Annotated in this window: 48 protein-coding genes and 1 tRNA gene (2 of these 49 running past the window's edge); 25 read left to right on the top strand and 24 right to left on the bottom strand. The window is 65.6% G+C overall.

The genetic code is table 11. The annotated features are described in order from the left end of the window. Both PKE80_RS16595 and PKE80_RS16600 read left to right on the top strand, forming a co-directional pair. Nucleotides 1–828: the 3' portion of a cupin domain-containing protein gene (locus PKE80_RS16595; protein ID WP_271183445.1), read on the top strand. It extends 33 nt beyond the left edge of the window; only the last 828 of its 861 coding nucleotides appear in the window; its start codon lies off the left edge, out of view; its stop codon occupies nt 826–828. A gap of 119 nt (nt 829–947) precedes the next feature. Further along, the gene (locus tag PKE80_RS16600) at nt 948–1,166 is read left to right on the top strand and encodes a DUF2061 domain-containing protein (RefSeq protein WP_271183446.1); all 219 of its coding nucleotides are present in this window, start codon (nt 948–950) and stop codon (nt 1,164–1,166) included. Nucleotides 1,167–1,173: 7 nt separating this feature from the next. On the opposite strand, the gene PKE80_RS16605 is transcribed toward PKE80_RS16600, so the two are convergent. The 3 genes from PKE80_RS16605 to PKE80_RS16615 all read right to left on the bottom strand — a co-directional run bounded on the left by PKE80_RS16605 (nt 1,174) and on the right by PKE80_RS16615 (nt 7,088). After that, the gene (locus PKE80_RS16605) at nt 1,174–1,788 is read right to left on the bottom strand and encodes a hypothetical protein (RefSeq protein ID WP_271183447.1); all 615 of its coding nucleotides are present in this window, start codon (nt 1,786–1,788) and stop codon (nt 1,174–1,176) included. A 92-nt stretch (nt 1,789–1,880) separates the two neighbouring features. Next, nucleotides 1,881–3,824, bottom strand: a complete 1,944-nt coding sequence (uvrC, locus tag PKE80_RS16610; protein ID WP_271183448.1) for an excinuclease ABC subunit UvrC — start codon at nt 3,822–3,824, stop codon at nt 1,881–1,883. A 141-nt stretch (nt 3,825–3,965) separates the two neighbouring features. Next, nucleotides 3,966–7,088 (bottom strand): TonB-dependent receptor plug domain-containing protein, encoded by a 3,123-nt coding sequence (locus PKE80_RS16615; protein WP_271183449.1) that lies wholly within the window; start codon nt 7,086–7,088, stop codon nt 3,966–3,968. A gap of 314 nt (nt 7,089–7,402) precedes the next feature. On the opposite strand from PKE80_RS16615, the gene infA reads away from it, so the two are divergent. From infA to PKE80_RS16655, 8 genes are all read left to right on the top strand, one after another. Then, on the top strand, nt 7,403–7,654 hold the full coding sequence (gene infA / locus PKE80_RS16620) for a translation initiation factor IF-1 (RefSeq protein WP_008832182.1): 252 nt from the start codon (nt 7,403–7,405) through the stop codon (nt 7,652–7,654). A 16-nt stretch (nt 7,655–7,670) separates the two neighbouring features. After that, nucleotides 7,671–8,258: a Maf family protein gene (locus PKE80_RS16625; protein WP_036524918.1), complete on the top strand. Its 588-nt coding sequence runs from the start codon at nt 7,671–7,673 to the stop codon at nt 8,256–8,258. Continuing rightward, on the top strand, nt 8,251–9,225 hold the full coding sequence (locus PKE80_RS16630; protein WP_271183450.1) for an Rne/Rng family ribonuclease: 975 nt from the start codon (nt 8,251–8,253) through the stop codon (nt 9,223–9,225). Before PKE80_RS16625 ends, PKE80_RS16630 begins: the two co-directional genes overlap by 8 nt. Further along, the gene (locus PKE80_RS16635; RefSeq protein WP_271183451.1) at nt 9,222–9,413 is read left to right on the top strand and encodes a DNA gyrase inhibitor YacG; all 192 of its coding nucleotides are present in this window, start codon (nt 9,222–9,224) and stop codon (nt 9,411–9,413) included. Before PKE80_RS16630 ends, PKE80_RS16635 begins: the two co-directional genes overlap by 4 nt. A 100-nt stretch (nt 9,414–9,513) precedes the next feature. Beyond that, nucleotides 9,514–9,589, top strand: a tRNA-Phe gene (locus PKE80_RS16640). A gap of 191 nt (nt 9,590–9,780) precedes the next feature. Further along, nucleotides 9,781–11,028: an efflux RND transporter periplasmic adaptor subunit gene (locus PKE80_RS16645; RefSeq protein ID WP_370424118.1), complete on the top strand. Its 1,248-nt coding sequence runs from the start codon at nt 9,781–9,783 to the stop codon at nt 11,026–11,028. 6 nt (nt 11,029–11,034) lie between these two features. Beyond that, entirely contained in the window at nt 11,035–14,241 is a 3,207-nt protein-coding gene (locus tag PKE80_RS16650) for a multidrug efflux RND transporter permease subunit (RefSeq protein WP_271183452.1), read from the top strand. Then, nucleotides 14,238–15,665, top strand: coding sequence for an efflux transporter outer membrane subunit (locus PKE80_RS16655; protein WP_271183453.1), 1,428 nt, complete (start codon nt 14,238–14,240; stop codon nt 15,663–15,665). Before PKE80_RS16650 ends, PKE80_RS16655 begins: the two co-directional genes overlap by 4 nt. Here PKE80_RS16655 and PKE80_RS16660 read toward each other — a convergent pair. The 3 genes from PKE80_RS16660 to PKE80_RS16670 all read right to left on the bottom strand — a co-directional run bounded on the left by PKE80_RS16660 (nt 15,656) and on the right by PKE80_RS16670 (nt 20,783). Then, nucleotides 15,656–16,702: an NAD(P)H-dependent amine dehydrogenase family protein gene (locus tag PKE80_RS16660; protein ID WP_271183454.1), complete on the bottom strand. Its 1,047-nt coding sequence runs from the start codon at nt 16,700–16,702 to the stop codon at nt 15,656–15,658. The genes PKE80_RS16655 and PKE80_RS16660 overlap by 10 nt on opposite strands. A 91-nt stretch (nt 16,703–16,793) precedes the next feature. Further along, nucleotides 16,794–19,007 carry a TonB-dependent receptor gene (locus tag PKE80_RS16665; RefSeq protein WP_271183455.1) on the bottom strand — a complete coding sequence of 738 codons (2,214 nt, stop codon included), beginning with the start codon at nt 19,005–19,007 and terminating at the stop codon, nt 16,794–16,796. A 108-nt stretch (nt 19,008–19,115) separates the two neighbouring features. Further along, on the bottom strand, nt 19,116–20,783 hold the full coding sequence (locus PKE80_RS16670; RefSeq protein ID WP_271183456.1) for an MFS transporter: 1,668 nt from the start codon (nt 20,781–20,783) through the stop codon (nt 19,116–19,118). A gap of 239 nt (nt 20,784–21,022) precedes the next feature. Between PKE80_RS16670 and PKE80_RS16675 the strand changes: the two genes are divergently transcribed. Both PKE80_RS16675 and PKE80_RS16680 read left to right on the top strand, forming a co-directional pair. Further along, entirely contained in the window at nt 21,023–22,276 is a 1,254-nt protein-coding gene (locus PKE80_RS16675) for an acetyl-CoA C-acetyltransferase (RefSeq protein ID WP_271183457.1), read from the top strand. A gap of 23 nt (nt 22,277–22,299) precedes the next feature. Beyond that, a complete protein-coding gene (locus PKE80_RS16680; RefSeq protein ID WP_271183458.1) occupies nt 22,300–22,788 on the top strand; it encodes a MarR family winged helix-turn-helix transcriptional regulator in 489 nt (162 codons plus the stop codon). Between the two features lie 115 nt (nt 22,789–22,903). Here PKE80_RS16680 and PKE80_RS16685 read toward each other — a convergent pair whose 3' ends face one another. Further along, nucleotides 22,904–23,215, bottom strand: coding sequence for a hypothetical protein (locus PKE80_RS16685; RefSeq protein WP_271183459.1), 312 nt, complete (start codon nt 23,213–23,215; stop codon nt 22,904–22,906). 322 nt (nt 23,216–23,537) lie between these two features. On the opposite strand from PKE80_RS16685, the gene PKE80_RS16690 reads away from it, so the two are divergent. The 5 genes from PKE80_RS16690 (at nt 23,538) to PKE80_RS16710 (ending at nt 29,266) form a co-directional block, all read left to right on the top strand. Then, nucleotides 23,538–24,767, top strand: a complete 1,230-nt coding sequence (locus tag PKE80_RS16690) for a CaiB/BaiF CoA transferase family protein (RefSeq protein WP_271183460.1) — start codon at nt 23,538–23,540, stop codon at nt 24,765–24,767. A 60-nt stretch (nt 24,768–24,827) separates the two neighbouring features. Beyond that, nucleotides 24,828–25,118, top strand: coding sequence for a hypothetical protein (locus PKE80_RS16695; protein WP_271183461.1), 291 nt, complete (start codon nt 24,828–24,830; stop codon nt 25,116–25,118). A 23-nt stretch (nt 25,119–25,141) separates the two neighbouring features. Continuing rightward, on the top strand, nt 25,142–26,656 hold the full coding sequence (locus tag PKE80_RS16700; RefSeq protein WP_271183462.1) for a class I adenylate-forming enzyme family protein: 1,515 nt from the start codon (nt 25,142–25,144) through the stop codon (nt 26,654–26,656). 61 nt (nt 26,657–26,717) lie between these two features. Further along, complete coding sequence (locus PKE80_RS16705; RefSeq protein ID WP_271183463.1) at nt 26,718–27,845, top strand: CoA transferase; 1,128 nt, start codon at nt 26,718–26,720, stop codon at nt 27,843–27,845. Beyond that, on the top strand, nt 27,839–29,266 hold the full coding sequence (locus tag PKE80_RS16710; RefSeq protein WP_271183464.1) for an amidohydrolase family protein: 1,428 nt from the start codon (nt 27,839–27,841) through the stop codon (nt 29,264–29,266). The genes PKE80_RS16705 and PKE80_RS16710 overlap by 7 nt, the downstream gene beginning before the upstream one ends. Here PKE80_RS16710 and PKE80_RS16715 read toward each other — a convergent pair. After that, a complete protein-coding gene (locus PKE80_RS16715) occupies nt 29,201–30,130 on the bottom strand; it encodes an enoyl-CoA hydratase/isomerase family protein (RefSeq protein WP_271183465.1) in 930 nt (309 codons plus the stop codon). The genes PKE80_RS16710 and PKE80_RS16715 overlap by 66 nt on opposite strands. A gap of 345 nt (nt 30,131–30,475) precedes the next feature. Between PKE80_RS16715 and PKE80_RS16720 the strand changes: the two genes are divergently transcribed. Continuing rightward, nucleotides 30,476–31,288, top strand: a complete 813-nt coding sequence (locus PKE80_RS16720) for a helix-turn-helix domain-containing protein (RefSeq protein ID WP_271183466.1) — start codon at nt 30,476–30,478, stop codon at nt 31,286–31,288. A gap of 139 nt (nt 31,289–31,427) precedes the next feature. On the opposite strand, the gene PKE80_RS16725 is transcribed toward PKE80_RS16720, so the two are convergent. After that, nucleotides 31,428–32,768 (bottom strand): amidohydrolase family protein, encoded by a 1,341-nt coding sequence (locus PKE80_RS16725; RefSeq protein ID WP_271183467.1) that lies wholly within the window; start codon nt 32,766–32,768, stop codon nt 31,428–31,430. A 240-nt stretch (nt 32,769–33,008) separates the two neighbouring features. On the opposite strand from PKE80_RS16725, the gene PKE80_RS16730 reads away from it, so the two are divergent. Beyond that, nucleotides 33,009–35,195 (top strand): acyl-CoA dehydrogenase family protein, encoded by a 2,187-nt coding sequence (locus tag PKE80_RS16730; RefSeq protein WP_271183468.1) that lies wholly within the window; start codon nt 33,009–33,011, stop codon nt 35,193–35,195. A gap of 11 nt (nt 35,196–35,206) precedes the next feature. Continuing rightward, nucleotides 35,207–36,028, top strand: a complete 822-nt coding sequence (locus PKE80_RS16735) for an enoyl-CoA hydratase/isomerase family protein (protein WP_271183469.1) — start codon at nt 35,207–35,209, stop codon at nt 36,026–36,028. A gap of 30 nt (nt 36,029–36,058) precedes the next feature. Here PKE80_RS16735 and PKE80_RS16740 read toward each other — a convergent pair whose 3' ends face one another. The 10 genes from PKE80_RS16740 to cysD form a co-directional block, all read right to left on the bottom strand. After that, nucleotides 36,059–36,793 (bottom strand): TetR/AcrR family transcriptional regulator, encoded by a 735-nt coding sequence (locus PKE80_RS16740; RefSeq protein WP_271183470.1) that lies wholly within the window; start codon nt 36,791–36,793, stop codon nt 36,059–36,061. Nucleotides 36,794–36,799: 6 nt separating this feature from the next. Then, the gene (locus PKE80_RS16745) at nt 36,800–38,281 is read right to left on the bottom strand and encodes an aldehyde dehydrogenase family protein (RefSeq protein ID WP_271183471.1); all 1,482 of its coding nucleotides are present in this window, start codon (nt 38,279–38,281) and stop codon (nt 36,800–36,802) included. A 35-nt stretch (nt 38,282–38,316) separates the two neighbouring features. Then, nucleotides 38,317–39,054: an SDR family oxidoreductase gene (locus PKE80_RS16750; protein ID WP_271183472.1), complete on the bottom strand. Its 738-nt coding sequence runs from the start codon at nt 39,052–39,054 to the stop codon at nt 38,317–38,319. Nucleotides 39,055–39,181: 127 nt separating this feature from the next. Continuing rightward, nucleotides 39,182–39,601, bottom strand: a complete 420-nt coding sequence (locus PKE80_RS16755; RefSeq protein ID WP_271183473.1) for a nuclear transport factor 2 family protein — start codon at nt 39,599–39,601, stop codon at nt 39,182–39,184. Between the two features lie 3 nt (nt 39,602–39,604). Continuing rightward, nucleotides 39,605–41,308, bottom strand: a complete 1,704-nt coding sequence (locus PKE80_RS16760) for a class I adenylate-forming enzyme family protein (protein ID WP_271183474.1) — start codon at nt 41,306–41,308, stop codon at nt 39,605–39,607. A gap of 55 nt (nt 41,309–41,363) precedes the next feature. Continuing rightward, entirely contained in the window at nt 41,364–42,347 is a 984-nt protein-coding gene (gene acuI, locus PKE80_RS16765; protein ID WP_271183475.1) for an acrylyl-CoA reductase (NADPH), read from the bottom strand. Nucleotides 42,348–42,554: 207 nt separating this feature from the next. Continuing rightward, the gene (locus tag PKE80_RS16770; RefSeq protein ID WP_271183476.1) at nt 42,555–43,223 is read right to left on the bottom strand and encodes a TetR/AcrR family transcriptional regulator; all 669 of its coding nucleotides are present in this window, start codon (nt 43,221–43,223) and stop codon (nt 42,555–42,557) included. 304 nt (nt 43,224–43,527) lie between these two features. Beyond that, on the bottom strand, nt 43,528–44,265 hold the full coding sequence (locus tag PKE80_RS16775; RefSeq protein ID WP_008830319.1) for a 3'(2'),5'-bisphosphate nucleotidase CysQ: 738 nt from the start codon (nt 44,263–44,265) through the stop codon (nt 43,528–43,530). After that, entirely contained in the window at nt 44,265–46,187 is a 1,923-nt protein-coding gene (gene cysN, locus PKE80_RS16780; RefSeq protein WP_008830320.1) for a sulfate adenylyltransferase subunit CysN, read from the bottom strand. The genes PKE80_RS16775 and cysN overlap by 1 nt, the downstream gene beginning before the upstream one ends. Then, nucleotides 46,187–47,089 carry a sulfate adenylyltransferase subunit CysD gene (cysD, locus tag PKE80_RS16785; RefSeq protein WP_271183477.1) on the bottom strand — a complete coding sequence of 301 codons (903 nt, stop codon included), beginning with the start codon at nt 47,087–47,089 and terminating at the stop codon, nt 46,187–46,189. Before cysD ends, cysN begins: the two co-directional genes overlap by 1 nt. A 105-nt stretch (nt 47,090–47,194) precedes the next feature. Between cysD and PKE80_RS16790 the strand changes: the two genes are divergently transcribed. After that, the gene (locus PKE80_RS16790; RefSeq protein ID WP_271183478.1) at nt 47,195–48,283 is read left to right on the top strand and encodes a helix-turn-helix transcriptional regulator; all 1,089 of its coding nucleotides are present in this window, start codon (nt 47,195–47,197) and stop codon (nt 48,281–48,283) included. A gap of 97 nt (nt 48,284–48,380) precedes the next feature. Here PKE80_RS16790 and PKE80_RS16795 read toward each other — a convergent pair whose 3' ends face one another. Together PKE80_RS16795 and PKE80_RS16800 are read right to left on the bottom strand one after the other, a co-directional pair. After that, nucleotides 48,381–49,298: an acyl-CoA dehydrogenase family protein gene (locus PKE80_RS16795; RefSeq protein ID WP_271183479.1), complete on the bottom strand. Its 918-nt coding sequence runs from the start codon at nt 49,296–49,298 to the stop codon at nt 48,381–48,383. Then, nucleotides 49,298–50,443 (bottom strand): acyl-CoA dehydrogenase family protein, encoded by a 1,146-nt coding sequence (locus tag PKE80_RS16800; protein ID WP_271183480.1) that lies wholly within the window; start codon nt 50,441–50,443, stop codon nt 49,298–49,300. Before PKE80_RS16800 ends, PKE80_RS16795 begins: the two co-directional genes overlap by 1 nt. Before the next feature lie 163 nt (nt 50,444–50,606). Between PKE80_RS16800 and PKE80_RS16805 the strand changes: the two genes are divergently transcribed. The 4 genes from PKE80_RS16805 to PKE80_RS16820 all read left to right on the top strand — a co-directional run bounded on the left by PKE80_RS16805 (nt 50,607) and on the right by PKE80_RS16820 (nt 54,293). Then, nucleotides 50,607–50,921: a Rieske (2Fe-2S) protein gene (locus tag PKE80_RS16805; RefSeq protein WP_271183481.1), complete on the top strand. Its 315-nt coding sequence runs from the start codon at nt 50,607–50,609 to the stop codon at nt 50,919–50,921. 70 nt (nt 50,922–50,991) lie between these two features. Further along, complete coding sequence (locus PKE80_RS16810) at nt 50,992–52,173, top strand: acyl-CoA dehydrogenase family protein (protein WP_271183482.1); 1,182 nt, start codon at nt 50,992–50,994, stop codon at nt 52,171–52,173. Nucleotide 52,174: 1 nt separating this feature from the next. Further along, nucleotides 52,175–53,179, top strand: coding sequence for an acyl-CoA dehydrogenase family protein (locus PKE80_RS16815; RefSeq protein WP_271183483.1), 1,005 nt, complete (start codon nt 52,175–52,177; stop codon nt 53,177–53,179). Between the two features lie 178 nt (nt 53,180–53,357). Continuing rightward, a complete protein-coding gene (locus tag PKE80_RS16820) occupies nt 53,358–54,293 on the top strand; it encodes a cation diffusion facilitator family transporter (protein ID WP_271183484.1) in 936 nt (311 codons plus the stop codon). A 124-nt stretch (nt 54,294–54,417) separates the two neighbouring features. Here the strand turns inward: PKE80_RS16820 and PKE80_RS16825 are convergent, their stop codons facing one another. The 3 genes from PKE80_RS16825 to PKE80_RS16835 all read right to left on the bottom strand — a co-directional run. Further along, nucleotides 54,418–55,437 carry an alpha-ketoacid dehydrogenase subunit beta gene (locus PKE80_RS16825; RefSeq protein ID WP_271183485.1) on the bottom strand — a complete coding sequence of 340 codons (1,020 nt, stop codon included), beginning with the start codon at nt 55,435–55,437 and terminating at the stop codon, nt 54,418–54,420. Then, nucleotides 55,434–56,432 (bottom strand): thiamine pyrophosphate-dependent dehydrogenase E1 component subunit alpha, encoded by a 999-nt coding sequence (locus PKE80_RS16830; protein WP_271183486.1) that lies wholly within the window; start codon nt 56,430–56,432, stop codon nt 55,434–55,436. The genes PKE80_RS16825 and PKE80_RS16830 overlap by 4 nt, the downstream gene beginning before the upstream one ends. A gap of 104 nt (nt 56,433–56,536) precedes the next feature. Further along, nucleotides 56,537–57,671 carry the 3' portion of an FAD-binding protein gene (locus PKE80_RS16835; protein ID WP_271183487.1) on the bottom strand. 557 nt of this gene lie beyond the right edge of the window, so only the last 1,135 of its 1,692 coding nucleotides appear in the window; the start codon falls outside the window, past its right edge; its stop codon occupies nt 56,537–56,539.

Genomic DNA, 57,671 nt, shown 5'->3' on the forward strand with positions numbered 1-57,671 from the left:
GTGTTCCCGGATGCCGCGCGCGACGCCTTCGCATCGCACTATCCCGAAGTGCCGCACAAGCTGACTCATGCCCTCGGTGCGCATCCGCTGATGGAACTGGAGGCACTGGCGCGGCTGGCGGAGGGGCTTCCGGCAGCCTCGGTCGAATACAATGCCAGCGACCAGCCCATCGGCGTCGAAGGCAAGCCCGCGCCGACCGGCATCCCCATCGGGGAAACGATCCGCCAGATTGAGACGACCCGCTCTTGGGCGGTGCTCAAGAACGTCGAGCAGGACCCGGCCTATGCCGCTCTTCTCTCCGAACTGCTGGCGGAAATCCGCCCGGCCATCGAATCGCGCACCGGGCGCATGCTCAAGACGCAGGCCTTCGTCTTCGTGACCAGCGCTGGGGGCGTGACGCCCTATCACTTCGATCCAGAGCACAACATCCTGATGCAGGTGCGCGGCTCGAAAGTCATGACGCAGTTCTCGGCCGGCGATCCGACCTTCGCGCCGGACGAAGTCCACGAGACCTATCACACCGGCGGCGGCCGCGAACTGAAGTGGCGTGAAGAGCTGCTCTCCGGGGGTCGCGAATTCCCGCTTGGGCCGGGAGAAGCGCTCTACGTGCCGGTGATGGCACCGCATTTCGTCCGCAACGGGCCGGAGCCGTCCGTTTCGCTGTCGATCACCTGGCGTTCGGAGTGGAGCTTTGCCGAAGCCGACGCACGGGCCTTCAACGGCCTGTTGCGCCGCTGCGGGCTCAAGCCGAAGCCGCCAGGACGCTGGCCGGATCGCAACCGCATCAAGGCGACGGGCTGGCGCATCGCGCGCGAGCTGGGCCTGTAAATAGTCCGCCCTCCATTCGTCGGTGGATGCGGATCGGTTCAGGCGATCACAGTTCTCAGCATCGCCGGTTTATTATTGCAGATAAGTCGCATTAAAGGGATTATCGAAAGGATCGCCCGATGACCCGCGATTTTGCAAAAACTTTCAGCTTCCTCGCCCTGCACCTGATGGTGGGCTTCATAGTCGCTTATCTCGTCACCGGATCGATCACTATGGCGGGTGGGATCGCCCTGATCGAACCTCTGGTGAATGCCGTCGTGTTCTTTTTCCACGAACGCGCATGGCAGGGCGGCGCGTCGTTCAGCAACCTTCTGACGCACCACCACGCCGCGGGCTGATGCAGGATCAGGAACGCCGGGTCGTTTCCTTACGCAAGTCATGGATGCGGCCGCCGCGATGCTCAATCACCGGGCTGAAGTTTTCCGGCTCGTTGACGAGATCGTCGAACAGCGCGCGGTAGTGGATCATCGCCCGGCGCAGTTCCTCGGTGCCTGCCTCGCCGCGGGCATGGCTGGCGGCGATGTGATGGCCGGTGCGATAATGCGCGACGACCTCGCCGTGATCCACCGACAAGTCTTCGTAGCGCTGGTCGAAGTCCGCCACCGGATAGCCACGCGCCGTCATGACGTCGGCAAGCAGCACGTCGGCGCGCTGGACGGCACCCGCCGGGTCATCGACGAACTGGGCCTGAACTTCCAGCCATGCGCGCACGAACGCTTCCCGCCGGGCGGGCTCCAACGGGCGAATGTCGAAGGCGGCGACGCGCTGCTCGCGCTCATGGAGCACGGTCTCGGCCTCATACATGCTGCCGGACTGGTCGATAGTGCGATCGTATTCGTCGCCAAATCGATCACGCAACCGCGCTGTATGGCGACTGCGCATGACTGTCACAACAACGCCGACCAGAACGGTCAGCGCGATCAGGCCGACGGCTATGGCGAGCGGACTAAGTGTAACCACGTTGCATCTCCCGTTTCCCGCCTCCGTCCTACGGAAACTTCAACCGGGGAGATGATCGTCAGTTGCGCGGCCCGCCGCAGGTGTCGCGCCGCTCAGCCGTTCGGATGGTAGAAGTCGTAGATCGTCTGCGCCACCGCCACGCTGACACCCGGCGCGCGGCGCAAATCTTCGAGGCTCGCCGCGCGCACCTTGCCGGCCGTGCCGAAGTGCAGCAGCAGCGCGCGCTTGCGGGCCGGGCCGATGCCGGGAATCTCATCGAGCGGGCTGGCGGTGATCGCCCGGCTGCGCTTGGCGCGGTGGGCGCCGATGACGAAGCGGTGGACCTCGTCACGCAGGCGCTGGAGGTGGAACAGCACGGGTGAGTTCACCGGCAGCATCTTCTCCCGCCCGTCGGGGAAATGGAACACCTCGCGCCCCTCGCGCCCGTGATGCGGCCCCTTGGCGATGGCGATGAGGTTGACGTCCTCGATGCCGAGTTCCTCCAGCGCGTCCTTCACCGCGTTCATCTGGCCCTTGCCGCCGTCGATCAGGACGAGGTCAGGCCAGGTGCCGCCGGTGCGCTCGGGGTCTTCCTCCTGCACGCGGCCGAAGCGACGGGTCATGACCTCGCGCATCATCGCGTAATCGTCGTCGGTCTGCGCGGACTTGATGTTGAACTTGCGGTACTGGCTGGTCTGGAAGCCCTCCGGCCCCGCCACCACCATCGCGCCCAGCGCCTTGGTGCCCGAGATATGGCTGTTGTCGTAGACTTCCACGCGCTGCGGCAGGTCGGGCAGCTCGAGGAAGTCAGCCATCTCGCGCCAGACTTTCGCCTGCGTGCCGCGCTCAGCCTGGCGGCGGTCGAGCGCTTCCACCGCGTTGCGCGTGGCCTGCATCATCAGGTTGCGGCGGTTGCCGCGCTGGGGGACGGAGATTTCCACCTTGCCGCCCGCGCTCTCGCGCAGGGCTTCGGCGATGAGGTCCGCCTCGGGCAGTTCGCGATCGACGAGGATGCAGCGCGCGGGCGGCACTTCCTCGTAGAACTGCGCGAGGAACGCCTGCATCACCTCTTCCTCGCTCAGCCCTTCGGTATGGGTGGGGAAGAAGGCGCGGTGGCCCCAGTTCTGGCCGCCGCGGATGAAGAAGGCCTGCACGCCGACCTGCCCGCCCTTGCTGGCCATCGCGAAGATGTCGGCATTGTCGAGACCTTCCGCGTTGATCGCCTGGCTGCCCTGGATGAAAGTCGCCGCGCGCAGGCGGTCGCGCAGCATCGCCGCACGCTCGAAGTCGAGGTCGGCGGCGGCTTCTGCCATCTGCGCCTCGATCTTGCGCTGGACCGCGTTGGACTTGCCACCGAGGAAGTCCTTCGCCTCCTGCACCAGTTCCTTGTAGCCCGCCTCGTCGATGCGATCGACGCAGGGCGCCGAGCAGCGCTTGATCTGGTAAAGCAGGCAAGGCCGGTCGCGCCGGGCGAAGAAGCTGTCGGTGCAGCTGCGCAGCAGGAACAGCTTCTGCAGCGCGTTGATCGTGGTGTTGACCGATCCGGCGCTGGCGAAGGGGCCGTAGTAATTGCCCTTCATCCGCCGCGCGCCGCGATGCTTCATGATGCGCGGGAATTCGTGATCGGTGCGCAGCAGGATGAACGGGAACGACTTGTCGTCGCGCAGCAGCACGTTGTACGCGGGCCGGAAGCGCTTGATGAGCTGCGCTTCGAGCAGCAGCGCCTCGGCTTCCGAATTGGTCGTCACGATCGTCATCGAGCGGGTCTGGCTGACCATGCGCTGCAGGCGGCCGGGCAGACGCTCCCACTGGGTATAGTTGGCGACGCGGTTCCTCAGCACCCGCGCCTTGCCGACATAGAGCACATCGCCGCGCGCGTCCTGCATGCGGTAGACGCCGGGCTTGGCGGGTAGCGTGCGGACGGTGTCGCGGATCACCTCGACGCCGGCCTGCAGGTCGGGCTGGTCGGAGCCGCGCACGGTGTAGGTCGCCCGCTCCTCGTTGAAGCGTTCGAGATGGTTGGGCTGCTCAGGAGTGCCGGCTGGTGTTCTCGCCATGTTCGTGCAGATAGGGAAGGTTCGCGCGAAGGGGAAGTGCCCGAACGCGCCCACCCCCAGCCTCTCCCGCAGGCGGGAGGGGGACCGCTCATTTCTCCCTTCCCGCATGCGGGAGGGGCTGGGGGTGGACCTTGCCTGTCCTCAGAACATCTTGCGGAAGTCGATCCCCAGCACGCGCCCCTGCGGCTCGCGGTAAGCACGCTGGTAGGCGATCGGCGTCGCGCCGTTCTGGTCGGTGACCTTCTGGCGCGAATCGAGCAGGTTGTCGGCCCGGAGCGACAGGCGCGAGCCCTTGAGGAACGGCATCTTCGCCACCAGCGCCTCGTTGCGGCCGAGATCGGCAAAGATCCGCAGCGATACGTCGAAGGTGCTGCCGAACCGCAAGTCCTGGCTCCCCGGCGCGCCAGAGCCATCGACCCGCGCGGCGGCATTCCACTCGGCCTTCAAACGCAAGCCATAGCCGTTCTTGAACAGGCCGCCCTCCGCCTCAATCGTGTGGCGCGGGGTGCCGCCCGCCGTGGTGGAATCGCCATTGAGCTGATCGAGCACCGGCACGCCCGGAGCGATCAGGATCGTGTCGGTGAAGCGCCAGGTGTGATAAACCGAGAGGTTCCAGCGACTGCCACCCCGTCCACCCGGCGGGCCGAAGCCGCCGCCCGGAGGGCCACCCGGTCCACCGCCCGGTCCGCGCCCGCCAGATTCAGCACGCGTCCCACCGGCGCCCCGCTCGCCTGCATTGGAAGCCATCGGCGGTTGCCCCCCGAAAGCACCCGGGGGCGGGAACATCGGTTGCTCGCCCTGCGCGCGGGTCGTGCCGGGGGCCGGCGTCGGCGCATTGCAGAAACGCTCGCGCAGTTCGGCGAGCTTGGCCGGATCGACCTTGCCGTCGGCGCCCATGATGCGCTCGCGCATGCGGTCGGGCAGGCTCGCCACGTCCGGTGGGCCACTGCCGCCCGCGCAGAGCGCGGTACGGATGCGTTCGAAACGCTCGGGGTCCATCGGACCTCGGCCGCCGCCTTCGCCGGGAGTGGCACCCTGCCCTTCGGCCGAACAGGCACGCTGCTTGAACTCGGCCAGCTTGGCCGGGTCGATCTTGCCGTCCGCACCGGAGAGACGATTGCGCAATCCTTCGGGCAGGCCCGCCGGATCGGGATCGCCTGCGCCGGGCGCGCAGAGCTTTTCGCGGATCGCGGCGAAGCGCGATGGATCGAAGTTCGGACGCCCCGCCTCACCAGTCGCCTGCCCGCCATTCAACACCTGACCGCCCGCCATCGGCCCATTCGGACCGGTGACCGACTGCGTCGGCGCAGCGCTCATCGGCGCGGGCTGGCCTGCCGGCGTACCGCCGCCAGCCGATGACGAACCGCCAAGGCTGCCCGAAATGTTGAAGCCCCAGCGCATCGAGGAAGTCTTCACTTCGTCGAAAGTCACCGCGCGCCGGTCGATGCGGGTCAGGTTGCCGTCCGCGTCGCGCGTCACGCGGTCCGGGAAGGCGTCCTCGATCGCCGAGGTCAGCAGCGGGAACGACTGGGTGACGTTGCTCGACCGGTTCCGGAAGTATTCGACGATCAGGTTTGAGCGCTGGAAGAACGGCAACTTCCACTGCGCCGAGATCTTCCAGTCGCGCTGGGTTTCCTTCTTCAGGTCCGGATTGCCGCCGGTCACCGTGGTGACGAGCGCGGTGCGCGAATTCGTGAAGTCGTAGACCGCGACGTTGTATGTCTCGACCATCGGCGCGGCCAGCTGGGTCAGCTTGGGCGCGGCCTGATCGACGATATAGCTCGCCTGCAGCATCAGCGTTTCGGTCGGCGCCCATGTGACGCCCGCGCTCCAGTCCGTCAGCGTTCCGAAGTCCGACAGGTGGTCCAGTCCGCCGCTGAAATTCAGCGTGATGTCGCCCACCGCGCCAAGGAAATCCTCTCCCTTGCTGGTGAGCGGCAACGCCAGATTGACGCCGCCCAGCAGATCGCCGCGCCGGAGCGTCACGTTGCCCACGGTGGTGCGGGTGTCCTCGCTCATCGAGCGGTCGTAATCGTACCCACCCTTGACCGTCAGGTTGGCCTCGCCCGCAGGCATGCGGAAGGGCTTGCCCGACAGGGTGACGAGGTTGGACAGCGTCAGTTGGCGCGTGGTCGCGACGTCCACGCCTGCGCCCGGCACATTGGGCAGCGCTCCGGTGATGGAAAGCGCGCCGGATGCGACTTCGGCCTGCAGGTCGCCGTACTGCGTCTCGGTGCGACGGCGATCGACGCGGGTATTCGTGTCGGTATACGTCGCATTGGCGGTGGCGCTGACCTGCCATTCGCCGAGCATCGTGCTGTAGCCGAGCCCGCCCTCGAACGTATCGGTGATCGAGCGGTTTCGCAGCGGATCGGCCAGCGTGCGGCGCAGCGTCTGGCCGTCATAGGTCAGCGGAACCGTGTCGAGGCCCGAAAGCGAGAGCGTGTTCGAGCGGGTATATCCGCCGGTCGCGGTGATCGCCCCGGCCAGGCCCTTCTCGCCCAGCCCCTGCGTCATCGTGCCTTCCAGCGTCAGTTCGTGGTCCTGCGCGGCGAGGCTGCGATAGCGCGCCGGATCGGGATCGCCCGCGACTTGGGAAACGCGCGATTCGTCCTGCGTGATGCCGCGCTCGGCCTCGGTCAGCATGCTGGTGTTGTCGAGCTTGCCGTTGACGTTGAAGCGGCGCGGCCCGGCGATCTTGAACAGGCCGCCTTCCAGCTCGTAATTGTCGTAGCCGCCGCGCGTCGGGCGATTGTATTCGCCCGAAGTCGTCACCGCCGAGAACTGGTCCTTGAGGATGATGTTCACGACGCGCTGGTTGGCCGAATAGCCGAAGCGCAGCGCCACTTCCTCGGGCAGCACCTCGACCCGGCGGATCGCCTCGGGCGGGATGCCGCGCATCTCGCGGAAGCTGGAGATGCGCTGGCCGTTGAGCAGCATGACCGGCGAGCCGCCGCGCCCGCGGCCGCTGCCGGTCTGCGGGCTGATCGCATCCAGCAGTTCCTCGATCGAGGCGACGCCATAGGACGCGATGTCGTTCTCGTCGAAGACCGCAATGGGCTGCTGGGGCACGTCGATCGAGCCAATCACGCGCGGCGCGGTGACGAGAATCTCGTTGCCATGGACTTCCAGCGGGTTGTCGGGATCGGTGTCGTCATCCTTGATGACCGGCACGCTGGGTGCGTCAGCCGCCGCTTCCGCCGCGAACGCAGGCATCGGCATGGCGAGGCTCGCCACGAGGCTGATCAGAGGTAAGGAACGCAAGTGCAGTCTCCGCCAAGGTGCATCTGTGAAATAGTGATGTGTTCCTTCCCCTCCCGCGCTATTGCCTTGGCCTCTTGCGGACCACAAGCTGGGGCGCGGTATCATTTTGTCGCAATCGTCTTGCGCGAACATGAACCGGCGGCCCTTGCTGCTGTACGCATCGTCGCGAAGTCGTTGCGGGCCATGGCGCGATGCGCAAATGGCGACAAAGCAGTCACACGAACGGCAAAAATGCCGCCAAGGCTTCCATTTTCGCGGAGTCGTGGCTATGTCGCGCGCCGATGACACACCAGAACAATGGAAACTGATCGCCAATGGCGAAAGAAGAACTCCTCGAAATGCGCGGCCGCGTGGTCGAACTTCTCCCCAACGCGATGTTCCGCGTCGAGCTGGAGAACGGCCACGAAATCCTCGGCCACACCGCAGGCAAGATGCGCAAGAACCGCATTCGCGTGCTGGTCGGCGACGAAGTGCTCTGCGAGCTGACCCCCTACGATCTCACCAAGGGTCGCATCACCTACCGCTTCATGCCGGGCCGTGGCGGCCCTGGCCAGTTCGGGTCCTGACCTGACTGCGGCAGATTTGTCGGCGGGGCATGGCGCCCCCCGACTCGTTCTCGCTTCCGCCAGCCCGCGACGCCGCGAACTGCTCTCCCGCATCGGGATGAGCGACTTCACGGTGGAAGCTGCAGACATCGACGAGACTGCGCATCCCCGCGAGGTACCGCGCGATTACGCCCGGCGCATGGCGCGGGAAAAGGCGCTTGCGCTGCCTCCCGGCGATGCTTTCGTGCTGGCTGGCGATACCGTAGTCGCCTGCGGCCGCCGCGTGCTGCCCAAGGCCGAAGATGAGAAGACCGCGCGCGAATGTCTCGCGCTGCTTTCGGGCAGGCGGCACCGCGTCCTCTCCGCCATCGCCCTGCGCGCGCCCGGCGGCACCCTGCACGAGCGGCTGAACGAGACGATCGTGCGCTTCAAGCAATTGTCAAAAGACGAGGTCGAAGCCTACATCGCCGGCGGCGAGTGGGAGGGCAAGGCCGGTGGCTATGCCATCCAGGGCAGCGCCGAAGGCCTCATCGCGTGGATTTCCGGCAGCCACTCAGGCGTCGTCGGCCTCCCCCTGTTCGAGACGCGCGCCCTGCTGAAGGGCGCAGGCTTCCCCATTGGCTGAATGGCTGGTCGAAGAGGGGATCGGCGAAACCCGCGCGATTCTCGTCGATAACGGCCATGTCCTTGCCGCAAGGCTGGAATGGCCGGGCCGGCTGACCGCCGGTGAAGTCGCTGACGCAGTGCTGGTATCGCGCCGCGCCGGAGCCTCACGCGGGACGGTTCGCTTCGATTCGGGCGAGGAGGCGTTCGTCGACGGCCTCCCCAAGTCCGCCAGCGAAGGCGCACGCCAGCGGGTGATCGTCACCCGCACAGCGATGGCCGAGACCGGCCGCTACAAACTGGCCCAGACCCGCGCCAGCGATCTTGCCCTCCGACCTGCCCCCACCCTTGCCGAATCGCTGCGTGGCGGCGGACTGCCGGTCAGGAAGGTCCGCCGCTTTTCCGACGATCCCTGGCCCGAGATCGTGGCCGAGGCGCTTGACGGCGTGATCGCCTTCGAGGGCGGATCGCTGGTGGTGACGCCGACCCCGGCGATGACGCTGATCGACATCGACGGCATCCTCCCCCTCGCCGCGCTGGCGCTGGCCGCCGTGCCCGCGATCGCCGACGCGGTCGGGCGGCTCGACCTTGCCGGCTCGATCGGCATCGACTTCCCCTCACTGGAGCGCAAGGACGACCGCCGCGCGGTGGACGATGCTCTGGCCGAAGCGCTCGACCACTGGCCGCACCAGCGCACGGCGATGAACGGCTTCGGCTTCGTGCAGCTCATCGCGCGACTGGAGCGCCCTTCGATCCCGCAGCGGGTGCGTGCCGCCCCCGCCGCCGCCGCCGCGCGCCTTCTTCTGCGCAGTGCCGAACATGTGGCCGAACCGGGCGCGCTGCTGCTCACCGCGCACCCCGCCGTGCGGGCCGCCATGAGCGAGGAATGGCTCGCCGACCTCGCGCGGCGCACCGGGCGCACGATCCGCTGGCAGGAGGAGCGCACGCTTGCGCTGGCCGCCGGATTCGCGCAGGCGGTGCCGCTATGACCCTCTCCGAACGCAAATGCCCGATCTGCCGCAAACCCCGCGCCGCCGAGTTCACGCCGTTCTGCTCCAAGCAGTGCCGCGATCGTGACCTGCTGAAGTGGCTGGACGACGGCTACGCCCTGCCTGGCCAGCGCCACGATCCCGAGGACTTCGTCGGGCAGGAAAAAAACAATCCACAGGACGATTGAAATTTCTTCGTCATTTAGGGCTTGCCAAGGTCGGCCACCTTCTTCATAGGCCCGCCCACACCGCTCGCCGGTCTCTTCCAGAGGCCGCCGCCGAACGAGTGCCCGAGTAGCTCAGTTGGTAGAGCATGCGACTGAAAATCGCAGTGTCGGTGGTTCGAATCCGCCCTCGGGCACCATTTCCTTTCCTTTGGTGTCGCGCCCGAAATAAATCTCCATTACGGGAAACTGTGATGGATTTCGGCACGTTCAGCCGGATTGCCATGCGACTTTGATCTTTAGTCGCAAATTGTCGCATCTGCGAAATGGGCGCTTGCTCGCACACCGTTTTGCTGAATAGGACAGGGCAACATCCAACAAGGCGTGCGACTTGAACAGCTTCCCCCCTTATGCCCTTCGCCGGCCCTCCGGTTGGCGCTGGCCGCTCCTGCCTGTTGCCGCCCTCGCGCTTGCCGGAGTGTCGCTTGCGGCATGCTCCGGCGGATCGTCAAAAGGTCAGCAGCAGCGCACTGCCGAAGTCGGCTATATTGTCGCGCAGACCAGCAGCGTCCCCCTCTCGGCAACGCTCAGCGGCCGTACGGTCGCCTTCGAGACGTCCGAGGTGCGTCCGCAGGTGACCGGCGTGATAAAGCGCCGCTTCTTTACAGAGGGCAGCACGGTCAAGGCAGGGCAACCGCTGTTCGAGATCGATCCCAGCCTCTACCGCGCGGCGGTGAACCAGGCGCAGGCGAACCTCTCCAGCGCGCGCGCCACGGCGGATGCAGCCTCGGTCAAAGCGGATCGCTATCGCCCGCTCGCCGACATGGAAGCGATCGCCAAGCAGGACTATACCGACGCCCTGGCGGAATCGAGGACAGCCAAGGCCGCCATCGCGCAGAACGCCGCCGCGCTCGACACGGCAAAGATCAACCTTCGCTTCACCACCGTTCCCGCGCCGATCAGCGGGAAGATCGGACGCCAGCTGTTCACCGTCGGCGCCCTCGTCAGCGCCACGCAGGCCGATCCGCTCGCGGTGATCCAGCGCATGGACCCGATCTACGTCGACATGCAGCAGTCCGCCGCCGAGCTGACGAGCCTGCGTCGCCGCCTTGCCGAAGGCGGCGTGACCCCCGGCAGCACCGAGGTCCACCTCATGCTGGACGGCGGCATCCGCTATCCGCAGGCGGGCACCGTGCAGTTCTCCGAAGTCACGGTCGACCAGACCACCGGCACCGTCACCTTGCGCGCGCGCTTTCCTAACCCCGACGGCATTCTGCTTCCCGGGATGTTCGTGACGGCGATGTTCGACCAGGCTTCGGACCCGAACGCCTTCCTCATCCCGCAGAACGCCGTGCAGCGCGACTTCGACGGCAGCGCCTTCGTGATGCTGGTCGGCGCCGACAACAAGGCGCAGCGCCGCAAGGTCACCGCCGACCGCACGTACAATGAGTTCGCGGTCGTGACCGGCGGGCTGAAGAAAGGCGACAAGGTCATCACGCAAGGGCTCAACGGTCTGCGTCAGGGCGCTCCGATCAAGCCGGTCGTGAGCACGGCGCCTCAGAAGGTCGAGCCGCGCAAGGAAGGCCAGGGTGCGGGAAGCGGCGCAGAGGCAGGCCAATCCGGCCACAAGCGCGGCTGACGGTTCATGTCCCGCATCTTCATCGATCGCCCGATCTTCGCCTGGGTTCTGGCGATCATCGTGATGCTCGCCGGCCTCGGCGCGCTGAATTTCCTGCCCAATGAGCAATACCCGGACATCGCGCCGACGCAGGTGAACATCCGCGCCACTTATCAGGGCGCGTCGGCGCAGACGATCGAGAACTCGGTGACGCAGATCATCGAGCAGCAACTGACCGGCATCGACGGCCTGCTCTACTTCAGTTCCGAATCGAGCAATCGCGGGCAGGCGAGCATCAGCGCCACTTTCGCCAAGGGCACCGACCCCGACATCGCGCAGGTCCAGGTCCAGAACAAGGTCCAGTCGGCGATCCCGCGCCTGCCGCAGACCGTGCAGGCGCGCGGCGTCACCGTGACCAAGTCGAACGCCGACCAGCTGCTGCTGGTGGCGGTCTACGACGAGACCGACCAGCGCTCCAACCAGGACGTGTCGGACTATCTTGCCTCGAACATCCAGGACCCGCTTTCGCGCGTCCAGGGCGTGGGCGACGTCAACGTGTTCGGCGCGCCGCACGCGATGCGTATCTGGCTGGACCCGCGCAAGCTTGCCGCCGTGGCGCTCATGCCCAGCGACGTGACCTCAGCGATCACCGCCCAGAATACCGAAGTCGCGGCGGGCGAGATCGGGGGCACGCCTGCGGTCGACGATCAGGCGATCAACGCCGTCGTCACCGCCGGTTCGCGCCTGCAGACCGCCGACCAGTTCCGCGCCATCGTGCTCAAGACCAACCCGGACGGTTCGGTCGTCACCATTGGCGATGTCGCACGGGTAGAGATCGGCGCGGACAGCTACTCCTCGGTCAGCCGCGTCAACGGTCACCCCGGCGCAGGCATCTCGATCTCGCTGGCGCCCGGCGCCGACGCCCTGCGCACGGCAGAAGCGGTCAAGGCGAAGATGCAGGACCTCGCGGCAGAGATGCCCGACGGCGTGAAGTACATCTACGGCAGTGACTCCACGACGTTCATCAAGCTCTCGGTCGAAGAGGTCGAGAAGGCGCTGTTCGAGGCGATCATCCTCGTTGTCATCGTGATGTTCGTGTTCCTGCAGAGCTGGCGCGCCACGCTGATCCCGGCGATCGCGGTGCCGGTGGTGCTGCTGGGCACCTTCGCGGTGTTCTACGTGATGGGCTTCTCCATCAACACGATGACGCTGTTCGGGCTGGTGCTGGCTATCGGCCTGCTGGTCGATGACGCCATCGTCGTGGTCGAGAACGTCGAGCGCCTGCTGGAAGAGAACCCCGGCATGTCCCCGCGCGACGCCACCATCAAGTCGATGGAGGAGATCCAGGTAGCGCTGGTGGCTATCGCGCTGGTGCTTTCGGCGGTGTTCCTGCCGATGGCCTTCTTCGGCGGCTCGACGGGCGTGATCTACCGCCAGTTCTCGCTGACCATCGTGACCGCGATGGTGCTTTCGGTGCTGGTGGCGCTGATCCTCAGCCCGGCGCTGACGGCGACGCTGCTCAAGGCCAAGAAACCCCATGGCGAGGAAAATCACGAGCCGAACTGGATCGAACGCCACCTGCCCTGGCTCGCGCGCGGCTGGGAGAAGTTCCACACCTGGTTCAACCGCAGCTTCGAGCGTGTTACCGATGCCTATGTGCGCAAGGTGGACGTCGTGGTTGCCCACAAGTGGCGCTGGCTCGCGCTGTTCGCGGTTACTTGCGTCGGTACGTTCCTGCTGTTCCAGCGGCTGCCGACAGGCTTCCTGCCGAACGAGGACCAGGGCAACATAAGCGTACAATGGCGCCTGCCCGCCGGCACCCCGCGCTCGCGTACCGAGCAAGTGCAGCGCGAAATCGAGAAGTACTTCACGACTTACGAGAAGCACAACGTCGCGGGCATGTTCTCCGTCGCGGGCGGCGGGCGCGGTGCATCCGGCCAGAACAGCGGTCAGGGCTTCATCAACCTGACCGACTGGTCGCAGCGCACCGACCCGAAGGACGGCGCCGACGCCATCGTTCAGCGCGCCAGCGCCGCCTTCCGCAGTCTTCGAGACGCGCAGGTCTTCGTGCTGGTGCCGGGCGCCGTTCGCGGCCTCGGCGATTCGGCGGGCTTCACGATGGAGTTGCAGAACGCCAGCGGACTGTCGGACGACAAGTTCATGGCCGCTCGCGAAAAGCTGCTCGCCGCCGCTGGCGCGAACGACCAGTTGTCGGGCGTGCGCCTGAGCAACCTGCCGGACGTCTCGACCCTCAAGATCAACACCGACATCCGCGCTCTCACCGCGTTCGGCCTGACCCCCGGCAACGTCAACGCCACGCTTTCGACGGCCTGGGGCGGTACGTACGTCAACGACTTCATCGACAAGGGCCGCGTCAAGCGCGTCTACGTACAGGGCGATGCGCAGTTCCGCTCGCGCCCGGAAGATCTGGCGCAGTGGTTCGTTCGCGGCTCCGACGGGCAAATGGCGCCCTTCTCTTCGTTCTCGACGATCGGATGGTCGACGGCGCCGAGTTCCACCTCGCGCTTCAACGGCCTGCCCGCTTATGAGTTCTCCGGTAATGCCGGTTCCGGCGTCAGCTCGGGCACGGCGATGAACGTGATGGAGCAACTCGTCGCCGATATTCCCGGCGTGAGCGTCGCATGGGCGGGCTCCTCGTATCAGGAGCGGTTGTCGTCCGGACAAGGGCCCATCCTCTACGCCCTGTCCCTGCTGGTCGTGTTCCTGTGCCTTGCGGCGCTTTACGAGAGCTGGTCGATCCCGGTTGCGGTAATCCTCGTCATTCCGCTCGGCCTGTTGGGCGCCATCGCCTTCGTCACGCTGCGCGGGTTGGAGAACGACGTGTACCTGCAGATCGGCCTGCTCACGACCATGGGCCTTGCCGCGAAGAACGCGATCCTGATGATCGAATTCGCCGAGCAGGCGGAACGGCAAGGCAAGCGCGTCATCGACGCCGCGCTGGAGGCCGCAAAGATCCGACTGCGCCCGATCCTGATGACCAGCTTCGCGTTCATCTTCGGCGTGCTGCCGCTTGCCATCGCTACCGGCGCGGGCGCTAACAGCCGCGTCGCCATCGGCACGGCGGTGGTCGGCGGCATGCTCACCGCGACGATCCTTGCGATCTTCTACATACCGCTGTTCTTCGTGCTCGTGCGCCGCAGCGTGCGCGACGGTCTTGCCGCAGCACGAGAGAAACTGCAGCAGCGCCGCGGGCGCTCGGGAGACCCCGCATGAAGCGCATGAGCATCCGCCTGATGGCGGGCGTCCTGCCTGCCCTGGCCCTTGGCGCCTGCTCGCTGGCTCCAAAATACGTCCAGCCCGACCTGCCCGTCCCGACCTCGTGGCCGGTTGGCGACGCATACCTGCAGCAGAGCGAGGCTTCGCTGCCGGAGGTGTCCTACAAGGACATATTCCGCGACCCTCGCCTGCAGTCGCTCGTCGAGGAGGCACTGGCCAACAACCGCGACTTGCGCGTGGCGGCGGCGAACGTCGCGGCGGCGCGGGCACAAGTGCGCGTAACTCGGGCGAACCAGTTCCCGGCTGTCGGCATCAGCGGCTCCGCCACCGACACCGAGACCGGCGGCGGCTTCGGCCTCAACGGCATGAGCTATTCGGTACAGGGCGGTATCTCCAGCTTCGAGCTGGACCTGTTCGGCAAGCTCGCCAACGCCACCCGCTCGGACCGCGATACAGCGCTGGCGACGGAAGCGGCAGCGCGCACGGTTCGCCTTGGTCTCGTCGCCGATCTTGCGCAGGCTTGGGCGACGTATGCCGCCGACACCGACTTGCTCAAGCTGGCACAGGCTACTGCGGCCAACGCCAAGGATAGCGTGCGGCTGTCGTCCGCCCGTCTCAAGGGCGGCGTCGCCGCGCGTACCGAACTTCGGCAGGCCGAACAGGTTCTCGAAACCGCCAATGGCGACCTCGCCACGCAGACCGCCGCGCTGGCGCAGGACATCAACGCGATCCGCCTTCTCGTAGGTGCGGAATTCGATCGCGCGCTGCTGCCGACCGGGATCGACGAGGTCAACGCCAGCCTCGGCGAAGTGCCTGCCGGGCTTTCGACGCAAGTATTGCTGCGCCGCCCGGACGTGGTTCAGGCCGAATACCAACTGCGCGCCGCCAATGCCGACATAGGTGTCGCACGGGCACAGCTCTTCCCCACGATATCGCTAAGCGCCCTGATCGGCTTCGCCAGCCAGTCGCTATCGAGCCTGTTCGACACGGCCTCGCGCACGACGACGCTGGGTGCGGATGGCAGCTGGTCGGTGTTCAACGCAGGGGGCCGCAAGGCCAATGTCGAGGTGACCAAGGCCCAGCGCGACGCGGCCCTGGCGACTTACGAGAAAGCGATCCAGACCGCCTTCCAAGAAACCGCCGACGCCCTCGCCGACCAGGGCACCCTCGCCGAACGCCTGCGCGCCGCGACGGCCTTCACCGGCGCGGCACAGGACACCGCTACGCTCACCGAGGCGAGCTATCGCCGAGGTATCGTCGGCTCGCTCGACAACCTCGATGCGCAGCGCAGCCTCTATTCCGCGCGGCAGGCGGAGATCGCGGTGCGGCTGACACAGGCGGGCAACCGGATAGCGCTTTACCGCGTATTGGGTGGCGATCAGTCGACGCCGACGGTGGCGGGGCCGGCAACTCAGCCGTAAAGCGGGACGATCTGCGGCAGTTCGACGGTAGTGCGAATGCCCGGCGCGGCCGCACAGACCGCTGGAATGGCATTGATAGGTCGATGCGCGGTCAAGCCGGGCGTGTAGGCGGCGTAGTCTTCCTCCGCGACCGGGAAAGTAATGTCCACCTTGACAGGCGTGTCGCCCTCGGTGCTGATCCGCCATCCGGACTCGCGCAAGTCCCATTCGTGCTCGATGTCGGTGGTGACGTACCAGTTAGCGCGGAAGCGCAGGATCGGACGACCCTGATGCTTGCAGGTGATGGTTGTACGCATCGCGCCGACGGTGCCGGCGGGCACTTTGCCGGCCGCTATATCGAGGTCACCGCGCGTCGCGGAAAGTTCGCCGACCGCTTCTATATCATCGCAAGGTAGCCCCATGGCCTCGGCGACCTGCGAAAGCGAGCTGCCGAAATCCCCCTTGAGATGCTCGGCCCGGCACTGGTCGAATGGTGCCATCGGCGCCGCGAAGCCCATGATGTGAAACAGCATGTCGGGCGAATTGCGGCTCGACACGTCGGCATATTCGTCGATCGTGAGCAAACCATGTTCGCGCTGGAGCGACAACAGAGGGATCGCCAGCGCTTCCGTGACGAAACCGGGGCTCGACCCGGTGGAATGGATCGACGTACCCCCTGCCGTACAGGCCTCTTCGACCCGGGCGCGTCTTCCGGCATCCATGAGAGGTGGATAATGGAAGTCGCCGCGCGTCGTCACCACGTTCTTGCCCGAAGCAAGGAGCGCGCACAGGGCGTCCCAGTCGGTCCCCTGCGGCATGAACAGGACACAGTCGGCATCGAGGGCGACGATCTCCTCAAGCGAATTCGTCGCCTTGATGCCGGTTTCCGCAAGACCGCAGAGTGCGCCCGCGTCCTTGCCGACCTTCTCCGGCGAACTGACCCACAGGCCCACCAGTTCCATCCGGGGATGCTCGATGAGCATGCGCAAGGCCCGACTGCCGACGTTGCCGGTCGCCCACTGGACGACACGCCAGGTCCTGTTTGCATCTTGCGGCATCGATCTCTCCCTTGTGCTGCGTTCAGCCTGAAACCGGCAGGTCAGCAACTGTCGTTGCATGTGGCAATTCCCATCAGGGAACGCCCTCTGCTCAGAACTTCACGCCCAGTTCCACGCCGTACGTGACCGGCTTGCTCCAGTTCGCGCCAATGCCGAAGCTCGAATACTGCGCCTGCGTGAGGTATCGGCTGTTGGTGACGTTGTCCCCGAAGACCGCTACGTGGAACCCGTCATCCGGGGCGTTCCATTGCGCCCGAAGGGCCAGGGTTTCGTAGCCACCCTGCTCGAACTGGACACCCGAGGGGCCGAAGAAGAAGCTCGACGAGTAGAACAGGTTGCCCGACAGCGCGAGTTCGCCGCCCGCCAGATCGGTCTCGTAGCGCGCGCCGACGAAGCCAGTGAATTCCGGGGTGCGTTGCATCGTCACGTCTTCCAGCGTGGTGGGCACCACGACGAAGCTGACCCCGTTGGCGGCGCAAGTCGCGGCGGTTTCCTCGCCCAGTTCGGAGCAGCGCACATAGACCGGCGCGTTGTTGAATCGCTTGTAGCGTGCATGGACGTAGGAGGCGCCAGCGTTGATCTGGAACGCAGGCGTGACCTGATAGTGCAATGCGCCTTCCAGCCCGTAGATTTCCGAGGTCGCGGCGTTGATGATCTCCGCCGTGCCGGTGCGGTAAATCGACACCTGCAAGTTCTTGTAATCATAGTAGAACGCGGCGGCCTCGAACGAAAAGCCGCGATCCTCGTACTTGAAGCCCACTTCGTAGGCGTTGATATCCTCGGGCTTGACGCGGTTGCAGGTATAGTTTGTGTCGGGGATCTGGCACGAACCTCCGACGTCCGAGATCGCCGCCTTGTAGCCCTTCGTGAACGAGGCGTAGATACTCGTCCGGTCGGTCGGCTTGTAGCGCAGCACCACGCGCGGGGTCAGCTTGTTGTTCGAGATGTTCGGCACCGGCATCTCGGTGAGAGCGAATTGCTGGTTCCAGTAGGCATCGACGATCTTGTCGATCGAATAGCGCGCGCCGGCCGTCAGGAAGAATTGCGGCGTGATCTCGTAGGTGGCGTCGAGAAAGGCGGCGTAGCTCTTGACCGTGGTGCTCGACCCGCCGAGCCGGATGCGCTGGTCGGGCGCGTTGCCGCCATTGTTGATGTAAGTGATGTAAGTGTCGCTATTCTGGAAGTAGAACAGCCCCGCCGTCCACTGCAGCTTCGGCCCCGCCTTCGACGTGAGCAGCAGTTCCTGGCTCCAGGTCTCGTTGAGATTGGGCAGGCCTAGTTGAAACAGGTCGAGCCCCGAATAGTCGAGGTCCTGCGACATCAGCGAGTTCTCGCTGCGGTACTGGCTGTAGGAGGTCAGGTCCGCGAAGCCGAGGTCCGCACGGATCGTGCCCTGCACTACGTCGGTGTTGGAGCGGAAGACTTCCGGCACCGAGCCACTGGCAATGCGGTTCTTCGCCGTGGTGTAAGTCCCCGGCACTCCGCCGAACGGCGCGCCGAGGCCAAAGTCCGAGGTGTTTAGGCTGGACGCCAGCATGGTCGAGGGATCGTCCACCTGGCCGTGCTTGTAACGCAGCAACACGTCCACCGTGTCGGTCAGTTCCGCCTTGAGGCCGAGACGGAACGACCAGTTCTCGTAGTCGCCAACGCGCCGATCGTTATTGGAGATATCGTGCTGCCAGCCGTCACCGCGACGATACTGGCCCTCGAGGCTCAGTGCCACGCGGTCGGAAATGACGTAGTTGGCGAAGGCTTCCGCCTTGGCCTCGTTGTAGCGGCCGTAAGTCACGCGGCCCTCGAAGGCATTGCCCGAAGTGGACGGCTCGCGGGTGGTGACGAGGATCGCGCCACCGGTGGTGTTGCGACCGAACAGCGTGCCCTGCGGCCCCTTAAGCACCTGAATCGAACTGACGCTGATGAGATCGAAGTCGGCCGCCAGCGGGTTCGGCGAATAGAACCCGTCGATGTAGATGCCGACGTTGCCACCGCCGCCCGAGGTCGTCACCGCCGTACCGATGCCGCGAATGGTGGGCTGGAAGAACCCACCCGCGAAGTCGAAGCGCAGCGCCGGAGTGACCTTGCCGATATCGGCAAGCTGCTGGACGCTGGCGGTCTTTAGCGCGTCGCTCGAAAGGTTGGTGATCGAAATCGGCACATCGACCTGCGCCTCCGCGCGGCGTTGTGCGGTAACGATGATCGCGCCCTCCTCAGCCGTGGCGGCCTCTTGCGCGCCCTGCGCATGCGCTGAAATCGGCGTCAGCATCGCCAGTGCGAACACGGACGTGCAAGCCCCTGCTATCTTCACGGTATCCCTCCCAACTGCTTTTGCAGCGAGGCTACACGAGGCCGTCACGCGATCCAGTGATGGACCGAGATCCAGCTTATATATCGCGCTGGCAGATTTCACGCGACATCAGGTTCCCGGCGTGATGTAGCCGATCGTCTCCTGTCGCGGATCGAAGGACTCCGCCTTCCAGCGCACCGAACCGAAGGGCCTTTCGAGAAGACGACGCACCCGGCGGCCATGATTGCTGCGGTTGAAGCCGTCCGCCTGTGCCTGGATGTCGAAATCGCTCTGGGTGTAGCGGCCGCGCATGCGCAGGTAGTCTCCCCAGGTCGGGCAGTGGTATCGCTCGGTCCAGAGGGCCGGGTTTTCGATGTCGCGCGAGATCGTCCAGTCGAAGCCGCCGTTGCGCTTGCGCACTTTCTGCATCGTCATCATGACTTCGTAGAACTCGCGGGCCTGCCCGGGATCGACGTCGTATTCAACCTCGACGACCAGCGGCCCGGACCGCAAGGTCAGCGGCAGCGCGGCTGAGGGCTCATGGCCGATCTCGACCGAATCCATATCGGCCTCGGGATCCTCCCGAATTGGCAATATCGTACCGAGGAGCGCCGTCGCGGCAACGGCCATGCCAGAGGCCACCAGCGCGAAGGCCACGTCATGCCGCGCGGCGACCACGCCCCAACCCCAGGCGCCGACGCCGATCCCCGCTGTGATCGCGGAGGAGAACAGTGACAGCGCCCGCGCCGTCACCCATCGCGGGGCCGACAGTTGCACTGTCACGTTCAGCATCGCGATAGTCAGGATATTGCCCGCGCCCACCAAAAGGAACGCGAGGCATGTGACCGTAAGCGAGTGACTGAACCCGATCGCCACCAGCGCCGCCCCGCTCATGATCGCGAACAGCCTCACCGCCCACTCGGTAGAGATCATCGCCCGGATCTGGCTGACGAACAGCGCGCCGCCCACCGCGCCAACGCCTTGAGCGCCAAGCAGGATACCGAACGTTGCAGCATTTCCGTGCAGCAAATCCTTTGCAATCAACGGGGCAAGCGCGGAAGCCGTAGCCGTACTCAGCCCGAATCCCAGTACACGCAGCAGCGCAGTACGCACTGCGGGCGCATGCAGCGCATAGCGCGCGCCGGTCAGGATCGCCCGGTCTATCCGTTCGGGCGGCAGCCGCGAAGGCACATGAGTCCGCCGCCACAGGAAGAACGCCGTCAGCAGCGGCAGGTAGAGCAGTGCGGTCATGCCAAACACGACCTTCACGCCGTAGAGCACCACGATCAGGCCGCCCAATGCGGGACCGAAGCTGCGCGCGACATTGTAGCTAATCGTCCCCAGCGCTACAGCGGCAGGCAGGTGAGAGCGCGAGACCTGCTCCGGGATCGATGCCTGCCACGAAGGCGAGAACAGCGCCACGCCCGCGCCGATCAGGATGCAGAACGCCAGCAGCATTCCGGGCGTCGTCAGTCCTGCAAAGGTCACCGCTGCGAGCACCGCCGCGCTCACCGCGCTGAACGTAAGGCCGGTCATGGCGATCCGGCGGCGATCGAACATGTCGGCGATGGCGCCGGCCGGAAGCGTCACCAGCATCAGCGGGATCATCATCGCCGTCTGCACCAGCGCGACCATGCTCGCCGAATTGCTCAGCCGCGTCATCTCCCATTGCGCGCCGACGCCCAGAAAGAGCTGTCCGAAGTTGGAGAACAGGCTGGCGGTCCAGATATTGCGGAACGTACGTTCGCGAAGCGGTGCGAAGGCGCCGCCTGCCTCCTCATCCTGCGCCGTCGCCATGGCTGCTCATCCCCTGTTGTTATGTCTGTCCGCCGATGTTGAACGCACCGGCGCAGCCGTCAACCTGCCCATCGCGAAGACGATCCATTGACGCAAGCGAACACAATTCCGACATACTAACCATAGTCAGCAATCGCTGCGGCGATAGCGCCCGCTACCTAGATTGCAAATCGGGCAGCAGGCCCGCATCACGCGAAAAACCGCGCTTTGCTGCGCGAAGGAACGCGAGGAGACCTGTCTTGACCGAGGCCTATATCATCGACGCCGTGCGCACCCCTCGCGGGATCGGCAAGATGGGCAAGGGCGCGTTGTCGCAGATGCATCCCGAACATCTTTCGGCAACGGTCCTCGCCGCGCTCAAGGATCGCAACGGGCTCGAAACCGCGGACGTCGACGACGTGATCTGGGGCGTCTCGGCCGCACTGGGACTGCAGGCGGGCGACATCGGGCGCATGGCGGCACTGGACGCCGGTTACGACGTGAAGGCGGGCGGCGTCACACTCAACCGCTTCTGCGGATCGAGCCTCACCGCCACCAGCCTCTCAGCGGCAATGATCAAGTCGGGCATGGCCGACCTCATGGTGGCCGGCGGCATGGACATGCTCTCCTACGCCAATATGTACGGTATGAAGATGCGCGAGGCCGGGGTCGGCAGTGCCGGCATGGGGGCAGGCAATACGCGCCTGCAGGCCAGGCACCCGCAGTCGAACCAAGGCGTCTGCGCCGACGCGATCGCCGCGATGGAAGGCATCACCCGCGAGGAACTCGAAGCACTCGGTGTCGAGAGCCAACGCCGGGCCGCCGTCGCCCTGGCGGAAGGGCGTTTCGACAAGTCCACGATCGTCGTGAAGGACGACGAGGGCAAAGTCATCCTCGACCACGAGGAGTACCCTCGCCCGGAAACCACCGCCGAAAGCCTCGCCCAGCTCAAGCCGGCTTTCGAAATGTTCCTGAACATGCCGTCCGCGCCCGGCGGGAAGACTTACGGCGAATTGATCAACCAGGTCTATCCCGAGATCGAGATCAAGCCGATCCATCACGTCGGCATCTCCTCGGGTGTGGTCGATGGTGCCTCGGCGATCCTGCTGGCGTCGAAGGAGTACGCAGAGGCACACGGCCTGAAGCCGCGTGCCCGCATCGTCGCAATGGCGGAGACGGGCGACTGTCCGACCCTCATGCTCAACGGCCCTGTGCCCGCGGCGCGCAAGGTGCTCGCCAAGGCGGGGCTCACTACCGACGATATCGACGTCTTCGAAGTGAACGAGGCATTCGCCGTCGTCGTCGAGAAGTTCATCCGCGACCTTGACCTCGACCGCGCCAAGGTCAATCCCAATGGCGGGTCGATCGCGCTCGGCCACCCGATCGGCGGCACCGGCGCCATGCTGATCGGCACTGCTCTCGACGAACTCGAGCGCACCGGCGGGCGTTACGGTCTCATCACGATGTGCGCGGCGGGCGGCATGGCCCCTGCCATAATCATCGAGCGCGTCTGAAGGCGCAGTACAAGGAGCACCTAGTGGCGACCGAAGCCGACGAAAAGCCGATGGGAACGATCAGCAACCCCTTCAACATGCGCGACGAGAGCCCTACGCGGCAGGTCGGGCTGCGCATGACCATCGTGTCGCGGCTCCAACGCAACAATTTCGACCGCAAGGTCGCCGCGCTCAACGTGACGCGCTCGCAGTGGGCGATGATTGCGATCGTGGCGCGCTATCCCGGCTCGACGCAACGGACCGTCGCGGAATACCTGGAGATGTCGGAAGCATCCGCCGGTCGCCTGATCGACCGCCTCTGCGCCGAGGGGTTGCTGGAACGTCGCGACCGCCGCGACGACCGCCGCGCCCGCGCCGTCTACCTGACGGAACAGGCGCAACCGCTCCTCGAGAAGCTCGGTACCATCGCCACCGAGAGCGAGCAGAAGATGTTTGCCGGATTCTCCGAGGAAGAGGTCGATACGCTCCTCGATTTCATGACGCGCATCTACGAGAACGTCAGCCGGGGCTGAGGGCCTTTCGCCACCCTGCTTCGTCGAGCAAGCGGAGCTACCTGCCACCCATCCCAAAAAAAGAGGGCGACGCCATCCGGCGCCGCCCTCTTCTTCTTGAGAGTATCGCGAAAACTTACTTCGCGGCAGCAAGTTCCTTCTTCGACATCGAAGTAGTCACCTTGCCGCTGTTGTCACTGAGGCTGGAGGCCGGAACAGTCACGAGACGACCATTGAGGATGACCTGCGGGTTGCCATCGGCGGTAACGCGATAGATCGGGGCAATGCGGTAGCCATCGGCGGCATAGAGCATCTTGCCGGCGTTGACCGAGACGGCGCCTGCAGCGGCTTCCTCGGTGGCTTCGCGGACCTGGGTGGTCTCGGCGAAGGCGACGGCAGGCACCGAAGCGATGGTGGCGATAGCGACGAGGGTGGCGAACTTCTTCATGGCGTTTCTCCGAAAACTGCGAACCTGAACGGTCGGACTTATTTACTTACTAAGCTGGGTTAGTATTTTTTGAACACCCGGTCAATTGCGAAATTCGCATCTTAAAAAGCGCTTTGAGCAACATCATCGCCTCTGCGGCATTCTCCACTGCCCTGCTTGCGGGCCCGTCCGAAACCCTTGGAAAGCGGGCGCTTGCAGGCATGATCGTCGGCACGATGGGCCACCCGGTTGATCCCTCCCGGCTTTACGCGCACACCGGGACCACAGGCGAAACGGCGGAAAACCCGGGCGCCAGACAGAAAATCACGGGGATTGGCAGCAGATGTCGACAAAGGTCATGCAGGGCGTCCGCGTCCTCGAAGTGGCGCAGTTCACCTTCACGCCCGCAGCGGGTGGCGTCCTTGCCGACTGGGGCGCGGACGTTATCAAGATCGAGCATCCCGTGCGCGGTGACACCCAGCGCGGCTTCCTCAACATGGGCGGTGTCACGCTCGACCCGCTGCGCCACACGCTGTTCGAACACCCCAATCGCGGGAAGCGCAGCGTCGGCATCGACCTGTCCACGCCCGAGGGCCAGGAAGTGCTCTACGAACTGGCGAAGCAATGCGACGTGTTCCTGACCAACTACCTCCCGCAGGTGCGCCAGAAGAACAAGTTCGACGTCGAGCACATCCGCGCGGTCAATCCCAACATCATCTACGCGCGCGGCTCGGCGCTCGGCAACAAGGGGCCGGAGCGTGAGGTCGGCGGCTTCGACGGCACCTGCTTCTGGTCGCGCAGCGGCATCGCCTATTCGATGACGCCCGAGGAACTACCCGGACCGATCTCTCAGGGCATCCCGGCGTTCGGCGATTCGATCGGCGGCATGTTCATCGCCGGCGGAATCTCCGCCGCGCTGTTCCACCGTGAGAAGACCGGCGAGGCGGTCGAACTGGACGTCTCGCTGCTGAGCACCGCTGCCTGGGCTTCGGGCGCGGTGATCGCACAGGTGGCCGAGACCGGCGTGCTGACGCGCAACCCGATGCCCGGCACCGGCGGCGCGGCGCGCAACCCGTTCATGGGCAATTATCAGACGAGCGACAATGGCACGATCAACTTGTGCACGATCTCGCCCACCGGCCACATCCGCAGCCTGTTCGAGCACCTCGGCGTGCCTGAAGCGGCCGACGATCCGCGTTTCTCCGAACCGCGCGCGCTGTTCGAGAATGCAGGCGCCGCCAGCGACATCCTCATCAAAGCCTTCGGTGCGCAGCCCTTCGAATATTGGCGCCAGCACCTCAAGACGTTTTCGGGCCAGTGGGCGCCGATCCAGAGCTTCCATGAGCTGCTGACCGACGAGCAGGCCCTTGCCAACGACATGATCATCGAGGTGGAAGGCGCTGACGGCGGGGCCCCGCTCAAGCTGGTGCGCGGCCCCGTGCAGTGGAACGGGGAGGCGGTGGAAACCACTCGTTCGCCGCAGGCCTCGGAGCACACCGAGATCGTGCTCATGGAAATGGGCGTCGAGTGGGACCGGATCGAGGAATGGAAGGCCAAGGGCGCGATCGCCTGAGCCGTGACTGCCTGCACCACGGCCCGAGCATACGATACACAAGAGAACAAGGAAGCCGAGATGAAGCCTGGAACCCGCCTGAAAAGCGCCGCTTGCGACACCGAAGTCATGGTGATCCGCGCGGCCGAAGGCCAGATCGAATGCGGCGGCGCGCCGATGGGTGAGGCCAAGCCCGCCGAGGCAGCCCCCCTCGCCGCCGACTTCTCGGCCGGCACATTGATGGGCAAGCGCTATGTCGATGCCGCCGGCCAGTACGAACTGCTCTGCGTGAAGCCCGGCAAGGGCTCACTCTCTGTCGATGGGCAGGCGCTCGTCGTCAAGGACGCCAAGCCGCTCCCAGCCTCGGACTGACACGCAAGGTAACCGGCGCTCCGATGAACATCGCTCTCCTTCTCGAAATGGCGGCCGAGGCCGCACCCGACCGCGTAGGCCTCGTCTGCGACGGCAAGCGCTGGACTTATGGCGACCTCCTAGCCGCCGCGCGCGGCGCTTTCTCGATCATTCAGAATAGCGGCGCCGAATATGTCGCGCTCCTCGACGAGAGCAGCGAAGCGGCGGTGATCGCGGTCTTCGGCGCGGCGTTAGCCGGAGTGCCCTACTGCCCGCTCAATTACCGCCTGCCCGACGCCGACCTCGCCGCGCTGCTGGGGCGCATCGCCCCGGCCCTCGTCATCGGCGACGAGGAGCGCGTTACGCGCATAGCAGGGGGTCAGGGCCATACGATCCTTTCGCGCGAGGAATTCACCCTTAAAGCGCAGGAAACCGTCCCTGCCGACGATGCACGCGAGTACGATCCGGGTGAGGGCGTGGCGATCCAGCTGTTCACCAGCGGCACCACGGCAGCGCCCAAGGCGGCAATCCTGCGCCATTCCAACCTGCTGGGCTATATCCTGGGCACCGTCGAGTTCGCCAGTGCCGACGAGGCCGACGCCGCGCTGGTGGTCGTGCCGCCCTATCACATCGCGGGAATCTCGGCGCTGCTGTCCTCGATATATGCCCAGCGCAAGATCGTCATGCTGCCCGCATTCTCGCCCGAGGGCTGGCTGGGCCTCGTCGAGGCGGAGGCGATCACCAACGCCTTCGTCGTGCCGACCATGCTGGCCCGCATCGTCGATGCCATGGACAAAAAGGCTGCGGATGGAGGCGCGGTCGTCCGGACCGCATCCTTGCGCGCCATCGCCTACGGCGGCGGCAAGATGCCGCTGGAGGTCATCCACAAGGCTCTCGAACGTTTCCCGGCAGCGGGTTTCACCAACGCCTATGGCCTGACCGAGACCAGTTCCACCATCGCCCTGCTTGGCCCCGACGATCACCGCGAGGCGCTCGCCTCCGAAGATCCGAAAGTCCGCGCCCGCCTGACCTCGCTCGGCAAGCCGATCCCGACGGTCGAGATCGAAATCCGCAGCGAGAGCGGCGAAGTCCTGCCACTCGGCGAGGCTGGCGAGATCTACGTGCGCGGCGAGCAGGTCTCCGGTGAGTACAAGGAAAAGAGCGCGCTCGATGCAGAAGGCTGGTTCCCCACGCGCGACGCCGGCTACATGGACGAGGACGGCTACCTGTTCCTTTCCGGCCGCGCCGACGACGTGATCGTGCGTGGCGGCGAGAACATGTCGCCGGGCGAGATCGAGGACGTGCTGCTCACGCACCCCGCCATCGCCGATGCCTGCGCTTGCGCGATCCCCTCGGTCGAATGGGGAGAGGCGGTAGGCATTGCCATCGTCACGCGCGACGGGTTCGAGGCTCCAGCCGAAACCGAACTGAAGGACCTCGTCCGTTCGCGCCTGCGCTCCTCGCGCGTGCCGGAGAAAGTCGCCTTCTTGGCAGAGCTTCCCTACAACGAGATGGGCAAGCTGCTGCGCCGTAAGGTAAAGGAAGTCCTTGCCGGCTGACCGCACTCCCCCCGCTCCTGCGATCCCGCTCGCGCGGTGGGCAGACCGGCAGTTGCAGGCCATGACGACTTGGCATGGGCTGCCCAGGCTCGATGGTGCCACATTGATGGGCGAACGCGGGGCGAACGGCGGCTACACGATCACGGGCACCACCTCGGCCGGGCTAGGCGGCAGCAGGCTCATGCCTGCGCGTGACGGCGAATGGTTTGCGCTCACCCTGATCCGCGAGGTGGACCGCGAGCTGTTACCCGCGCTGTTCGGCGATGCTGCGATCGATACGGGCGACTGGGAGGCGATTGCTGCAGCCGTGCTGCGCCATGACGCCAGGGACCTCGTGCAGACCGGGCGCACGCTCGGTCTACCCGTCGCCCGTGTCGATGAAACTCCGGCATCGCCCGCAATCGACGTCATGCTGCGCGGCGAACGCCGCGACAGGCCGGAAGGGCATCGGCCACTAGTCGTAGATCTCTCCGCGATCTGGGCCGGGCCACTGTCGGGCCACCTGTTCTGGCAGGCAGGCATGGAAGTTCTGAAAGTCGAGAGCCTCACCCGCCCGGACCTGATCCGTCGTGACGATCCGGAGACCTTCGACCGGATCAACCAAGGCAAGGCCAGCCTCCTCGTCGACTTTACCGACGATGCGCAGAAGGTGGCCCTCATGGCGCTGATCCGGCGGGCAGACATCGTGATCGAAGCCTCGCGACCGCGCGCATTGCGGCATCTCGGCATTGATGCGGGAGCCTTGATGCGCGAAACGCCGGGGCTGGTCTGGCTCTCCATCACGGGTCACGGAGCGAGCGGAGATCCCGCCGACTGGGTGGGCATCGGCAACGACTGCGGCGTGGCGGGCGGCCTTACCCGCGCAATGGCCGATGCGGGTGGCGGCATCGGCTACGTGGGCGATGCCATTGCCGACCCCCTCACCGGCATCGTCGCCGCGCGCGAAGGGCTTTCCGCCTTGCGCAGCGGCGTGGCCCAGCAAATCGGCCTGTCGATGAGCGCGATCTGCGCCATGGCACTCGCCGAGGAACGGGCGCATGATCGCGCGATGATCGACGCCGAACTATGTGCATGGGGACAGGCGATCGGCGCCCCTTTCCCCACAGTGAGCCCGCGCGCACTGACCGCACCCGTGCGACCCATCGGCGCCGACACGGCGCATTATCTGAACGCTTTCGCACGATGCTGATCCGGAATGCCGAGATATGGGGCACCGGGCCCGGCGACGTGAGGATCGAAGGCCCGCGTATCGCATCGATCGGCACCCTGCTTCCCCGCTCCGATGAGCAGGTCATCGACGCACGAGGCGGATTGCTGCTGCCGGGCCTGCACGATCACCACATCCATCTTGCAGCGCTTGCCGCGCAGCAATCCTCGATTTCCTGCGGACAACCCGATGTCCTGACTTCGGCACAATTGGCGCGGGCCCTCCAGGCGCCCGGCACAGGATGGCTGCGCGGCGTCGGCTTCCATGAAAGCGTCCTCGACGGCGTGTTGCCCGATGCGGCGATGCTGGACCGCATGGTTGCCGATCGTCCGCTGCGCATGCAGCATCGCACCGGGCGAATGTGGTTGCTCAACTCGCGCGCGCTGGAGGAACTGCTTGCGATCGCGGACGCGCCGCCAGGGCTGGAAAGGGCCGGCGGACGCTTTACCGGCCGTCTGTTCGAAGAGGACGCATGGCTCAGCCGCACGCTCGGAGGGTCGCTTCCCGATTTCGCGCAGACCAGTGCCCGGCTTGCCCGCTGCGGCGTGACCGGCATAACCGACATGTCGCCGCGCAACGATCCCGGCGTCGCTAGGCATTTCGCGCAGCAACGCAGTGACGGGCGCCTCCTGCAGTCGTCGATGATCGCGGGCAGCCTTGCGCTGGGGGAACATCTGCCGCCCGGATGCACTCTCGGCCCGCTCAAGCTGCATCTCCACGAGAACGCCTTGCCCGACTTCGACGAGGCTGTCGCTCTTGTGCGTTCCGGACATGCCCAGAACCGCGCGGTCGCAGTTCATTGCGTGACCGAGGTGGAATTGGTCTTCGCACTCGCCGTGCTCGAAGTGGCCGGCAGCGTCCGCGGCGACCGGATCGAACATGTGTCCGTAGCCTCTCCCGATCTCGTCTCCCGCATGCGCGACCTCGGCCTGTCAGCCTGTGTCCAGCCCCATTTCATTGCCGAGCGTGGCGACCGCTATCTGGCAGACGTCGATCCGAGGCACCACGCAGACCTTTATCGCCTGCGCAGCCTGGCCGCCGCAAGCCTGCCCCTCGCCGGAGGGAGCGACGCACCTTATGGCGAAGCCGATCCATGGAAATCCATGACCGCCGCCGTCAACCGCCGCGCCCCGAGCGGGGCAGTGATCGGTGCCGATGAAGGATTGACGCCGGAGGAGGCGCTGGCGCTCTATCTAACGGAACCGGCCGACTTCTCACGCCAACGCGCCATTGCGGTCGGCGCAATGGCCGACTTGTGCCTTATGGACCGCCCATGGTCCGAAGTTCGCGCCTGCCTCAACAAAAGCGACGTAAGAATGGTGATCGCAGGCGGAAACCTAGTCCACCAGCGCATCGACCAGTCCCCACTCGAGCGCCTTTTGCGCGCTGATGCGTCGGCCTGACAGCACCATCAGGGCGGTCCGCTGACGCCCGATACGGCGAGTGAGCGAGACGCAACCTCCGGCGCCGGGAATGATTCCCATCGCCAGTTCCGGCAGTTGAAACCACGAGCGACGCGTTGCCGTGATACGCGATGCGAACGCGGCCAGTTCGAGTCCCGACCCCACGCAGGCACCGTCGATCTCGGCCACAAAGCGATCGGCGCAGCGCAGCGCCTCGTTGGCGGGCAACGTGCGACGCCGGATGGCATGCGCCATCGCCAGGTCGAGCGTCGTGCCGAACTCGTCAAGGTCAGCGCCGAGGCTGAAGCAGCGCCCCGTCCCCTGCAACGTGACCGAGGTGATCGTGGTGTCGAGGTTCGCAAGCGCGAAGGCCTCGTGCAGCGCATCACGCATCGGCCGGTCGATCGCATTGCCCGCATCCGGACGGTCGAGCGTCACCGTCACGGCATCACCTTCGCGAGTCAGCAGGACGGCACCGGGCGCTCGTCCGTCCGCCGCCCGCACTCGCCCCGCCTGCCATTTGCAGTGCTCGCTGCTCCCCTGCAGCGTGGCATAGGCCAGCGACTCGGCCACAAGGCCATCTTCCAGACTCAGCGAAGGCAGCAGGCGCAGCAGTTGCACCAGAGTCGCCGCAGCGATCGGGCGGGCTTCGACCGCTCTGCGGATTTGTCTCGCATCAAAGCCATCCTCGACGAAAGTATCCAACTTTGCAAAGGCATCGTGCCACTTTCCCTTCGCGATCACCGGCCAAGGCGGCAGGCCCAGATGGTGGAAATCAGGCGAAAAGCTATCGCTATCGATGAAGGTTATCGGCTCGACCAGCACGAATCCGCCAGAGACAAAATCAGTCGCAGGAACGGTCAAACCGTATATTCCCCGGCTCTCCATATGACTCCTTGCTGATTTCCGTTCGTCCCGTACAGGCATGAACCGCCCTGATTGAATTGACCAGCCCCTCCACCGACCGACACAGTTTACCGGCCTTTTCCGCGCCATCAGCTCGGCTCGACCGGCGGAAAACCGCGCTCGTCTCTCTTTCAACGTTCGTATACAAAAAGGACGCTTGATGAACAGCGTTGTTGATGCTAACCAAAGTCAGCAAAAAACGAGAATGACTCAGTTATCTGGGATTACGACTCGGGGATTGAGGCAAGCTCGACGCTAACGATCGAGTTCATCAACCACGCGAGAGGGAAGGAGAGAGACCTCATGGCTGGCAAGGCAACGTCATCGAACAAGGCAAAGATCGCACGCCGGGTGATCGAGGTACTGGAGTACTTCGACGACGCGCACCGCGAAGCGACCGTCATGGATATCGTGCGCCGGTATAACCGGCCTCAGTCGAGTACCTCGGAACTGCTTTCGAGCCTCGTCGAGCTGGGTCTGCTGCACAAGGATCCCTACTCACGCGCCTACAGCCTTACCCCTCGCGCGGCGCTGATCGGCACTTCCGGCCAGCCCGAGCTGGTGCGTGACGGCCGCATCGTGCGCCTGATGGACCGCCTCGTCGCGCAGACCGGGCTTTCGGTGGCGTTGCACTCGATGGTCGGTCTCGACGCGCAGATCGTGAACTGGCGCCATGGGCCGCGCGCGCCCGCTGCCACCCGCGAACTGGCTGGCGGCGTCAAGGAGCCTCTGGCACGCAACGCGCCGGGCTGGCTGATGCTGTCCACCGTCACCCGCCAGCGCTGCGAAGGCATGGTGCGCCGCCTCAACGCCGAAGCGGCGGAGCAGGACAAGTTCGCCTTCTCGGAAATGATGGCCCGCATCGACGCCTGCCGCGATCCGCGCCACCTGTTCGGACCGGCCGGCTTCTCCACGGGCGCCGATGCGCTCAGCGGCCTCGTCCCGCGCCAGCCAGAGGGGCACCCGCTGGTCGTCAGCATCGTTTACGGCAAGGATGACAAGGTGAACCCGGAAGCGTTGTTCCAGTGCCTGAGCGACGCCATGCGCGCGTGCCTGCCCGATCCCGTGGCCCATCACCCGCAGTCCAGCGTGGAGCAGTTCTCGCACGCTGCCTGAATTCACACTTCCCAACGGGAAAGGGCCTCGCGAGCACGTCTCGCGGGGCCTTTTCTTTTGTTTGCCATCCATCGTCCCGAATTTTCTCCAGGACGATGCCTCCCTTCACGCTTGTCGTTTGCTCACATTTGTCGTTTGCTTACGCCTCCTGTCCGGCCATGCGGCCGAGACGATCGGTGTCCTCGTGGCGCCTGAACATCTTCATGATGTCGCCCGATGTGACCGGCCGCACTTCGCCTTGCTCCAGCGGACGCTCGCCGAGCGAGGACTTCGGGCTTGTATCCACGCCTTGTGCCGCTGCCCTGGCCCGCAGAGCGCCGACGGTCAGGTCTGCTTTGGCGTGATGCTTGAACGGATCGAAGCGGAACCAGCGCATGGCATTTCCGTGCGTGATCTTGTCGATCTGCACGTTGGTCAGGTGATTTATCGTCGGCCAAAGCCTCTCCGGCACCTCGGGCCAGAGCGTGTCCGAGTGCGGATAATCGCATTCGTAAGCAATGTTGTCCTCGCCGATGAAACCGATGTTCTGCAGGCCAAAAGCATCGTCGATGAAGCAGTTCAGGAAATGACGCCGGAACATCTCGCTGGGCTTCAGGTCCTGGAAACGCGAATGCGTCCAGTACTTGTGGCGCGAGTTGGAGAAATCGGCCCGCTCGGTGAAGTAGGGCACCCAGCCGATCGAGCCTTCCGACAGCGCGATGCGCATGTCCGGATACTCGTGCAGTGCCTCCAGTTGCAGCCAGTCCGACGCCGCATAGGCAATCGTCATCGGCATCGTCGAAATCCATGCCTCAATCGGTGTCTCCATAGATGCATGCGGCGCCGGATTGCCGCCGCCGATGTGGATGCAGATCGTCATGTCGAGATCGGCGATCGCCTTGTAGAACGGCTTCCAGTATTCGTTGTGGATGCTCGGCAGGCCCTGGCAGGTCGGGTTCTCGCTGATCGAGACGGTGTGGCAGCCCTTGGCGCTCACGCGCTTCAGTTCGGCGATCGTGGCGTCCATGTTCCAGGTCGGCAGAATAGCGCAGGGTATGAAGCGCCCGGGATGCGCGCCGCACCATTCGTCGATGTGCCAATCGTTGTAGGCGCTGACGTGCTTCACCGCCAGATCGCGGTCGGGCACCCGGTGCAGGCGCCCTCCGGCGAAGTCAAACACCGAGCCGAAGTTGAGCGAGGCCGCAACGCCGTTGACGTCCATGTCCTTCACGCGCTCGTCCACCATGTAGACCCCTTCGCGAAGCTGGTCGAGCGAGGTCGGCTCCATGCCGTATTCCTCGAAGGGCCGCCCCACCACGGCATTGAGCGCAACCGAAGCGAAGCTTTGTCCCTGATAGACCCAGACGTCCTTGCCGTTCTCGTCCTTGACCATCTTCGGCGCGGATTCGAGGAGTGCGCCGGACAAGTGGTTCCGGAACATGTCGGGCGGTTCGCTGATGTGGTCATCGACGCTGATGATGACCATGTCGTTCATTTCCATCTCTCGTCTCCCGTGAGTGCGTTCGCCGGTGCTTCGCCCCGCTTGTCTTATTGCCGTCGAGACTATCGCTCCCACGCCCCGCTAGCCACTCGCGAGCCCGAGCCATCGCTTGTGCGATTGCCCCGTTCCTTGTCATCCGCATCGTGCCCGCGATTGCCGCCGAGGCCGGATTGAACGCCCTTCCAACCTGTGTTCAGGACCAATGGTGAAGGAAAACGATAAGCTCCGGGAAAGCCTGCCATGAACTTCGATCTCACTGACGAACAGGAAATGATGCGCGACACATTCGCGCGCTTTCTCGACGAGCATTCCAGCACCGTGCGCGTTCGCAAGGCACAGGAGACCGATGGCTTCGATGCGGCGCTGTGGAGCGGTCTGGCCGAACTCGGCGCCTTCGCCATGCGCGTGCCGGAGGATGCGGGCGGCATGGACCTGGGCCTGTTCGACGCGGCACTGTTGATGGAGGAGGCCGGGCGCACGCTCGTCTCCGGCCCTCTGGCCGAAACGCTGGTGTCGGCACGCCTGCTCGCTCAGCTTGGTGGCCAGGACGATCTTCTCGAAGCGACGATCGGCGGTGAGTCGGTCGTGACGATCGCCATGCAGGATGCTGCGCAGCATTCGAAGCAGTGGATCGCCGGCGGAGCAGTGGCGAAGGCGGTCGTCGCGCGGCGTGGCCGGGATGTCGTGCTGGTAACACCTGCGGGTGCGAAGGCCGAAGCCAACCTGGCCACCACGCCGATCGCGGAGATCGATCTTGCCGCAGGCGAGACGATCGTGCTCGGCTCCGGCGAGGAGGCGCTAGCCCTCTTCGCCGCCGGGCTGGAGGAGTGGAAGCTCTACATGGCGGTCGCGCTCTCCGGCATCGGCCGGCAGGCGTTGCAGATGGCAGCCGTCTACGCGGGTGAGCGCAAGGCGTTCGGCCAGCTCATCGGCACCTTCCAAGGCATCTCGCATCCCCTCGCCGACCTGCTGTGCGACGTCGATGGCGCCAAGTTCCTTGCCTGGAAGGCGATCCGCGACATCTACGACGGCTCCGACGCGGCCGCCGCCACGATCTCGCTCGCCTACTGGTACGCCTGCGATGCTGCGGCACGATCGGTGGCGCAGGGCCTGCACACTTTCGGCGGCTACGGCTTGTCGAACGAATACGACGTACACCTCTACAACCTGCGCGCAAAGGCATGGCCACTGGTCGCCGGCGACCCCGCACTCGCTCTGGAAGAAGCCGGACGCCGCCTTTATGCCGGAGAGACGGTCGCCCTGCCCGCTTCTGGCGAAGTCCCGCTCGATTTCGATCTCGGCGACGAGGCTCGCCAGGTCTGCGCCGAGATCGCCGAGTTGTTCGCCACCAAGGTTACGCAGGAACAGAAGGCCAGGTTCCACTATTCCTGGGAAGGCTACGTGCCTGAGGTTCACAAGATGCTGGCCGAGCACAACCTGCTGTTCCCCGGCCTGCCCGAGCATCTCTCCGGCCGCAATATCACTCCTTACGCACGCATTGCCGCGATGGGCGAGATGGAGCGGCAGGGCTACAACACGCCGGGTGCCAATGTCGCGGCGATGGTGGCGATGATGATCGACAAGTACGGGTCGGACGAACTCAAGGCCGAGGTCCTGCCCAGGATCGTCGGCGGCGACGTGCTGTGCTCGCTGGGCTATTCGGAGCCCTCGTGCGGCTCGGACGTCTTCGCCGCACAGTGCAAGGCGACGCAACTGGACGACGGCTCCTGGCGCATCGACGGCACCAAGATGTGGACCAGCGGCGCCAACCTTTCGAGCTACGTGCTGATGCTCACGCGTACCAATCCCGACGTGGCGAAGCACAAGGGCCTGACGATGTTCATCGTCCCTCTCAAGACCGAGGGCGTGACGGTGCAGGCCGTCCACACCTTCCAGGACGAGCGCACCAACATCACCTTCTACGACGGCGTGGTGATCCCCGATTCCTGGCGTCTCGGCGAGATCGACGGCGGCACGAAGACGATGAGTGCAGCGCTGGAACTGGAGCACGGCGGCGGCTTCTCCAAGGTCATGAAGGCCATGATCGAGGCGGCCGAGGAAGTGACCCGCGAACTCGGCATCGACGGCGAGGTGCGCACCCAGTGCCGCCTTGCCCGCAGCGTGGCGCACTTGTGGATATCGGACATGCTGACCTACCGCGCGCAGTGGTCCAGCATCGAGAAGAAGCCGAACCATGCCTTCGGGCCCATGTCTAAGATGTACTCCTCCGAGAAGTTCCTCAGCGACAGCCGCGACCTGCTAGACCTGACGGCACCGCTCTCGCTTTCCAAGCGCGAGGGGGCAGTCGCGCTGCTCAACCAGTGTTACCGTCACGCGGCGGGCACGACGATCTACGGCGGCACCAGCGAAGTGCACCGCTCGATGGTCGCCGAACGCGGGCTCGGCCTGCCGCGCACTCGCGGTTGAGGGAGATAACAATGACCGAAGACGCACCGCACCTTCTGACCGAAGAAATCGACGGCATTCTCGTCGCCACGCTCAACCGGCCGGACAAGCTCAACGCCATCAGCCGCGAGATGATGGACCTGCTCACCGAAGCCGTGCTGCGGCTACGCGAACGGGCGGACCTCAAGGTCATGCTGATCCGCTCGGCCGGGCGCTACTTCAGTTCAGGCGCGGACTTGCGTGGCGGCAACCGCAACATCGTGTCCGAAGCCAACGTCGCGGCGAACTCCGCCAGCAAGGTGCGCGAAAACCATCGGCTCAACCTCAACAACATGCAGCAGCTCTGGGACGAGATGGAGCACGTCGAGAAGCCCATCGTCGCGGCGCATCACGCCATGTGCGTGGGTGGCGGGCTGGAGATGAGCCTTTCGTGCGACTTCCGCCTTGCCGCGAAGAGCGCGGCCTATGCCTTCCCGGAAGGATTGTTCGGCGTTCTGCCCGCTTCGGGTGGCGTCTCACGACTGACGCGGATCTGCGGGCCGCACTGGGCGCGCTGGCTGATCATGGCCAACAAACCTGCCAGCGCCGACATGGCCTTCACCATGGGGCTCATCCATCAGGTCTACGAGGACGCGGAGTTCGAGGCGGAGGTGATGGATTTCTGCCGCCACCTGGCGAAGCAGAACGGCGAGCAGATGGGCGCCGCCAAGGTGGCGATCGAACTGTGCGCCGAAGTCGGCCGCGATTCCGCGCGCCATGTCGAGCGCATGGCGAACAGCGCGCTGATGCTGAACCCCGACTACATCGAGGGCATGGAAGCCTACCTCAAGGGCGTTGGCGGCAAGGGCAAGTGAGGTCCGATTCCTCCCCCGGTGGGGGAGGATTTATCTGCGCGCATCGCTGATCGCGAATTCCATCAGCCTTGCGCCGGGCACCAGATAACGATCCTCGCTCATTTCCGGCTCGATGCCGACGAGCTTGCGCAGTTCGCGGTCGGTCACCAGTGTCACGGAACGCTCGATGCCGATCATCACCATCGTTGCCATTGAGGTATGGGGTCCGAGACCGACCGGCTCGTCGCTCATCTGCCGCACGAGCAGCGCGATGATAGGACGGCTGCTGCGGATACGATGTGCCATCATGCGCGCATCCTGCTGATCAGCCAGCGCATTGCGCAAGTGCAGCAGCCGTGAATGCCTTGCCCAGAAACCATGGTAGGCGCGCACGAAGGCATAGCAGCGCGCGTAGAGTTCCTCGTCCGCCCAGCGCTCGCGAGCGAGCGAGAGGTAATCGTTCTCCGCCGTCGCCATGACCGGGTCGAGCACCGCCAGCAACAGTTCGGTCATGTCGGTGAAGTAGTTGTAAACCGAGGTCATGCCCAGCGACGCCCCCCGCGCTACGCGGGCGAGCGTCACCGGCTCCTCCGAATCCTCGATCAGTTCTATCGCCGCAGCCAGGATGCGCTCACGCGTCACCCTGCCTTTGCGGCCTAGGCGCTGTCCGTTGAGATTGTGGCTGACCGCAGCACAGGCGGTGATCACCGCAGCCGCAAGGGGCTGAGGCAGACCCGCGAAGTGATCGGTCTCTACACTCTCTTCAGGCCCCACCCGTCTAATCATCGCGTCTCAGGCGGCTTCCACTTGCCCGACCGGCCAGGCGAGCAGCTTGACGTCGGTGAATTCCTCGATGCCTTCCAGACCCCATTCGCGGCCCATGCCGCTGGCCTTGAAGCCGCCGAAGGGAATGTCGCCGGCGATGCACATGCCGTTGTTCACGCTCATCGAACCGGTGCGCACCTTGCGCGCAATGTTGATCGCGCGGTCGTGGCTGCCCGAGACGCCGCCCGAAAGGCCGTAGGAACTTTCGTTGGCGATGCGGATGGCATCCTCGTCGTCCTCGTAGGGAATGACGACCAGAACGGGGCCGAAGATCTCTTCCTGAGCGATGCGCATGTCATTGGTAACGTCCACGAAGCATGTCGGCTCCACGAAATATCCGCCGCCCTTGTCCGGACGGATGTTGCCACCCGCAAGCAAGGTCGCGCCTTCCTGCTGGCCTAGGTCGATGTAGCTCTTCACCCGCTCCATCTGCCGCTTCGACACGACGGGGCCCATGATGTGCGCCGGGTTTTCGACGTCTCCCCAGTTGTCGCCGAAGTTGCCGTAGGCGCCCTTGAGGATGGCCTTGGCCTCTTCGTAGCGGCTCTGCGGAACCAGCAGGCGCGAATGGACGGCGCAGCCCTGCCCGGCGTGGAAGACCAGCATGGTCATGCCCACGTCCATCGCGAAGTTGGGCGCATCGTCGAGCACAATCTTGGCCGACTTGCCGCCCAGTTCGAGGAACACCCGCTTCAGCGTCGGCGCGCCCTGCTCCATGATGCGCTTGCCGACGCCGGTGGAACCGGTGAACGAGATCAGGTCGACACGCGGATCGGTAACCAGCATCTCGCCTGCCAGCGCCGCGTCGGCGCCGAACACGACATTGATGACGCCATCCGGGAAGCCTGCCTCGGCTGCCAGCTCACCGAAGATCGCGCCCATGCCCGGAGTATCCGGCGCCGGCTTGAGGATCACCGTGCAACCGGCCAGCAGCGCTGCCACGACCTTGCCGATGTTGACGTAGAGCGGCACGTTCCACGGCGTGATGGCGCCGACGACGCCCACCGCCTCGCGCACGCCGAGGCGCTTGTGGATCATGCCGAAGGCTGGCTTCTCGCCGTAGTCCTTCTCCCACTCGAGCTTGTCGAACACGGCCATGTAATCGTCCCAGCCGTCGATCGCCATGCCGACATGAGCGCGGCCCACGGCGCCCTGCGCCGCGCCGGCCTCATGGATCGCCAGTTGTGCCAGGCGGGGGCGTTCACGCTCGAACAGTTCGCGATACTTCTTGACCAAGGCGACGCGCTTTTCGACGTTGGTGGACCAGTCGGTCTCGTCGAAGGCGCGGCGGGCGGCGGCGATCGCTTCGTTCACGTCGGCGGCAGTGGCGTCAGCCGCCTTGCCGACGGGCTCGCCGGTCCAGGGGCTGATGACGTCGAAAGTAGCGCCTCCGGTGGCATCGCGCAGCTTGCCGTCGATGTAGAGCCGGGCTTCGGGAAGAGTGGTCATGTCATGTCCTTCAAGAGAGGGTCAGGCCCGGATGGTCAGATCTTGCGCGCGCCGATCGAGACGTGGCTGACGCGCACGTCTGGCGGCAGGTCGATCACCGCGCGGAACACGGAAGTGGGCGACGCGGAATGCGAAACCGGCCGCGCGCGCAGGTCCAGCCCGTTCTTCGCGCAGCCCATGTGGAACCGCATGGCGGCATCGCGGTCCCAATTCGGCGAGGACTTGCCGTCATCGTACATCGGCCCGGCGCGCAGCAGGGCGACGCGGATCCCGGATTCCTCCAGTTCCGCCTCCAGCGCGGTTGTGAACATCTCCAGCCCCGCCTTGCTCGACTGGTAGAGCGAGAGCATCACGAACGGCACAGCGACGGACTCGCTGCCCACGTTGATAATCAGGCCGCCGCTCTCCATCATCGGGATCGCCGCACGGCAGCAGTAGATCGGCCCCTTGAGATTGGTGTTCAGAATGCCGTCGATCTGCTCGTCGGTCGCCTCGGCCACGGTGAATGGCTCGTAGATCCCGGCATTGTTGATCAGGACATCGATCTTCGGATGCGCCTCGGCGATCTGCGCGAAGGCGGTGCGTACCGAGCCCGCATCGGCGACGTCGCATTCGATCGCCAGGGCCGGCCCGCCCAGTTCGTCCGCAAGGGCCTGCACCTTGGACAAGGTGCGGCCGAGCAGGATCACGGTTTCACCCTCACTGGCGAAACGCTGCGCCAGAGCCTTGCCGAGGCCTGCTCCGGCACCTGTGATGACGATGGTCTTGCCCACGCTTCCTCCGCTCCCTTCGCCGCCCGCTGCATGAGGGTCGGCTGCTTCGGAGAGTACCATAGCGGCTCGCTCTGGCCCCGCCTATCGCCGGACGACGCGCCCCAGCGATTACATCAGAGCGATGACGTCATGTGGAAGGCCGCGCGACCTCAAGGATCAGCCGCGTCAGCACCTGCTCGGCGATTCTCCACCCTCCGGGCGTGCGCACGCAGATCTCGTGATAGTGGCCATAGCCGGTGAGCGCGAAGTCGCCCTTGATGACCCGGTCCTGCATCGCCCATACTACTTGCGCCCGGTCGCCGAAGATGGCGATCTCGGGCGAATGAATCTGGTGCGCGGTCCGGGCGTTCGCCAGCGCCTCGCTGACCTGCGCGACGAAACGGTCGCGGCCCTGCTCCCGGGTGCCGCCGCTGGCTGTCGTGTCGAGCACGCAGTCCTCGGTGAAAAGCTGTTTCCAGCCCTCCCAGTCCTTCGTGTCGAGCAGGCGGCAATAGGCGGCCTTGAGGTTGCAGAGGGCGAGCCAGTCGGCGAAGTCGGGCTCGCCCACCGCTCAGGCGTCCGCCAGCCGTTCCGCTGCCAGCTTGCGCAGTTCGGCGGTCTTGATCTTGGAGCTGCCGGTAGTCTTGAGATCGTCCTCGGCGACGAAGAGGATGCGGCGGGGCAGCTTGTAGCTGGCCAGCTTCTCCTTCGCGAAATCGCGGATCGCCTCGGGACTGGGGCTGGTTCCCTCGACCGGCACGATGCACGAGACCACGAGTTCGCCTAGCAGTTCGTCGGGCACGCCCACCGTCTGCGAGACCTTCACTTCCGGATGCGCCCGGATGACCTCGTCGATCTCCAGCGGAGAAACATTCGCGCCGCCGGTCTTGATGATGTCGTTGAGGCGGCCTTCCCAGAACAGGCGGCCCTCTGCGTCCACATAGCCCCCGTCTGCAGTGCGCAGGAAACCGTCTCCATCGGTCGAGTCGCCCAGCGGAATGCCGAGGTAGCCTAGCATCACCGTCGCCCCCTTCACCGCGATCTCCCCGCGTTCACCCAGCGGCATGGTGGCGCCGGTGAGCGGATCAACGATCTTGATCGTGGAGCCCGCCGTCGGGATCCCGTGGGACTTGCCCGCGACAGCCTCGGGCGTTCCGGCGGGGAAGACGGTGATGAGCGTGAATGTCTCGGTATTGCCGTAAGCCTGTCCGGGCTCGCGCCAGGTGGTCGATACGGTGGGCTGACGGGCGATCGGCATGTTCGCATCGACGTAGACCAGCGACGACAGGTCGACGTCGCGATAGTTCGGCGCGGCCTCCAGCTGCGGCCACTGATGCGGCCACGCGAGCGCCATGTTGGCCCGCTCCGCCGCCATGAGGTCAAGTGCCTCGGCCGCGTCGAACCAGCGCTGCAATACCAGCGTGCCTCCGCGCGAGAGCGTGCCGCCGAGCGCCGATGCGAAGTTGCCCGACCAGAAGAAGCCGTTCGCCGACCACGTCCGGGCGGGCAGGTCGTCACGGATGGCGTACCACTGCGGCCAGCGCCAGAGCTGCAGGCACACGCCGCGGTGGGCGCTGAGAATACCCTTGGCCTTGCCGGTCGAGCCCGAGGAGAACAGCAGGATGCCGGGGTCCGACGGCGCCACCGCATCGCTCGCCGCAAGGACGAGGTCTTCTGCCACGTTGCGGCCGCGCGCGGCAAAGGCGGCGAAACCCTCGATCATGCCGAAGGCCTCTTCGCTGTCGATCATCGCGGCGTAGCGCAGGAACGGGAACTTGCGCGAAGCGAGCGTGCCGGGCTCGGCGGTCAGGACTTCGGGTTCCAGCCCGGCCAGCATTTGGGCGAAGTCCTTCCTGAGCACCGAGCGCTCCAGCAGCAGCACCGACACGCCCGAGGCCTTGAGCACCACTTCCAGCTCGGCAGGCGTGAAGAACGTGCTGACCGGCGTAGCCACGCAGCCCGCGAGCGCCGCGCCGAAGACGGCGGACAGGAACTCCGGCCGGTTGGTCATCAGCACACCGACGCGCGTGCCTTTCCCCGTCCCCAGCGCGATGAGCGACTTCGCCACCTCCAGCGAGCGGGCGTAGAGATCGTCGTAAGTCCAGCGCACTGCGTCAGCGTCAAGGTGGATCACCGCGGCCTCGCGCGGGCCGTAGCGCGCGGCGATTTCGCGCACGTAGCCGCCCAGCGTGAGCGCGCCTATGCCCTGCTCCTCGCCGAGCGGAATGCCGTGGACCACGGAGAGACCATCCGCCACCTTGACCGAACCCGTCATGCCATCCTCTTCATTATGGTGAAGCGGCGGGCTCGCGGCCCGCCGCCTTTCACGGTCAGGCGTTCACGTCGACGATGAAGCGGCCCTTGACCTCGCCCGACATGAACTTCTTCGCCGCTTCCACCGCGTCGCCGAGGCCGATGGTCTGGCCGATGGTGTCGAGCGCGGCGGGATCGAGATCCTTCGCCAGACGGTCCCATGCCTTCAGACGCTTGGCCTTCGGCGCCATGACGCTGTCGATGCCGAGCAGTGCCACGCCGCGCAGGATGAACGGCATCACCGTCGCCGGAAGGTCCGCACCCTGCGCCAGACCGCAGGCCGCCACCGCGCCGCCGTACTTCGTCTGCGCGCAGGCATTGGCGAGGGTGAAGCTGCCAGCCGTATCGACGACGCCAGCCCAGCGCTCCTTCTGCAGCGGCTTGCCCTTCTCGGCCAGTTCGGCGCGGTCGATGATGGTTTCGGCGCCGAGCGCCTTGAGATAGTCCGCCTCGCCCGGCTTGCCGGTCAGCGCGGCGACCGAATAGCCCAGCTTCTTGAGGATCGCGATGGCGACCGAGCCGACGCCGCCGGTGGCGCCGGTGACGAGCACCTCGCCCTGATCCGGGGTCACGCCGAAATCGACCAGCGCATCGACGCACAGCGCCGCCGTGTAGCCCGCCGTGCCGATCGCCATGGCTTGTGCCGGGGTGAAGGCCGAAGGCAGCGGCACCAGCCAGTCGCCCTTGAGGCGCGCTTTCTGTGCAAGACCGCCCCAGTGGACTTCGCCCACGCCCCAGCCGTTGAGGACGACGGTGTCGCCCGCCTTCCACTCGCCGTGGCTGCTTTCGGTCACAGTGCCGACGAGGTCGATGCCGGGCACCATCGGGAACTTGCGCACGACCGGCGAGGCGCCGGTGATCGCGAGGCCGTCCTTGAAGTTGAGCGTCGAGTAGGCGACGTCGATGGTCACGTCGCCTTCGGGCAACGCGCTTTCGTCGAGCTGCTGCAGGCCGACGGTCTGGCCCTGTTCGGTCTTGTCGATGACGATGGCGGAAAACATCTCTGGCGAACTCCCTCTTCGGCCCGATACGGGGTCGAACTCGCCTGCCGTGCTGACGGGTTCGGACCCCATGCGTCAATGCCGGCGGGACATGGCATCGCGGAGGCGAAATGGAAGTGCGGGGCCGGTAACCCAACCATCCCTTCGCTATGCTCGCAATGACGGCGATAGAGTACCGAGGATAACGGACGAGGAATGATTCCCCTCTCAGTCCCGCTTGGCCCCATCCTCCGCCGCCAGCCGCGCCGCCACTTCGGGAAAGTGCGAGGCGTTCATCGAGCCGTACATCGAGAGGCGCAATATCTCGTGGCTGAAGCGCTTGGTCAGCGCATTGCGCTCCTCCTCGTTCGCGGCATGGGCGCGCGCGAAGATCGGCCAGAAGAACACGCCGGCAAGGTTCATCACCGAGAACACCTCGGCATCGATCCCCGGCATCGCCAGCTTGGTATCGGCAAAGCGCTGCAGCGATCCCGCATACTCGCGCCAGAACGGGTCCTGGCTGGGGTCGGGCGACGCCAGCACCTGCTGCAGCCAGACGCGGCAGATTTCCGGGTTCTCCATGGCGAAATCGCACAGGCGGTCGGTGAGCGCGGCGGTGTCGACTTCCTCGACGCGGCGATCGCCGATCGTCTCGGGATCGCCGAACACGGCGCGGAACAGCTTGTCCGAGACCCACTGGATCGTCGCCTCGATCAGCTTCTCGCGCGTTTCGAAGTGCTGGTAGGCTGTGCCCCGGTTGACGGCCGCCAGATGCGCCACGGCTGAGAGGCTGACCCCCTCAAGCCCGTCCTTTGCCAGCAGGTTGCTGGCCGCCTCGAGGATCGTCTCGCGCGTCGCAATCGGGTCCCTGACCCTGCGCCTGGTCCTCGCTTCCATGTCTGCCCCCGATTACCCGTAAAAGGGGGCGGCTATAGCGGGGGCGTCACTGAACAGCAATGTTGACTGAGATGTGATACACAATCGATAGCAAAATGCCGTGGGGGCGTTGTGCCGCGAATGCAGTTCTTGCGTCAGACCGCCCGTCATCCCAACGAAGGCTGGGACCGCTGGCGGCCTGACGAGAGCTTGCGCCGAGGCTTCGGCGAATGACGCTGCGGCCTCACGCAGGCTTGCATGATGGCCACAACGGTCCCAGCTTTCGCTGGGATGACGACGCAGTGGGCGAATGAAGGGGCCGCGCTCAAACCAGCGCCGCGACCTCGCGCAGCACCATGTCGGCGTGTTCCTTCCGGCAGATCAGCAGGTCGGGCATGTAGACGTCCTCGCGGTTGTAGACCAAAGGCGAACCGTCGATCCGCGAGACGTGCAGCCCCCAGCCGAGCGCCACGGCGGCCGGCGCGCAACTGTCCCATTCGTACTGCCCGCCCGAGTGCAGGTAGATGTCCGCCTGCCCGAGCAGGATCGCCATGGCCTTGGCCCCGGCCGAGCCCATCGGCACGAGTTCGGCGCCGATCGTCTCGGCAACGCTGGTGGCCTCCTTCGCGGGCCGGGTGCGGCTGACGACCATGCGCAGCTTTTCCGGCGCGGGCGGAACCTCGCCCGGCTGGTCCGAGCGCAGCACGAGGTCGGCGCCCGGTAGCGCCACCGCGCCCAGCACCGGCACGCCGTCCACCGCAAGGCCGACATGGACCGCCCAGTCGGCGCGCTCCTCGCCGTATTCGCGGGTGCCGTCCACGGGGTCCACGATCCACACCCGGCTCATGGCCAGGCGCTCGGCGTTGTCCTTCTCTTCCTCGGAGAGCAGGCCGTCCTCGGGACGCTGCTCACGCAGGGCGTGGCAGAGGAACTGGTTGGCGGTCTGGTCGCCCGCCTTGCCCAGTGCTTTCCCGCCGAACAGGCCGGAGCCGCGCACGCTGAGGAGGATCTTGCCCGCCTCATCCGCCAGCTTCGCTGCGAGATCGCCGTCGGTATAGGACATCAGGCGTCTCCCAGCAGGGTGTTGACGATGAGTTCAGCCGCTTCCTCCGGCGAGATCACCGTCGTGTCGATCCGCACCTCGGGATTGCGCGGCGCTTCGTAAGGGCTGTCGATGCCGGTGAAGTTCTTCAGCTCACCGGAACGCGCCTTCTTGTAGAGGCCCTTGACGTCGCGCGCCTCGGCGACCTTCAGCGGGGTGTCGATGAACACCTCGATGAACTCGCCCTCGGGCAGCATCGCGCGCACCATCTCGCGGTCCGCCTGGAACGGCGAGATGAAGGCAGTGATGACGATCAGCCCTGCGTCGGTCATCAGCTTCGAGACTTCGCCCACGCGGCGGATGTTCTCGATGCGGTCGGCCTCGGTGAAGCCCAGATCCTTGTTCAGACCGTGGCGCACGTTGTCGCCGTCGAGCAGGAAGGTGTGCCGGTTCATCCGGTGCAGCTTCTTCTCGACCATGTTGGCGATCGTGGACTTGCCCGAACCCGAAAGACCGGTGAACCACAGCACGGCGGGCTTCTGGTTCTTGAGGCCCGCATGCTGCTTGCGGTCGATGTCGACTGCCTGCCAGTGCACGTTCTGCGAACGGCGCAAGCTGAAGTTGAGCATGCCCGCTGCGACGGTCGCGTTGGTCATCTTGTCGATCAGGATGAAGCCGCCGAGCGTACGGTTTTCGGCATAAGGCTCGAAGACGACCTGCTTGTCGGTGGTCAGTTCCGCCACGCCGATGGCGTTGAGGTCCAGCGTCTTGGCCGCCATGTGCTCCATGGTGTTGACGTTGACCGTGTACTTGGGCTCGGCCACGGTGGCGGAGACCTGCTGTGTGCCCAGCTTGAGCCAGTAGGCGCGGCCAGGGATCAGCGCCTCGTCGGCCAGCCACACGATCGTCGATTCGAACTGGTCGGCGGTCTGCGGCGGATTGTCGGCGACCGAGATGACCGAGCCGCGCGAGCAGTCGATTTCATCTTCGAAACACACCGTAACCGACTGGCCGGCAACGGCTTCGTCGAGATCGCCGTCATAGGTAACGACGCGGGTGATCGCGCTGGTCTTGCCCGAGGGCAGGACGCGGATCTTGTCGCCCGGCTTGACGCTGCCGGTGGCGATGAGGCCCGAGAAGCCGCGGAAGTCGAGGTTGGGACGGTTCACCCACTGCACCGGCAGGCGGAACGGCTTGTCGGCATCGACCGAGGAGAGAACCTCGACGGTTTCGAGGTGCTCCACCAGCGTCGGCCCCTTGTACCAGGGGGTATTGGCCGAAGGCGTGGTGATGTTGTCGCCCTTGAAGCCGGAGATCGGCATCGCGGTGAAGCTGTCGATCCCGATCGACCTGGCGAACTCGGCGTAGTCCTTGACGATGCCGTCGAACACGGCCTGGTCGTAGTCGACGAGGTCCATCTTGTTCACCGCCAGGACGATGTTCTTGATGCCGATCAGGTGGCACAAGTACGAATGGCGGCGCGTCTGCACCAGCACGCCCTTGCGCGCATCGATCAGGATCACCGCGAGGTCGGCGGTCGAGGCGCCGGTCACCATGTTGCGGGTGTACTGTTCGTGGCCGGGGCAGTCTGCGACGATGAACTTGCGCTTCTCGGTGTTGAAGAAGCGGTAGGCCACGTCGATCGTGATGCCCTGCTCGCGCTCGGCAGCAAGGCCGTCGACGAGGAGCGCGAAGTCGATCTCCTGCCCCTGCGTGCCGACCTTCTTGGAGTCGGCGGTGAGCGCGTCGAGCTGGTCCTCGAAGATCATCTTCGAATCGTAGAGCAGGCGCCCGATCAGGGTGGACTTGCCGTCGTCGACGCTGCCGCAGGTGATGAAGCGCAGCATCGTCTTGTGCTCGTGCTGGACGAGGTAGGCGTCGATGTCCTCGGCGATGAGCTTGTCGGTAACGTAGACCGCTTCCTTGGTGTCGATGTCGGCCATCAGAAGTACCCCTGCTGCTTCTTGACTTCCATGCCGGCACCGCCGGCGTCCTTGTCGATGGCGCGGCCCTGCCGCTCGCTGGTCGTGGTGAGCAGGGTTTCCTGGATCACCTCGGGCAGCGTCTTCGCCTCGCTCTCCACCGCGCCGGTCAGCGGGTAGCAGCCAAGCGTGCGGAAGCGGATCGAGCGTTCTACCGGAACCTCGCCGGGCTGCAGCGGGAAGCGGTCGTCATCGACCATCAGCAGCATGCCGTCGCGCTCCACGGTGGGGCGCTTGTCCGCGAAATAGAGCGGGACGATGGGGATGTCGTTGAGGTGGATGTACTGCCAGATATCCAGCTCGGTCCAGTTGGAGATCGGGAACACGCGGATCGATTCCCCGCGCGCCTTGCGGGCATTGTAGAGGTTCCACAGTTCCGGACGCTGGTTCTTCGGATCCCAGCCGTGCGAAGAGGTGCGGAACGAGAAGATGCGCTCCTTGGCGCGGCTCTTCTCTTCGTCGCGGCGGGCGCCGCCGAAAGCCGCGTCGAAACCGTACTTGTCGAGCGCCTGCTTCAGACCTTCGGTCTTCCACATGTCGGTGTGGAGCGCGCCGTGGTCGAACGGATTGATGCCCTTCTCGGCCGCTTCCGGGTTCTGGTAGACTAGCAGCTCCATACCGCTGTCGCGCGCCATCTTGTCGCGCAGCTCGTACATCGCCTTGAATTTCCACGTTGTATCGACGTGAAGCAGCGGGAACGGCGGCGGCGAGGGGTAGAACGCCTTGCGCGCAAGGTGCAGCATCACCGCGCTGTCCTTGCCCACGGAATAGAGCATCACCGGCTTCTCGGCCTCGGCGACGACTTCGCGGATGATATGGATGGCTTCGGCCTCGAGTCTGTCGAGGTGCGTCAGGGTCTTCATCAGGATCTCTGGTCCTTTGGCCTTCGCAGGGTCGCCCTCTTGTTGGGCTCGAATCGCTCTTTGCAAGGATGACAAATCGCAGAACCTCCCATATGGGAGGGAGGTATGGCTCTGACATCCAACGACGAGACAGATTTGCTGCTGCCGCTGATAGCGGGGATTGGCGACAAGGCGCAGTTTGCCGAGTTTCTCGAGCGCCTGCGTCGCCGGAGCGATGCCGAGTACGTCAGCATCGTGATGAAGCAGGGCGACGGCCCGCATGCCCAGATCACCGACTTCCACGCCGGACGCGACTTGCGCAGCGAGGCGCGCGAACTCGATCCGTTCGAGATGCATGCGCTGGAGCGCCTGCGCTACGACCAGCTGCGCCCGGGCCGCGTCTACAGCGTCGGCGAGTTCGTGGACCACGATCCCGTCTTCCGGGCCGACCGCCTGGCCAAGATGGCGCGCCTCGGTATCGCCGACGAGCGGGTGGTGCGCCTGCCGCGTGTCGCGGAGACCGATGCATGGCTTATCCTCGCCCGCGCGAAACCTTGCGAGGCGGCGGACAGCGCCCTGCTCTCCTCGCTCGCGCCTTACGTGGAGGCGGCGCTGCGCAGCTATGTCGCGCTGGAGCACCACCGCATCCGCGCCAGCGTCAGTGCGCAGGGCATGGCGCGCAGCGCTACGGCGTGGATGGTGTTCGACCGCGAGGCGCGGCTATTGGCGATCGACCCGCGCCTCGATGCATGGATGCGCGGGAATCTCGGCTACACGCCGCGCGTGGGGGAGCGCCTGCGCGATCTCGGCGTCCATGCGGAGCGTGAACTGGGCGGGGCAGCCGTGCTGTTCGCCTCGTCGACACCGCCCCCGCCGCGTGCGGTAATGCTGCATGAGGACCCCCGGCTGGAAGCGCTGCTGACGGCCACCAGCGACATGCCGCGCCCCTCGATGCTGGCGCTGTGCCGCCTGCCCAATGCCAGAACGCCGGCGAGCGTGGAGCGCCTCACCCGCCTGTTCGACCTGCCCCCGCGCGAGGCCCAGCTGGCGATCGCGCTGAACGAGGGGCAGTCTATCGCCGAGGCGGCCGAAAACATGGGCCTGACGCTGGAAACGGCGCGCAACTACTCCAAGCGGCTCTACGCCAAGCTGGGCGTACGCGGGCAAGCGGAACTGGTGCGGCTGGTCAGCGACAGCGTGGCGGTGATGGGATAGCCGTTCAACCGTCATTGCGAGCGAAGCGAAGCAATCCAGGGCCACATAAACCGCCCTGGATTGCTTCGCTTCGCTGGCAATGACGGCGCTATGTGGTTCACCCCCAAAGCGCCTCCGCCGCCGCCAGCCCCTGCTCGCCGCGCCCGCCCAGTTCGGCGGTCAGCAGCTTGAGGCGATAGGTCCACAAGTGCAGCGGATGTTCCAGCGTCATGCCCATGCCGCCGAGGAACTGGTGATAGTCGTAGCACACCCGCTTCGCCGCCTCCTGCGCATGCAGCAGGGCCAGCGCGGCGTCGCCGGGATCGCCGGTCCCGGCCGCACGCAGGGCGAGCCAGTAGACCGAGTTGGTCATGACCTGATCCTCGGCCAGACGATGCCGCATGCCCTGGAAGGTGGCCAGCGGACGGCCGAACTGCTTGCGCTCTGACACGTAAGTCACCGTAGACGCCAGCGCCGCGCCCAGCAGGCCCGCGGCTTCGGCCGCGATTCCCACGCGCCACGACCGCAGCACTTCGGCGGGATCGACCTCATGCGCGGTCATCGCATCCGGAAGACCGGTCAGGAACGCCACGGGATAGGCATAAAGCGCATCCTCCTGCGCTCCCGCGATCACGCTCTCGTCAGCCTTGAAGCTGCGCACGCCCGAAGGCCCGACGATCACGACGCTCGCCCCCGGCCGCAGGAAACGCACCGGACCACCTGTGCGCCCCTCCTCGACCAGACACAGCGGACGCGGCAGGTCCGGATCGATAAGGGGGCGCACGAAGGACGATGCCGCCGCCTCCACCGCGAAGGGCAGCCGCGCCAGCTTCTCCACCACCAGCGCGGCGGTGACGGGGCCGAGTTCCTCGACCATCAGCACGTCGAGAAAACCGTTCTCGACCAGCGCCGCGTCAAGTTCCGCGCTTTCGAGCGTGAGACCGGCATCGTGCAGCGGCACGCCCGCGTAAGGCCGCGCGAGGCTGTCGATGAAGTCGAGGACCTGCCGCTGGTCCTCATTGAGAGACAGATGCATCAGCGCGGCTCCCGGGGCAGTTCCAGCACGTCGCTGGCGATGATGTTGAGCTGGATTTCCGCCGACCCCGCCGCGACGCCCGCGACGATCCCGCGCTGGTGATGCATCTTGAGATACGGCGAGGCCCCCGCGAGCGCTTCGGGCAGGAACTCGACGACGAATTCGCACACCGCCCGCTCGGCCATGACGGTGGCGTAGCGCGCGGAACTGGACTCCGCACCGATGGCGAGGCCATCGACGCGCTTCTGGACGACGGCGTAGTTCGCCGTGCCCGCGGCCTCGCACAGTGCGGCACAACGCGCCGCCTCGATCCGCACATATTCGCGCGCAAAACGGCCCTGCTCCTGCAGCATCGTCACCGCCCGGTCCAGCGCGGCGCGCGCCAGCGTGAAGCGCGGGATGCCGAGGCGCTCATTGCGCAGCGAATAGGCGACGATCTCCCAAGCCTGTCCTTCCTCGCCGAAGCGGGCGGTCTCGGGCACGGTCACGTCGTCGAAGAAGACTTCGTGAATGTCGCCCTCGCCGATCAGCGAGGGGATCTGGCGCACGGTGATGCCGGGCGTATCCATCGGCACCAGAATGATGGTGATGCCCTTCTTGCGGTCGTCGCTGGTGCGCGTCAGCAGGAAACAGGTGTCGGCAAGGCCCGCATAGCTGGTCCAGATCTTCTGGCCGCTGATGACGTAGTTGCCTTCGGTCAGCGTGGCTCGCGTCCGCAGCGAGGCTAGGTCCGACCCGGCGTCAGGCTCGGAAAAACCCTGACACCACAGCGATTCCCCGCGCGTGATCGGCTCGAGGTAGCGGGCCTTCTGCTCGGGCGTGCCGTACTTCTCCAGCGTCGGGCCGATCCAGTTGACGTTCATGTACTGGCCGCCGCGCGGCTCGCCCGCGATCCACATCTCTTCGGAAAGGATCTGCTGCTCCCACGGACCCAGGCCCTCGCCGCCCATCTCGAGCGGCCAGTGCGGGAAGAGAATGCCCGCGTCGGCCAGCTTGACGCAGAAGTCGCGCGCGAAGGCGGTCAGTGCCGGGGACGCAGGGCCGTGTTCCGAGAATTTCTCCCAGTCCGCAGGCAGGTTGGCGTGCAGGAAGTCGCGGATCTTGTGCCGGAAGGCGTCCTGCCCGGCGGTCCATTCGAATTGCATCGGGGCGGCGCCCTCCTCTCAGCCTTTCGTTAGGCACAGGCAGCCTCGCCCCACAACCGCCGGGGCGTTGGAATCGCTGGCGCGATTGCGCATCGACCACTTGTGCTGGAAATCGCCTGCGGAGTACCGCAAGGACACAGCGAAGAGATAAGAAAGGACACGGGTGAGCGAGAAGGCATTCGTCGCGGTGGCGAAACTCGATGAAGTTCCGCAGGGCGGCAAGAAAGTGGTCGAGGTGGGCGGGATCAGCGTGCTCCTCGTCGGCGCGCGGAATCAGGTCTACGCGGTGCGCAACTTGTGCAGCCACGCCTACGAAACGCTTGAATGCGGCCGCGTGCGTGCGGGGTGGATTTCCTGCCCGGTTCACGGCGCGCGCTTCGATCTGGAAACCGGCAAGCCGATAAACCCGCCCGCCTCGATGCCGATCGATACTTATGAAGTGCGGATCAAGGGCGACGTGATCGAGGTGGCGGTCTAACCTCCCGATATCGCCCGCGCGTACCGCCCCTTATGGACGCGCCGCCGTGCCCCGTGCTTGGACGGTGTCCATGACCGATACGCCCGATCTCGAAGCGCTGCGCCGCGAAGTGCGCGCCTTCCTAGCCGCCGAGGCGCCGACCGGCTGGCGCGACGCGAGCCGCACGCAGGACGACTTCGTCCGCACCCAGCGCGACTGGTTTACGCGGCTGGTTTCGGCAGGCTACGCCATCCCGCACTGGCCCGCCGCATTCCCCGGCGGCGGCCGCAGCCTGGCCGAGCAGAAAGTGATCTACGAGGAACTGGCGAAGGCAGACTGCCCGCGCCTGCTGCTCTCCTTCGTCTCGACGTACCATGCTTTCGCAACGTTGCACGAATGTGCGACCCGGGAGCAGCAGGACCGCTACCTCCCGCGCATCCTCGAGGGCGAGACATGGTGCCAGGGCTTCTCCGAGCCCGGCGCCGGATCAGACCTCGCCGCCATCAAGACCAGGGCGGAACGCAAGGGCGACGTCTACGTCGTCAACGGCCAGAAGGTCTGGTCGACGATGGCGCAGTTTGCCGACAAGTGCCTGCTGCTGGTGCGCACCTCCTCGGACGGCCCCAAGCAGGCGGGCATCACGTACCTGCTGATGGACATGAAGGCACCCGGCGTCTCTGTCCGCCCGATCCACCAGATCCAGGGCGACGAGGAATTCGCCGAGATCTTCCTCGACAACGTGGAAATCCCCGTCTCCGAGCGCGTCGGCGAGGAAGGCAAGGGCTGGGCCGTGGCGCAGGCGACGCTTGCCTCGGAACGCGGACTGACGCTGATGGAGCTGTCCTACCGGATGCGCGGCGCCCTTGCACGCGTTGCCTCGCTGATCCGCGAGCACGGACACGAGGACGATCGCGGAGTGCTGCGGGATTTCGGCGAACTGGTGACGCAAGTGGACGCCGTGTGCGCCGTCGCCGACCAGTTCCTGGACAACCGGATCAAGGGCATCGAGCGCATTGGCGACGCCTCCATCATCAAGAACAGCTACAGCCGCGCGCTCAGGGCCTATGCGAAGCTGGGCCTGCGCCTTGGCGGCATCGCGGAGCAATACGTAGCGCCGATCACCTTCGGCGACCTCAATACCGGCAACTGGATGGCGGACTTCATGAACTCCTATGCCTGGACCATCGCCGGGGGCAGCGAGGAAGTGCAGCGTAATATCATCGCCGAGCGCATGCTCGACATGCCACGCGAGCCGAAAGCCTGGGTGGCCTGACATGATCGAACTGAACGAACTGACCGACGCCGCGCAGAAGGCGTTTCCTGCCGATGCACTCTCCCCCGGCCGCGACGAAAGCTGGCGGCTGGTGGCGGAGATGGGCTGGCTGATGGTGCGCCTGCCCGAGGAAGACGGCGGCCTCGGCCTTGATCGAGAGGCTTCCGCCGCGATCCATTTCGAGATGGGCCGCGTGCTGGCGACGACGCCGCTGATCCCGGCGCAATTGGGCCTGCAGGCCGTGCTGGCGAGCGAGATTGCGGCGCGGGTCGAGTGGCTGGAACGGCTGGCGGGTGGCGAATACGCCCCCCTGCACCTGCTCCCCGCGAAGCTGGAGGCGGCACCGAACGGCACGCTTTCGGGCGTAGTCGGCGGTGTGTTCGATGCGGACATGGCGATGGCGGTCGTTGCGAAGCTGCCCAGCGGCTATGCCCTCGTGCCGACCGATGCGCCGGGTGTTTCTATCGTGGAGCGCGCGATCTGGGACCCCAGCCGGCGCCTGTTCGACATCGTTCTTGATGGATACGCGCCCGATCCGGCACTCATGCTCACCGATGCGGACGGCGCTGCAGCGCTGCACGACGCGCTGGCGCCCGAAGCGCACCTTGCCGTCGCCGCCGACTGCCTCGGTGCCGCGAATGCCGCGTTGGAACTCACCATCGAGTACATGAAGATGCGCCGCCAGTTCGACCGGCCCATCGCCATGTTCCAGGCTCTCAAGCACCGCGCCGCCGATATGAAGGCGCGCATTGCCGTGGCCGAGGCGCTCCTGTGGAACCGGGTGCGCGACGATGCTGCAACCCTCGTCCAGTGCGGCGCGGCGAAGACGCTCGCGGCCGAGGCCTTCGCATTCGTCACCGAAGAGGCGATCCAGCTTCACGGCGGCATCGGCCTGACCGAGGAACACCCGATCCACCGCTTCATGAAACGCGCGATGCTGAACCTGCAGCTTTGCGGATCGCCAGACCTGTGGAACGAGCGGACGGGGCGAGAGGCGCTGGGCTGACAGATCGGCCGGAGCAATTCGTCGTCCCGGACTTGATCCGGGACCGGTGGTTGTCTTTAGGCGCAGTTCATGCGGCAAGTTATCTAAGCGACGGGTAGGCTGTTCACGGGCAGCGGTCCCGGATCAAGTCCGGGACGACGGTAAGCAACGCCCTGCCCCGCCGCTCGTTGTGCCGGGCATGGCCAAGACTTCCGGACACATCCGCGACAACATCGTCCTCTACGGTGCGCTGACGGCGAACATGGGCATCGCCGTCGCCAAGTTCGTGGCGGCAGGTATCGGCGGCTCTTCCGCCATGGCGACCGAGGGTGTCCATTCGCTGGTTGACAGCGGTAACCAGATCCTGCTGCTCTACGGCCAGAAGCAGGGCAAGCGCGCAGCCGACGCCGCCCATCCCTTCGGCTACGGGCGCGAGCTGTATTTCTGGGCCTTCGTGGTCGCGATCCTGATCTTCGCGGGCGGCGCGGGCATCTCGATCTACGAGGGCATCGCCCATATCCGCGAGCCGCGCGCCGTCGAGGACCCGACGCTCAGCTACATCGTGCTGGGCATCGCCTTCCTCATGGAGGGCGCATCCTGGGCCATCGCGGTGAAGGAGTTCAACGCGGGCCGCGCCGGGCAGAGCTGGTGGCAGGCAATCCGCCGCTCCAAGGACCCGCCGGGCTTCATCGTCCTGTTCGAGGACAGCGCAGCGCTCATCGGCCTCACCATAGCAGCGGCGGGCATCTGGGCGAGCGGCCACTTTGCGGAACCAAGACTCGACGGCGCGGCATCGGTGGTGATCGGGCTGGTGCTGGCGGCCGTCGCGGTGCTGCTGGCGCGCGAGTCCAAGGGCCTGCTGATCGGAGAGGCCGCCGACCCGGCACTGATTGCCGGGCTGCGCGGGGTGATGGAAGGCAACCCGCACATCACCTCGGTCAACCATGTGCGCACCGTACACACAGGACCGGACGCGGTGTTCGTGGCGATCAGCGCGGACTTTGCCGACGACCTGCCGATGGGCGAGGCGGAAACGCTGATCGAGGAACTGGAGATGCGCATGAAGGCGCTGTCACCGAAGATCACCTCGATCTACATCCGGCCCGAGAAGCGCGAACAGGCGGTGCTGGGTTAAGTAAGGCCCACCCCTGCCCCCTCCCGCAAGCGGGAGGGGAATGAGAGACCTGCGCTCCGCCCTCCCGCGTGCGGGAGGGACGGTAGGCTTGAGAGCGCAGCGAACTAGCCGGACGGGGTGGGTATCAGATCGCCATCAGCCGCTTAACCTCCGCGACGATCTCGGGCGGCTGCACGAGATAGGCATCCTCCAGCTTCTTCGCGAAGGGCACCGCGCAGTACGGCGCACCGAGGCGGCCGACGGGAGCCTTGAGCTTGCCGAACAGCACTTCCTGCGCCGTTGCGGCGATCTCCGCGCCGGGACCGAAGTTGCGGCCCGCTTCGTGCACCACCAGCAGGCGTCCGGTCTTCTCGGCCGAGGCCAGCACCGTTTCCTTGTCCCACGGCGAGATCGTGCGCAGGTCCACCACTTCGACCGAGACGCCTGCCGCCGTCAGTTCCTCGACCGCCTGCATCACCGTGAACATCATCTGCCCGTAGGAGACGATGGTGAGGTCGCTGCCCGGTACGACCACGTTGGCCTTGCCCAGCGGGATCGGGCCCTGGTTGACCGGCGTGTCCATCGGCACGAACAGGGTCTTGACGCTTTCGATGATGATGACCGGATCGGGGTCCTGGATCGCCGAGAGATAGAGGCCCTTCATGTCGCCCGGGGTCCAGGGGATCACCACCTTGATGCCCGCGGTATGCGCGAACCACGCCTCGTAGAAGTCGGCGTGCTGCCCGGCGGTCTGGTTGCCGCCGCCGGTCATGGTGCGGATCACCAGCGGCACCTGGCTCTGGCCGCCCGACATGAAGCGCAGCTTGGCCGCGTGGTTCACGATCATGTCCATGGCGACGGTCGTGAAGTTCATCAGCATGATCTCGGCCACCGGCTTGTAGCCGGCCATGGCCACGCCGATCGCCGCGCCCATGATCGCCTGTTCGGAGATCGGGGTGGAGCGCACGCGGCTGGTGCCGAACTTCGTCGACAGCCCGCGCGTCACACCGCAGACGCCGCCGCCCTCGTTGTCGGCGATGTCCTCGCCCAGAACGAGGACCTTGGGATCGGCTTCCATCGCCTCGCTCAGCGCGGCGTTGATGGCTTGCAAGCCGTTCATCTTCACCGTCTCGACGACGGGGGCTTCGAGAGTTTCAGTGCTCATGCCGGAATCTCCTCGGCAAAGACGTCGCGGCGCAGTTCGTCGTCGGACGGGAATTCACAGGCCATTGCGTAGTCGATGGCGTCGTTTACTTCGGCCTCGATCCTCGCGGTCAGCGCATCGAGTTCCTCGGCCGAGGCGACGCCGTCGTCGATCAGCTTCTGGCGGAAGCGCGGCAGCGGATCGGCCTCGATCGCGGCGGCCTTTTCTTCCTTGGTCATGTAGGCGTCGTTGTCGCCGAAGACGTGGCCCATGAAGCGGAAGGTCTTGCACTCCAACAAGGTCGGCCCTTCACCGGCGCGGGCGCGCTCGATGGCGGCGTGGGCATGGGCATAAACGTCGAGCGGATCGTTGCCGTCGACCGTGTAGCCCGGCATACCGTAACCGGCCGCGCGCTTGGCGATGAAGTCCACCGAAGTGCCGTTCTCGTAGCGGGTGTGCTCGGCAAAGCCATTGTTCTGGCACACGAAGATCACCGGCAGCTTCCACACCGAAGCGAGGTTCAGCGCCTCGTGGAAGGCGCCGATGTTGCTGGCGCCGTCACCGAAATAGGCGACCGTCACCTGCTTCGTCCCGTCGAGCAGCGCCGCCCAGCCGAAGCCGTTGGCGATCGGCATCGAGGAGCCGACGATGCCGGTCGTCACCATCACCCCGGTTTCCGGATGCGTGAGGTGCATCGGGCCGCCCTTGCCCTTGCAGGTGCCGTCGACGCGGCCGCAGATTTCTGCCCACAGGGGACGCAGCGGCATGTCCTTGGCGACCATGTCGTGGATGCCGCGATAGATCGTGCAGATCTTGTCGTCGTTGTTGAGCAGCACCGAGATTGCCGAGGGAATGCACTCTTGCCCGCGCGCCGAATAATACGGCGCGGTGATGCGGCCGCGGCGGATCTGCTGACGGGTGAGGTCGTCGTTGCGCTCGATGCGGATCATTCGACGGTAGATGTCGACCTGTGTGGCGGCGTCGGGGATGGCCCGGTTGGTTGGCGTTTCGCTCATGATTCCTCTCTCGGACAGCTCGTGGCTGCTGGGATGGCTGAACATTGGTTCAGGGCAGGCCCCGCTGGCAAGGGCGAGTGAACCGCCCCTGCGGTATCTGCGTTTCAGGACACCTGGTTGCCGAGGCCGGCCGCGTGCTTGGCCGCGATCCAGCCGAAGGTCATCGACGGGCCGACACTCGCGCCGGCGCCGGGATAGACGCGGCCCATCGGCGATGCGGTGGTGACGCCGCATGCATAGAGCCCCTCGATCACCGAGCCGTCCTCGCGCAGAACGCGCGAATCGCAGTCGCACACGACGCCGCCGTAAGTCCCGACGTCACCCGGATAGACCGGGAAGGCATAGAACGGCGCCTTGTCGATCGTCCCCATCGTCTGGTTCGGGCCGTCCTTGAAGAACGGATCGCCGAGGAAGTTGTCGTAGGCCCGCTCGCCGCGCTGGAAATCCTCGTCGCGGCCGCCGCGCACGAAGCCGTTCCAGCGTGCGACCGTGGTTTCCAGAGCACCCGGGGGGACGCCGATGATCCCGGCCAGTTCGCCTACCGTGTCGGCCTTGCGCATCCAGCCCGAGGCGAGCCACTTGGCCATGTTCTTCTTGGCCGTGCCCTTACCGGCGACGGCGTATTCGTCCATGTATTGCTGGTCGAGGATCGCCCAGCTCGGCACTGCGGGCACGGTGCGGTTGCGCACCAGCATGGTCTCGCAGAACGCCTCGTAGGAGCCGCCCTCGTTCATGTAGCGCAGGCCCGACTGGTCGACCTGGATCGCATGCGGCTTGGCGGTGGTGCTCTGGGTGCCCGGCTTGACGTAGTCGGCGTCCCAGCCGGGCGCGTCGGTCATCTGGAAACCGACCATCTGGTCCATCTGCGCCAGCGCAGCCCCCTTCGCGGCGAGTTCGCGGTGCATGTCGCCGGTGTCGGTCTCAATGCCGTTGGACCACTTCGACTGCGTGCCCGGCATGTAGGTGTCGCGCATCGCCTGGTTCATCGAGAACCCGCCCGCGTTCATCAGGATGCCCAGCCGCGCGCCGATGCGCCATGGCTTGCCGTCCTTCTCGGTGACGACGCCGACGGCCTTTTCGCCTTCCATGATGACTTCGCTGACGGGCGAATTCACTCGGATGTCGGCCGCCTGCTTGTCCAGCACGGCCTTCAGCATCCGGCCCTGCAGCGCCGCACCCGCCGTGACCCAGTGCTTGCCGGTGAGCTTTCCGGCGACGAACTTGAAGGCGATCTTGATG

This window comes from Novosphingobium resinovorum (genome assembly GCF_027922145.1).
In the GTDB taxonomy this organism is placed as follows: domain Bacteria; phylum Pseudomonadota; class Alphaproteobacteria; order Sphingomonadales; family Sphingomonadaceae; genus Novosphingobium; species Novosphingobium resinovorum.

Excerpts from the sequence above, each read along its gene's own strand:
- PKE80_RS16600 (WP_271183446.1), top strand. The coding sequence starts at position 948 with ATGACCCGCGATTTTGCAAAAACTTTCAGCTTCCTCGCCCTGCACCTG.
- PKE80_RS16825 (WP_271183485.1), bottom strand. The coding sequence starts at position 55,437 with ATGAGCACTGAAACTCTCGAAGCCCCCGTCGTCGAGACGGTGAAGATG.
- uvrC (WP_271183448.1), bottom strand. The coding sequence starts at position 3,824 with ATGGCGAGAACACCAGCCGGCACTCCTGAGCAGCCCAACCATCTCGAA.
- PKE80_RS16635 (WP_271183451.1), top strand. The coding sequence starts at position 9,222 with ATGACCCTCTCCGAACGCAAATGCCCGATCTGCCGCAAACCCCGCGCC.
- PKE80_RS16775 (WP_008830319.1), bottom strand. The coding sequence starts at position 44,265 with ATGTCCTATACCGACGGCGATCTCGCAGCGAAGCTGGCGGATGAGGCG.
- PKE80_RS16685 (WP_271183459.1), bottom strand. The coding sequence starts at position 23,215 with ATGAAGAAGTTCGCCACCCTCGTCGCTATCGCCACCATCGCTTCGGTG.
- PKE80_RS16800 (WP_271183480.1), bottom strand. The coding sequence starts at position 50,443 with ATGCAATTCGAATGGACCGCCGGGCAGGACGCCTTCCGGCACAAGATC.
- PKE80_RS16745 (WP_271183471.1), bottom strand. The coding sequence starts at position 38,281 with ATGACCACTCTTCCCGAAGCCCGGCTCTACATCGACGGCAAGCTGCGC.
- PKE80_RS16710 (WP_271183464.1), top strand. The coding sequence starts at position 27,839 with ATGCTGATCCGGAATGCCGAGATATGGGGCACCGGGCCCGGCGACGTG.
- PKE80_RS16815 (WP_271183483.1), top strand. The coding sequence starts at position 52,175 with ATGATCGAACTGAACGAACTGACCGACGCCGCGCAGAAGGCGTTTCCT.
- PKE80_RS16725 (WP_271183467.1), bottom strand. The coding sequence starts at position 32,768 with ATGGAAATGAACGACATGGTCATCATCAGCGTCGATGACCACATCAGC.
- PKE80_RS16795 (WP_271183479.1), bottom strand. The coding sequence starts at position 49,298 with ATGCATCTGTCTCTCAATGAGGACCAGCGGCAGGTCCTCGACTTCATC.
- infA (WP_008832182.1), top strand. The coding sequence starts at position 7,403 with ATGGCGAAAGAAGAACTCCTCGAAATGCGCGGCCGCGTGGTCGAACTT.
- PKE80_RS16660 (WP_271183454.1), bottom strand. The coding sequence starts at position 16,702 with ATGCCGCAAGATGCAAACAGGACCTGGCGTGTCGTCCAGTGGGCGACC.
- PKE80_RS16810 (WP_271183482.1), top strand. The coding sequence starts at position 50,992 with ATGACCGATACGCCCGATCTCGAAGCGCTGCGCCGCGAAGTGCGCGCC.
- PKE80_RS16690 (WP_271183460.1), top strand. The coding sequence starts at position 23,538 with ATGTCGACAAAGGTCATGCAGGGCGTCCGCGTCCTCGAAGTGGCGCAG.
- PKE80_RS16650 (WP_271183452.1), top strand. The coding sequence starts at position 11,035 with ATGTCCCGCATCTTCATCGATCGCCCGATCTTCGCCTGGGTTCTGGCG.
- acuI (WP_271183475.1), bottom strand. The coding sequence starts at position 42,347 with ATGTTTTCCGCCATCGTCATCGACAAGACCGAACAGGGCCAGACCGTC.
- PKE80_RS16700 (WP_271183462.1), top strand. The coding sequence starts at position 25,142 with ATGAACATCGCTCTCCTTCTCGAAATGGCGGCCGAGGCCGCACCCGAC.
- PKE80_RS16720 (WP_271183466.1), top strand. The coding sequence starts at position 30,476 with ATGGCTGGCAAGGCAACGTCATCGAACAAGGCAAAGATCGCACGCCGG.
- PKE80_RS16695 (WP_271183461.1), top strand. The coding sequence starts at position 24,828 with ATGAAGCCTGGAACCCGCCTGAAAAGCGCCGCTTGCGACACCGAAGTC.
- PKE80_RS16760 (WP_271183474.1), bottom strand. The coding sequence starts at position 41,308 with ATGACGGGTTCGGTCAAGGTGGCGGATGGTCTCTCCGTGGTCCACGGC.
- PKE80_RS16705 (WP_271183463.1), top strand. The coding sequence starts at position 26,718 with ATGACGACTTGGCATGGGCTGCCCAGGCTCGATGGTGCCACATTGATG.
- PKE80_RS16770 (WP_271183476.1), bottom strand. The coding sequence starts at position 43,223 with ATGGAAGCGAGGACCAGGCGCAGGGTCAGGGACCCGATTGCGACGCGC.
- PKE80_RS16830 (WP_271183486.1), bottom strand. The coding sequence starts at position 56,432 with ATGAGCGAAACGCCAACCAACCGGGCCATCCCCGACGCCGCCACACAG.
- PKE80_RS16655 (WP_271183453.1), top strand. The coding sequence starts at position 14,238 with ATGAAGCGCATGAGCATCCGCCTGATGGCGGGCGTCCTGCCTGCCCTG.
- PKE80_RS16735 (WP_271183469.1), top strand. The coding sequence starts at position 35,207 with ATGACCGAAGACGCACCGCACCTTCTGACCGAAGAAATCGACGGCATT.
- PKE80_RS16790 (WP_271183478.1), top strand. The coding sequence starts at position 47,195 with ATGGCTCTGACATCCAACGACGAGACAGATTTGCTGCTGCCGCTGATA.
- PKE80_RS16740 (WP_271183470.1), bottom strand. The coding sequence starts at position 36,793 with ATGATTAGACGGGTGGGGCCTGAAGAGAGTGTAGAGACCGATCACTTC.
- PKE80_RS16730 (WP_271183468.1), top strand. The coding sequence starts at position 33,009 with ATGAACTTCGATCTCACTGACGAACAGGAAATGATGCGCGACACATTC.
- PKE80_RS16820 (WP_271183484.1), top strand. The coding sequence starts at position 53,358 with ATGGCCAAGACTTCCGGACACATCCGCGACAACATCGTCCTCTACGGT.
- PKE80_RS16670 (WP_271183456.1), bottom strand. The coding sequence starts at position 20,783 with ATGGCGACGGCGCAGGATGAGGAGGCAGGCGGCGCCTTCGCACCGCTT.
- cysD (WP_271183477.1), bottom strand. The coding sequence starts at position 47,089 with ATGAAGACCCTGACGCACCTCGACAGACTCGAGGCCGAAGCCATCCAT.
- cysN (WP_008830320.1), bottom strand. The coding sequence starts at position 46,187 with ATGGCCGACATCGACACCAAGGAAGCGGTCTACGTTACCGACAAGCTC.